Origin of the sequence: Paracoccus cavernae (assembly GCF_042430175.1) — a bacterium.
GTDB lineage: Bacteria > Pseudomonadota > Alphaproteobacteria > Rhodobacterales > Rhodobacteraceae > Paracoccus > Paracoccus cavernae.
The window spans coordinates 611,708-667,711 of sequence record NZ_JBHMDZ010000001.1 but is presented as its reverse complement, the minus strand read 5'-3'; the positions used below and the strand labels follow the sequence as shown (position 1 = coordinate 667,711).

Annotated in this window: 55 protein-coding genes and 1 tRNA gene (2 of these 56 only partly in view); 34 read left to right on the top strand and 22 right to left on the bottom strand. The window is 62.6% G+C overall.

Annotated features, from left to right (window positions below):
* From ACFFUC_RS03255 to nagB, 4 genes are all read left to right on the top strand, one after another.
* Positions 1-170: the final stretch of a nucleotide exchange factor GrpE gene (locus ACFFUC_RS03255; protein WP_377683616.1), read on the top strand. 310 nt of this gene lie to the left of the window's left edge; the window shows 170 of its 480 coding nt (coding positions 311-480); its start codon lies off the left edge, out of view; it ends in the stop codon at positions 168-170.
* Positions 171-319: 149 nt separating this feature from the next.
* Positions 320-1,711, top strand: a complete 1,392-nt coding sequence (locus ACFFUC_RS03250; RefSeq protein WP_377683460.1) for an aminotransferase family protein — start codon at positions 320-322, stop codon at positions 1,709-1,711.
* A gap of 144 nt (positions 1,712-1,855) precedes the next feature.
* The gene (pdxR, locus tag ACFFUC_RS03245) at positions 1,856-3,343 is read left to right on the top strand and encodes a MocR-like pyridoxine biosynthesis transcription factor PdxR (RefSeq protein ID WP_377683459.1); all 1,488 of its coding nucleotides are present in this window, start codon (positions 1,856-1,858) and stop codon (positions 3,341-3,343) included.
* 43 nt (positions 3,344-3,386) lie between these two features.
* Entirely contained in the window at positions 3,387-4,169 is a 783-nt protein-coding gene (gene nagB / locus ACFFUC_RS03240) for a glucosamine-6-phosphate deaminase (RefSeq protein WP_377683457.1), read from the top strand.
* Positions 4,170-4,171: 2 nt separating this feature from the next.
* Here the strand turns inward: nagB and ACFFUC_RS03235 are convergent, their stop codons facing one another.
* The 8 genes from ACFFUC_RS03235 to hemJ form a co-directional block, all read right to left on the bottom strand.
* Positions 4,172-4,645, bottom strand: a complete 474-nt coding sequence (locus ACFFUC_RS03235; protein WP_377683456.1) for an Lrp/AsnC family transcriptional regulator — start codon at positions 4,643-4,645, stop codon at positions 4,172-4,174.
* Between the two features lie 316 nt (positions 4,646-4,961).
* The gene (locus ACFFUC_RS03230; protein WP_377683454.1) at positions 4,962-5,789 is read right to left on the bottom strand and encodes a ParB/RepB/Spo0J family partition protein; all 828 of its coding nucleotides are present in this window, start codon (positions 5,787-5,789) and stop codon (positions 4,962-4,964) included.
* A gap of 64 nt (positions 5,790-5,853) precedes the next feature.
* Positions 5,854-6,630 carry a ParA family protein gene (locus tag ACFFUC_RS03225; RefSeq protein WP_377683452.1) on the bottom strand — a complete coding sequence of 259 codons (777 nt, stop codon included), beginning with the start codon at positions 6,628-6,630 and terminating at the stop codon, positions 5,854-5,856.
* Positions 6,623-7,210 (bottom strand): 16S rRNA (guanine(527)-N(7))-methyltransferase RsmG, encoded by a 588-nt coding sequence (rsmG, locus tag ACFFUC_RS03220; protein ID WP_377683450.1) that lies wholly within the window; start codon positions 7,208-7,210, stop codon positions 6,623-6,625. The genes ACFFUC_RS03225 and rsmG overlap by 8 nt, the downstream gene beginning before the upstream one ends.
* Positions 7,207-9,066 (bottom strand): tRNA uridine-5-carboxymethylaminomethyl(34) synthesis enzyme MnmG, encoded by a 1,860-nt coding sequence (gene mnmG / locus ACFFUC_RS03215; RefSeq protein ID WP_377683448.1) that lies wholly within the window; start codon positions 9,064-9,066, stop codon positions 7,207-7,209. Before mnmG ends, rsmG begins: the two co-directional genes overlap by 4 nt.
* Positions 9,067-9,073: 7 nt before the next feature.
* Positions 9,074-10,330 (bottom strand): tRNA uridine-5-carboxymethylaminomethyl(34) synthesis GTPase MnmE, encoded by a 1,257-nt coding sequence (gene mnmE / locus ACFFUC_RS03210; protein WP_377683446.1) that lies wholly within the window; start codon positions 10,328-10,330, stop codon positions 9,074-9,076.
* Between the two features lie 21 nt (positions 10,331-10,351).
* The gene (rho, locus tag ACFFUC_RS03205) at positions 10,352-11,623 is read right to left on the bottom strand and encodes a transcription termination factor Rho (RefSeq protein ID WP_377683444.1); all 1,272 of its coding nucleotides are present in this window, start codon (positions 11,621-11,623) and stop codon (positions 10,352-10,354) included.
* A gap of 119 nt (positions 11,624-11,742) precedes the next feature.
* Positions 11,743-12,189 carry a protoporphyrinogen oxidase HemJ gene (gene hemJ / locus ACFFUC_RS03200; RefSeq protein ID WP_377683443.1) on the bottom strand — a complete coding sequence of 149 codons (447 nt, stop codon included), beginning with the start codon at positions 12,187-12,189 and terminating at the stop codon, positions 11,743-11,745.
* A 564-nt stretch (positions 12,190-12,753) separates the two neighbouring features.
* Here hemJ and ACFFUC_RS03195 point away from each other — a divergent pair.
* From ACFFUC_RS03195 to ACFFUC_RS03140, 13 genes are all read left to right on the top strand, one after another.
* Positions 12,754-13,992, top strand: coding sequence for an aromatic ring-hydroxylating oxygenase subunit alpha (locus tag ACFFUC_RS03195; protein WP_377683441.1), 1,239 nt, complete (start codon positions 12,754-12,756; stop codon positions 13,990-13,992).
* On the top strand, positions 13,992-15,068 hold the full coding sequence (locus tag ACFFUC_RS03190; protein WP_377683439.1) for an FAD-binding oxidoreductase: 1,077 nt from the start codon (positions 13,992-13,994) through the stop codon (positions 15,066-15,068). The genes ACFFUC_RS03195 and ACFFUC_RS03190 overlap by 1 nt, the downstream gene beginning before the upstream one ends.
* An 81-nt stretch (positions 15,069-15,149) precedes the next feature.
* Positions 15,150-15,647 (top strand): GNAT family N-acetyltransferase, encoded by a 498-nt coding sequence (locus ACFFUC_RS03185; RefSeq protein WP_377683437.1) that lies wholly within the window; start codon positions 15,150-15,152, stop codon positions 15,645-15,647.
* A gap of 235 nt (positions 15,648-15,882) precedes the next feature.
* A complete protein-coding gene (locus tag ACFFUC_RS20035; RefSeq protein WP_465263088.1) occupies positions 15,883-16,482 on the top strand; it encodes a twin-arginine translocation signal domain-containing protein in 600 nt (199 codons plus the stop codon).
* Positions 16,483-16,494: 12 nt separating this feature from the next.
* Positions 16,495-18,966: a formate dehydrogenase-N subunit alpha gene (fdnG, locus tag ACFFUC_RS03180; protein WP_465263087.1), complete on the top strand. Its 2,472-nt coding sequence runs from the start codon at positions 16,495-16,497 to the stop codon at positions 18,964-18,966.
* A complete protein-coding gene (gene fdxH, locus ACFFUC_RS03175; protein WP_377683434.1) occupies positions 18,963-19,952 on the top strand; it encodes a formate dehydrogenase subunit beta in 990 nt (329 codons plus the stop codon). Before fdnG ends, fdxH begins: the two co-directional genes overlap by 4 nt.
* Positions 19,952-20,641, top strand: a complete 690-nt coding sequence (locus ACFFUC_RS03170) for a formate dehydrogenase subunit gamma (protein WP_377683432.1) — start codon at positions 19,952-19,954, stop codon at positions 20,639-20,641. The genes fdxH and ACFFUC_RS03170 overlap by 1 nt, the downstream gene beginning before the upstream one ends.
* Before the next feature lie 39 nt (positions 20,642-20,680).
* A complete protein-coding gene (gene fdhE, locus ACFFUC_RS03165) occupies positions 20,681-21,589 on the top strand; it encodes a formate dehydrogenase accessory protein FdhE (protein ID WP_377683430.1) in 909 nt (302 codons plus the stop codon).
* On the top strand, positions 21,589-22,926 hold the full coding sequence (gene selA / locus ACFFUC_RS03160; protein WP_377683429.1) for an L-seryl-tRNA(Sec) selenium transferase: 1,338 nt from the start codon (positions 21,589-21,591) through the stop codon (positions 22,924-22,926). The genes fdhE and selA overlap by 1 nt, the downstream gene beginning before the upstream one ends.
* Positions 22,923-24,848 carry a selenocysteine-specific translation elongation factor gene (gene selB, locus ACFFUC_RS03155; RefSeq protein WP_377683427.1) on the top strand — a complete coding sequence of 642 codons (1,926 nt, stop codon included), beginning with the start codon at positions 22,923-22,925 and terminating at the stop codon, positions 24,846-24,848. Before selA ends, selB begins: the two co-directional genes overlap by 4 nt.
* A 1-nt stretch (position 24,849) precedes the next feature.
* Positions 24,850-24,945, top strand: a tRNA-Sec gene (locus ACFFUC_RS03150).
* A 20-nt stretch (positions 24,946-24,965) separates the two neighbouring features.
* A complete protein-coding gene (locus tag ACFFUC_RS03145; protein WP_377683425.1) occupies positions 24,966-26,021 on the top strand; it encodes an aldo/keto reductase in 1,056 nt (351 codons plus the stop codon).
* 91 nt (positions 26,022-26,112) lie between these two features.
* The gene (locus ACFFUC_RS03140; protein WP_377683423.1) at positions 26,113-27,093 is read left to right on the top strand and encodes an NAD(P)H-dependent flavin oxidoreductase; all 981 of its coding nucleotides are present in this window, start codon (positions 26,113-26,115) and stop codon (positions 27,091-27,093) included.
* On the opposite strand, the gene ACFFUC_RS03135 is transcribed toward ACFFUC_RS03140, so the two are convergent.
* From ACFFUC_RS03135 to ACFFUC_RS03120, 4 genes are all read right to left on the bottom strand, one after another.
* Positions 27,090-27,548, bottom strand: coding sequence for an acyl-CoA thioesterase (locus ACFFUC_RS03135; protein ID WP_377683421.1), 459 nt, complete (start codon positions 27,546-27,548; stop codon positions 27,090-27,092). The two genes, ACFFUC_RS03140 and ACFFUC_RS03135, sit on opposite strands and share 4 nt — an antisense overlap.
* Positions 27,548-28,639 carry an N-acetylglucosamine-6-phosphate deacetylase gene (locus ACFFUC_RS03130; RefSeq protein WP_377683420.1) on the bottom strand — a complete coding sequence of 364 codons (1,092 nt, stop codon included), beginning with the start codon at positions 28,637-28,639 and terminating at the stop codon, positions 27,548-27,550. The genes ACFFUC_RS03135 and ACFFUC_RS03130 overlap by 1 nt, the downstream gene beginning before the upstream one ends.
* 42 nt (positions 28,640-28,681) lie before the next feature.
* Positions 28,682-30,067 carry an FAD-binding oxidoreductase gene (locus ACFFUC_RS03125; protein WP_377683418.1) on the bottom strand — a complete coding sequence of 462 codons (1,386 nt, stop codon included), beginning with the start codon at positions 30,065-30,067 and terminating at the stop codon, positions 28,682-28,684.
* A gap of 187 nt (positions 30,068-30,254) precedes the next feature.
* Positions 30,255-31,058 carry a response regulator gene (locus tag ACFFUC_RS03120; RefSeq protein ID WP_377683417.1) on the bottom strand — a complete coding sequence of 268 codons (804 nt, stop codon included), beginning with the start codon at positions 31,056-31,058 and terminating at the stop codon, positions 30,255-30,257.
* A gap of 91 nt (positions 31,059-31,149) precedes the next feature.
* Here ACFFUC_RS03120 and ACFFUC_RS03115 point away from each other — a divergent pair, with 91 nt between their 5' ends.
* Genes ACFFUC_RS03115 through ACFFUC_RS03105 form a run of 3 tightly spaced genes read left to right on the top strand, consistent with a single transcriptional unit; the run spans position 31,150 to position 33,699 of the window.
* Entirely contained in the window at positions 31,150-31,296 is a 147-nt protein-coding gene (locus tag ACFFUC_RS03115; RefSeq protein WP_377683415.1) for a NepR family anti-sigma factor, read from the top strand.
* Between the two features lie 3 nt (positions 31,297-31,299).
* Positions 31,300-31,896, top strand: coding sequence for an RNA polymerase sigma factor (locus ACFFUC_RS03110; RefSeq protein ID WP_377683413.1), 597 nt, complete (start codon positions 31,300-31,302; stop codon positions 31,894-31,896).
* Positions 31,897-31,905: 9 nt separating this feature from the next.
* Complete coding sequence (locus ACFFUC_RS03105) at positions 31,906-33,699, top strand: sensor histidine kinase (RefSeq protein WP_377683411.1); 1,794 nt, start codon at positions 31,906-31,908, stop codon at positions 33,697-33,699.
* A gap of 4 nt (positions 33,700-33,703) precedes the next feature.
* Here ACFFUC_RS03105 and ACFFUC_RS03100 read toward each other — a convergent pair whose 3' ends face one another.
* The 5 genes from ACFFUC_RS03100 to ACFFUC_RS03080 all read right to left on the bottom strand — a co-directional run bounded on the left by ACFFUC_RS03100 (position 33,704) and on the right by ACFFUC_RS03080 (position 37,369).
* Positions 33,704-34,591: a YihY/virulence factor BrkB family protein gene (locus ACFFUC_RS03100; RefSeq protein ID WP_377683409.1), complete on the bottom strand. Its 888-nt coding sequence runs from the start codon at positions 34,589-34,591 to the stop codon at positions 33,704-33,706.
* 111 nt (positions 34,592-34,702) lie between these two features.
* Positions 34,703-35,419 carry a DNA polymerase III subunit epsilon gene (gene dnaQ, locus ACFFUC_RS03095; protein WP_377683407.1) on the bottom strand — a complete coding sequence of 239 codons (717 nt, stop codon included), beginning with the start codon at positions 35,417-35,419 and terminating at the stop codon, positions 34,703-34,705.
* Positions 35,412-36,011, bottom strand: coding sequence for a dephospho-CoA kinase (gene coaE / locus ACFFUC_RS03090; protein WP_377683405.1), 600 nt, complete (start codon positions 36,009-36,011; stop codon positions 35,412-35,414). The genes dnaQ and coaE overlap by 8 nt, the downstream gene beginning before the upstream one ends.
* Positions 36,008-36,859 carry a shikimate dehydrogenase gene (locus tag ACFFUC_RS03085; protein WP_377683404.1) on the bottom strand — a complete coding sequence of 284 codons (852 nt, stop codon included), beginning with the start codon at positions 36,857-36,859 and terminating at the stop codon, positions 36,008-36,010. Before ACFFUC_RS03085 ends, coaE begins: the two co-directional genes overlap by 4 nt.
* A 63-nt stretch (positions 36,860-36,922) precedes the next feature.
* Positions 36,923-37,369: an RrF2 family transcriptional regulator gene (locus ACFFUC_RS03080; protein WP_377683402.1), complete on the bottom strand. Its 447-nt coding sequence runs from the start codon at positions 37,367-37,369 to the stop codon at positions 36,923-36,925.
* 204 nt (positions 37,370-37,573) lie between these two features.
* Between ACFFUC_RS03080 and ACFFUC_RS03075 the strand changes: the two genes are divergently transcribed.
* The 8 genes from ACFFUC_RS03075 (at position 37,574) to ACFFUC_RS03040 (ending at position 43,443) form a co-directional block, all read left to right on the top strand.
* Positions 37,574-38,791: an NAD-dependent epimerase/dehydratase family protein gene (locus ACFFUC_RS03075; protein ID WP_377683400.1), complete on the top strand. Its 1,218-nt coding sequence runs from the start codon at positions 37,574-37,576 to the stop codon at positions 38,789-38,791.
* Complete coding sequence (locus ACFFUC_RS03070; RefSeq protein ID WP_377683399.1) at positions 38,788-39,651, top strand: glycosyltransferase; 864 nt, start codon at positions 38,788-38,790, stop codon at positions 39,649-39,651. Before ACFFUC_RS03075 ends, ACFFUC_RS03070 begins: the two co-directional genes overlap by 4 nt.
* A 40-nt stretch (positions 39,652-39,691) precedes the next feature.
* Complete coding sequence (locus ACFFUC_RS03065) at positions 39,692-40,537, top strand: NAD-dependent epimerase/dehydratase family protein (RefSeq protein WP_377683397.1); 846 nt, start codon at positions 39,692-39,694, stop codon at positions 40,535-40,537.
* A gap of 86 nt (positions 40,538-40,623) precedes the next feature.
* Positions 40,624-41,103, top strand: a complete 480-nt coding sequence (locus ACFFUC_RS03060; protein WP_377683395.1) for an anthrone oxygenase family protein — start codon at positions 40,624-40,626, stop codon at positions 41,101-41,103.
* 42 nt (positions 41,104-41,145) lie between these two features.
* Positions 41,146-41,601: a free L-methionine (R)-S-oxide reductase MsrC gene (msrC, locus tag ACFFUC_RS03055; RefSeq protein ID WP_377683393.1), complete on the top strand. Its 456-nt coding sequence runs from the start codon at positions 41,146-41,148 to the stop codon at positions 41,599-41,601.
* The gene (locus ACFFUC_RS03050; RefSeq protein WP_377683391.1) at positions 41,579-42,007 is read left to right on the top strand and encodes a GFA family protein; all 429 of its coding nucleotides are present in this window, start codon (positions 41,579-41,581) and stop codon (positions 42,005-42,007) included. The genes msrC and ACFFUC_RS03050 overlap by 23 nt, the downstream gene beginning before the upstream one ends.
* 156 nt (positions 42,008-42,163) lie before the next feature.
* Positions 42,164-42,790: a LysE family translocator gene (locus ACFFUC_RS03045; protein ID WP_377683389.1), complete on the top strand. Its 627-nt coding sequence runs from the start codon at positions 42,164-42,166 to the stop codon at positions 42,788-42,790.
* Complete coding sequence (locus ACFFUC_RS03040; protein WP_377683387.1) at positions 42,787-43,443, top strand: pseudouridine synthase; 657 nt, start codon at positions 42,787-42,789, stop codon at positions 43,441-43,443. The genes ACFFUC_RS03045 and ACFFUC_RS03040 overlap by 4 nt, the downstream gene beginning before the upstream one ends.
* 22 nt (positions 43,444-43,465) lie before the next feature.
* Here the strand turns inward: ACFFUC_RS03040 and truB are convergent, their stop codons facing one another.
* The 3 genes from truB to rbfA are packed head-to-tail and all read right to left on the bottom strand — an operon-like array spanning position 43,466 to position 45,535.
* Complete coding sequence (gene truB / locus ACFFUC_RS03035; protein ID WP_377683386.1) at positions 43,466-44,359, bottom strand: tRNA pseudouridine(55) synthase TruB; 894 nt, start codon at positions 44,357-44,359, stop codon at positions 43,466-43,468.
* The gene (locus tag ACFFUC_RS03030; protein ID WP_377683384.1) at positions 44,359-45,117 is read right to left on the bottom strand and encodes a phosphodiester glycosidase family protein; all 759 of its coding nucleotides are present in this window, start codon (positions 45,115-45,117) and stop codon (positions 44,359-44,361) included. Before ACFFUC_RS03030 ends, truB begins: the two co-directional genes overlap by 1 nt.
* Positions 45,107-45,535, bottom strand: coding sequence for a 30S ribosome-binding factor RbfA (gene rbfA / locus ACFFUC_RS03025; protein ID WP_377683382.1), 429 nt, complete (start codon positions 45,533-45,535; stop codon positions 45,107-45,109). Before rbfA ends, ACFFUC_RS03030 begins: the two co-directional genes overlap by 11 nt.
* Before the next feature lie 69 nt (positions 45,536-45,604).
* Here rbfA and dapB point away from each other — a divergent pair, with 69 nt between their 5' ends.
* The gene (gene dapB / locus ACFFUC_RS03020) at positions 45,605-46,411 is read left to right on the top strand and encodes a 4-hydroxy-tetrahydrodipicolinate reductase (protein ID WP_377683380.1); all 807 of its coding nucleotides are present in this window, start codon (positions 45,605-45,607) and stop codon (positions 46,409-46,411) included.
* 3 nt (positions 46,412-46,414) lie between these two features.
* On the top strand, positions 46,415-47,017 hold the full coding sequence (locus ACFFUC_RS03015) for a hypothetical protein (RefSeq protein ID WP_377683379.1): 603 nt from the start codon (positions 46,415-46,417) through the stop codon (positions 47,015-47,017).
* Positions 47,018-47,161: 144 nt separating this feature from the next.
* Here the strand turns inward: ACFFUC_RS03015 and ACFFUC_RS03010 are convergent, their stop codons facing one another.
* Together ACFFUC_RS03010 and ACFFUC_RS03005 are read right to left on the bottom strand one after the other, a co-directional pair.
* Positions 47,162-48,409, bottom strand: coding sequence for a urate hydroxylase PuuD (locus ACFFUC_RS03010; protein WP_377683377.1), 1,248 nt, complete (start codon positions 48,407-48,409; stop codon positions 47,162-47,164).
* Positions 48,410-48,580: 171 nt separating this feature from the next.
* Positions 48,581-49,918: an NCS2 family permease gene (locus tag ACFFUC_RS03005; protein WP_377683375.1), complete on the bottom strand. Its 1,338-nt coding sequence runs from the start codon at positions 49,916-49,918 to the stop codon at positions 48,581-48,583.
* 123 nt (positions 49,919-50,041) lie between these two features.
* On the opposite strand from ACFFUC_RS03005, the gene tsaE reads away from it, so the two are divergent.
* The 4 genes in view from tsaE to addA are tightly spaced (at most 5 nt apart) and all read left to right on the top strand, a layout consistent with a single transcriptional unit that may run on beyond the window.
* Entirely contained in the window at positions 50,042-51,520 is a 1,479-nt protein-coding gene (gene tsaE, locus ACFFUC_RS03000) for a tRNA (adenosine(37)-N6)-threonylcarbamoyltransferase complex ATPase subunit type 1 TsaE (RefSeq protein ID WP_377683374.1), read from the top strand.
* The gene (locus ACFFUC_RS02995) at positions 51,496-52,182 is read left to right on the top strand and encodes a nucleotidyltransferase family protein (RefSeq protein WP_377683372.1); all 687 of its coding nucleotides are present in this window, start codon (positions 51,496-51,498) and stop codon (positions 52,180-52,182) included. The genes tsaE and ACFFUC_RS02995 overlap by 25 nt, the downstream gene beginning before the upstream one ends.
* A 5-nt stretch (positions 52,183-52,187) precedes the next feature.
* The gene (gene addB, locus ACFFUC_RS02990; RefSeq protein WP_377683370.1) at positions 52,188-55,127 is read left to right on the top strand and encodes a double-strand break repair protein AddB; all 2,940 of its coding nucleotides are present in this window, start codon (positions 52,188-52,190) and stop codon (positions 55,125-55,127) included.
* A protein-coding gene (addA, locus tag ACFFUC_RS02985; RefSeq protein ID WP_377683368.1) for a double-strand break repair helicase AddA crosses the window boundary here: on the top strand, positions 55,114-56,004 show its start. It continues 2,505 nt past the right edge of the window; only the first 891 of its 3,396 coding nucleotides appear in the window; its start codon is at positions 55,114-55,116; its stop codon lies beyond the right edge, outside the window. Before addB ends, addA begins: the two co-directional genes overlap by 14 nt.

Below are 56,004 nucleotides of genomic sequence, written 5' to 3'. Positions count from 1 at the left end.
CGCCGGTCGGCACCAAATTCGACCCGCAGGTCCACGAGGCCATGTTCGAGGCCCCCGTTCCGGGCACCGTCGCAGGCACGATCATCCAGGTCATGGACAACGGCTTCATGCTGCATGACCGCCTGCTGCGTCCCGCCAAGGTCGGCGTCAGCTCGAATCCGGGCAACTAAGCTCCACCCCCCACATCGAAACGAACAGGCCAGTTACCGAAGAACCCGGTAACTGGCCTTATCAATTGGTGCCGTCTGGACCTGTGCGCCGAAGCCTGCCCCGTGTCAGGATAAGATCAGATTATTCCGATCTTGCTGAGAGCCTCGCCATGAACATCCCCAATCCGCTAAGCGCCCGCGACAACGACCTGAGCCATATCATCGAGGCCGACCGCGCCCATGTCTGGCACCACCTGTTGCAGCACAAGGCGCTGGAAACCACCGATCCGCGCATCATCGTCGAAGGCAAAGGCATCCGCGTCTGGGATGCGGCCGGACGCGAATATATCGATGCCGTCTCGGGCGGTGTCTGGACGGTCAACGTCGGCTACGGCCGCGAGAGCATCGCCAATGCCGTGCGCGACCAGCTGATCAAGATGAACTATTTCGCGCAGTCGGCGGGCTCTATTCCGGGCTCGCTTTTCGCCGAGGCGCTTCTCGACAAGATGCCCGGCCTGAGCCGCGTCTATTACGCGAACTCGGGTTCGGAGGCCAACGAGAAGGTCTTCAAAATGGTCCGCCAGATTTCGGCGCGCCACCACAAGGGCAAGAAATCCAAGATCCTTTACCGCGACCGCGACTACCACGGCACGACGCTGGCGAACCTCGCCGCCTGTGGCCAGCCCGAGCGCGCGGCGCTTTACGGCCCCCTGCCCGAAGGCTTCATTCAGGTGCCGCATTGCCTTGAATACCGCAAGCAATGGGATGTCGAGGATTACGGCCGCCGCGCCGCCGACGCTATCGAAGAGGTCATCCTGCGCGAGGGCGCCGACGAGATCGGCCTGCTCTGCCTCGAGCCGATCACGGCCGGCGGCGGGGTCATCGTGCCTCCGGCAGGCTATTGGGAGCGCGTGCAGGAGATCTGCCGGAAATACGACATCCTGCTCCATATCGACGAAGTCGTCTGCGGTCTCGGCCGCACCGGCGCATGGTTCGGCTATCAGCACTACGGCGTGCAGCCCGATTTCGTGACCATGGCAAAGGGCCTCGCCTCGGGCTATGCGGCGATCTCCTGCGCGGTGACGACCGAAAAGGTCTTCGAGATGTTCAAGGACGATCCCTCGGATCCGCTGAGCTATTTCCGCGACATCTCGACCTTCGGCGGCTGCGCCTCGGGTCCGGCGGCGGCGCTGGAGAACATGCGCATCATCATTGACGAAGACCTGATCGGGAACACCCAGCGCATGGGCGAGCGCCTGACCGGCAACCTTCTGGCACTGATGGAGAAGCACAAGGTCATCGGCGACGTGCGCGGCCTCGGCCTCTTCCAAGGCGCCGAGCTGGTCACCGACCGCAAGACGAAAGAGCCGGTGGACGAGAAGCTCGCGCAGCGCGTCGTGGCGGAATGTTCGGCTCAGGGCGTGATCATCGGGGCGACGAACCGCTCGCTGCCGGGCTTCAACAACACGCTCTGCCTCTCGCCTGCCCTGATCGCTTCGGCCGACGATATCGACGCCATCACCGGCGCGATCGACGTGGCGCTGACCCGCGTCTTTGGCTGAGTTGTCCCTGAACACCTGAAGAACGCATTCTTAAGGTGCATAATGTTTCACGTGAAGTCGGGGCCCGCCAGCTTGTCTGGCGGGCCCTCGCCATGATAGCGACAAGGCCAGAGAGAAAATCCTCACAGGCCAGTCGGGGGTGATATGGCGATTGCACCCGAGCTTTTCTTTGTCGATCCCGATGCCGCGACGACCCTGCAACATCAGCTTCGCCAGCAGATCGTCGACGCCATTCTCGACCGCCGCTTCCTCGCCGGCGAAAGGATGCCCTCGAGCCGCCTTCTCGCCAAACATCTCGGGGTCAGCCGCCTGACGGTGGCGACGGCCTATGCCGACCTTCTGTCCCAGGGCTATCTCACCTCGCGCGACCGTTCCGGCTATTTCGTGGCGGATGCCGTCGCTGCGCAGCCCGCCATGAGCGCCGCCGACCAGCCCGACAGCCGCGCCGACTGGTCGCGGCTGATCGGCCAGCGCTTCCGCAATCCGCGCAGGCGCCACCAGAATCCCGACTGGCGCAACTACCGCTTTCCATTCACCTACGGGCAAGCCGACCCGCAGCTTTTCGACCGCTCGGCCTGGCGGCAATGCTCCTTGCAGGCTTTGGGGCAGCGCGACTTCGACGTGCTCACCGCCGATTTCTACGAGGCCGACGACCCCGAACTGGTGCTCTACATCACCCGCCACATCCTGCCTCGCCGCGGCATCAGCGCGCGCCCCGAAGAGGTCCTGCTGACCATGGGCGCACAGAACGCGCTTTGGCTCGCGGCGCAGGTCCTGCTGAACCAGCGCCGGACCGCGGTGATCGAGAACCCCTGCTACCCCGGCTTGCGCGAGATCGTCGAGCAGACCCGCTGCCATGTCCTGCCGATCGACGTCGACGCGCAGGGGCTGCCGGCCGATGCGCTCCGCTCCGGCGTCGATGTCGTTTTCACCACCGCCAGCCACCAATGTCCGACCAATACGACAATGACGCTGGCGCGGCGCAAGCTGCTGCTTGAACGCGCACGGACCGAGGGCTTTGCGATTGTCGAGGACGATTACGAATTCGAGGTCTCCTTTACCAACTCGCCCTCGCCTGCGCTCAAGTCCCTCGACCAGCATGACAGCGTGATCTATGTCGGCTCGTTTTCGAAATCGCTCTTTCCGGGGCTGCGTCTGGGCTACCTCGTCGGCCCGCCCGAATTCCTCGCCGAGGCCCGCGCACTGCGCGCCCTCGTGCTGCGCCACCCGCCCGGCCACCTGCAGCGCACCACGGCCTACTTCCTGTCGCTCGGCCATTACGACCGCCAGGTCGAGCACCTCCGCCGCGTCTATGCCGAGCGCCGCAACGTCATGGATCAGGCCATACGCAAACACGGGCTGACGATCGCCGGGGCCGAAAGCGGTGCGGGAGGATCGAGCTATTGGATGCGCGCGCCCGACGGGGTGAACACCATCACGCTGGCGCAGGATCTTCTGGCGCAAGACGTGGTGATCGAGCCAGGCCCGGATTTCTTCGTGACGCCGATGGACAGCTCGCACCACTATCGTCTTGCCTATTCCTCTATTGCGAGCGACCGGATAGAGGAAGGTATCGCGCGGATTGCGCGAGCGATTTCATCCGCACAAAATTCCGGCGGATCAACTGATTGACCGGCGCGAATGCCGCCGTCGCCAGCCGTGAAGGGTAATGTCCATGAAGGTCCTGATACTTGAAACCGCAGATACCGCACAGGAACGTGTGGTCTCGCTCATCGCGCAAACCATGCGCGACAAGCCCAATGCGGTGCTGGGTCTGGCCACCGGCGGCACGATGCTGCCCGTCTATGAAAAGCTGGTCGCACTGCACAAAAACGGCGGTCCGAGCTTTCGCGACGTGACGACCTTCAACCTCGACGAATATGTCGGCCTCGCGCCCGAACATCCGCAATCCTACCGCAGCTATATGAACGACGTGCTCTTCGGCAAGGTCGACATCAACCTGCAGCGCACCCACCTGCCCCGCGGCGATGCCCGCAACCCCGAGGATGAAGCGCTGCGCTACGAAGCCGCGATCGCGCAATGTGGCGGGCTGGATCTCCAGCTGCTGGGGCTGGGGCACAACGGCCATATCGGCTTCAACGAGCCGACCTCGAGCCTCAAAAGCCGCACGCGCATCAAGACGCTGACCAGGGAAACCCGCGACGCGAACAGCCGCTATTTCCGCGCCGACGAGACCATTCCGACATTCGCGATCACCATGGGCGTCGGCACGATCCTGGATGCGCGCCACTGCCTGCTGCTCGCCACCGGCGCACAAAAGGCCGATGCAGTCGCCGCGATGATCGAGGGGCCTTTGGCTGCCGTCTGCCCCGCATCGGCGCTCCAGCTCCACCCGAAAGCGACCATCGTCATCGATATGGCTGCCGCGGCGAAGCTGAAACTTCTCGACTATTACCTCCACGTCCACCCCGACGGAACGGCCCGCGAAGTCGTCTGAGATTAGTGGTTTCGCGTGTCGATCGGCAGGACGCCCTTGTCCTTGATCGGCTCCATCGCGAAATGCGAAGTCACGTTCCGAACAGCGACCGTCGCCGTCAGGCGGCGGTAGAATTCATCGAAAGCCGGCATGTCGCGGACGACGACCCGCAGCAGATAATCCGTCGGACCGGCTAGGCGATGCGCCTCGACCACTTCGGGATGCTGCGCGAGATGTTTGTGGAAATCGTCGCGCCATTCCGCACTATGATCGGCGGCCTCGATCGCGACAAAGACGGTCAGCCCGAAACCCAACTTGATCGGATCCACGCGCGCCACCCTGCCCGTGATGATCCCCTTCGTCTCGAGCCGCTGGATACGCTTCCAGCACGGCGTCTGCGACAAACCCACACGCTCTGCCAGCCGCGCCACCGAAAGCGAAGCGTCCTCCATCAGGGAAGCAACAATTTTTCTGTCGATAAGATCGAGATCAGCCATAGGATCAATCCATCCTGCATTGTTCGATGCTTATAATACCTAATCACGACCGGAGTAATAGTTATTAATTTCCGTCTTGCACAAGATAAGGAATTTTTCTGCTGCCATTCCATGGAAAGTGGTTATAGGTCCCATATCTAGGCATAGAGCAGGAAATTTTTCTGCATCCTGTGGAAGGTCGAAGCCTTTGGCGAACAGTATTCCTACAGAACCGGATCCAGACGGAGATCCAACCGAACCTATCCCGCGCCAAAAATGAGGAAAGCGGGAACCAGTTTCCTGATTCCCGCTGCAAATTCCGACAAGATCCGATGTGTCAGGCGCCCGCGCCCAGCATCTGGCAAAGACGATCAAGCTGATCGAGGTCGCTATAGCTGACCGTCAACTGACCGCCCTTCTCGCCCTGATGGTTGATGCTGACATTCATCTTGAGCTGCGCGGAGAGATCGCCTTCCAAAGCGCGCGTATCGGCATCCTTGGCACTCTCGCGGGCTTTACGCGCCTTGGGCTGCGAAGGTTCCGCTTGTTTGCGCACCAGCTCTTCGGTTTCGCGAACAGAGAGATTACGCTCGATCACCTTGCGCGCCAATTCAACCGCATTCGGCGCCGTGATCAGGGCACGCGCATGACCGGCCGTGAGCTTGCCTTCCTTCAACCAGGCTTGGACCTGATCGGGAAGGTTAAGCAGACGCAAAAGGTTGGCGATATGGCTGCGGCTCTTGTTCAGCGCTTCTGCCAGCTTTTCTTGCGTATGACCGAAACGCTCCATCAGCTGCTTGTAGGAAGCCGCCTCTTCAATCGCGTTGAGGTCAGAGCGCTGGATATTCTCGACGATCGCAACTTCGAGCATCTCGGTATCGTTGAGATTGCTGATGACGACCGGAACTTCATGAAGCTGCGCGATCTGCGCGGCGCGCCAACGACGCTCACCGGCCACGATCTGGTAAAGCCCCTTGTCGCGCGGATGCGGACGGACGATCAGCGGCTGCAACATACCGCGCGCTTTGAGCGACTGTGCCAGCTCCTGCAACGCTTCGGGAGCAAAAGTCCGGCGCGGCTGGTCAGGGTTCGGCGTCAGCTGCTCGACCGGCAAAGTCTGCCGCGGCGCCGGACGATCCGACGGAATCAAATCTACATCAGCCATCAAAGCAGAAAGCCCACGACCCAGTCCCCGTTTTTCCGATTTTGCTTCTGCCACGTCATCCCCCTCAAACTGTTGCGAGCTGTCGGCTCAAAAACTCGCGTGCTAGGCTGCGATAGGCCCCGCTTCCCTTGGATTGCGTATCGTAATGAAGCACCGGCATCGCATGCGAGGGCGCTTCGGATAGGCGGACATTCCGGGGAATAACGGTCTTGAACACAAGATCCGACAGCGTGCCGCGGGCATCGGCCTCGACCTGCTGGGACAAATTGTTGCGGTTGTCGGCCATTGTAAGGACCACACCCTCGATACGCAGCTCGGGATTCGCGGTCTGGCGAACCTCGCGAACGGTCATCAAAAGCTGCGAAAGCCCCTCAAGCGCATAAAATTCAGCCTGAAGCGGGACGAGAATGCTATGCGCAGCGACCATCGCATTCAGCGTCAGAAGCCCGAGCGCCGGCGGGCAATCGATCAAAATGAAATCGGCGTCATGCGTGCCGTGCAGTTTTTGCCGCAAAAGCTGCGCACGCGCCGAACGACCGGCCAACTCGATATCTGCGGAAGCAAGGTCCGAGGTCGACGGCACCAACGACAGGTTTTTGACTTCGGTCGCCTGCGCACATTCCTGCAAGGTTTGCTCGCCGACCAACAAATCAAACGAACTCAAATCACGCTTTTCCACCGGAATGCCCAATCCGGTCGAAGCATTGCCCTGAGGATCAAGATCGACAATCACGACCGAATGGCCAAGTTCCGCAAGCGCCGCCGCGAGGTTGATCGCCGTTGTCGTCTTGCCGACCCCGCCCTTCTGGTTTGCAACTGCAATAACCCGTGCTTCAGACATGACGAATTCCCGTAATCTGCAAAATGGCGGCTCCGGGCTCGGTCTCACTCGGATGCGCGATCATGTTAAAATTCCACATTTGACGCGCCTCTTCCACTTCGGTCTTCCAATTTTTCCCCTTCATCAGCCAAGCTGTACCATCGGCACGAAGGTGTCTGGACACATATGACATGAGCAAAGGAAGCGGAGCAAGGGCCCTGGCACTTACATTGGCAACATCAAGCTGATCCAGCTTTTCGATGCGTTCGGAGAGGACTTTGACATTGCCAAGGGCCAGCTCACGGGCAACCGTTCGAAGAAAGGTAGCCTTTCTCTGGTCGCTTTCAACAAGCGTTACCGCAAGATCCGGCCGCATAATGGCGTGTACCAACCCCGGCAAGCCGCCGCCACTTCCCAGATCCGCCCAATTTTCCGTGGCGGTTTGGGAAACTTCTGACAGCTGCCGTGAATCACGAATATGCCGTTCTTCCAGGAATGGGAGCGACTGTGGAGCGATCAGATTGATTGCCGGATTCCATTTTCGGATCAAAGCCGCGTAGTGGTCCAGCAATTTGTCTGTTTCACGTGAAACAAGAGTCATGCCGACTTCCGCGTATTCGAGCGAATAACGGCCAAAATCAACGTAAGCGCAGAAGGCGTCATACCTTCTATAGCCGCCGCCGCTGCAAGCGAAGTCGGCCGCCAACGGTTCAATTTGTCCTTGAGCTCGTTGGATAGACCCGAGATATCGTCGTAAGAGAAGTCGGCCGGAATGGTAACCCCCTCCTCTTTGCGCAGCTCTGCCGCATCGCGATCTTGGCGCTCGGTATATTGGTGATAGAGCGCATCTGTCGAAATTTGTCTGATCGTCTCGGCGCTGAACCCGGCCAACTCATCATCCAAAGCAAGAACGGTCGTTTGCTCGAGATCACCCTGCCCGAGTAGTCCGAACAGATTGCGGCGCACACCGTCCTGACGCACGACGATACCATGTGCGGAAAGCTGGTTCGGCGAAAAACTAACCGTCATCGCCCGATCACGCGCCGCGAAATACTGATCCATCTTTTGAGAAAAAGCAGCTTTCCTCACGTCCGAAACGCAACCCAGTTCGATTGCGAGGGGCGTCAGGCGCTGATCGGCATTATCGGCACGTAAGCTGAGTCGGAATTCGGCACGCGAAGTAAACATGCGATAAGGCTCGCTAACCCCGCGCGTGATCAGGTCGTCAATCATCACGCCAATGTAGCTTTGTGAGCGGCTCATAATCAACGGTTCGCGCCCAAGCACCTTGAGTGCCGCGTTCAAGCCGGCAACCAAGCCTTGCGCAGCTGCCTCTTCATATCCCGTCGTCCCGTTAATCTGGCCGGCAAGATAGAAACCTTCCAAGGTTTTAACCTCGAGCGTCGCCTTCAGCGAGCGCGGATCGACATAATCATATTCGACCGCATAACCCGGCTGAAGGATCTCGACACCTTCCAAGCCCTTGATAGAGCGCACATAATTATGCTGGACCTCTTCAGGCAGCGACGTCGAAATCCCGTTGGGGTAGACCACATCACTATCAAATCCCTCTGGTTCAAGAAAAATTTGATGTGAATTCTTGTCGGCGAACCGAACAACCTTGTCCTCGATCGACGGGCAATAGCGAGGCCCCACCCCTTCGATATGACCACCATACATCGCCGAAAGGTGAAGATTGTCCTGAATGATCTTATGCGTAATCTCGCTCGTATGCGTGATCGCGCAATCCACTTGCGGGGCGATGACGCCGGCGTTCATGTAGGAAAACAGAACCGGATCTTCGTCGCCAGGCTGCTTCTCGAGCGCGTCCCAATCGATCGTGCTTTTTCTCAATCGAGGCGGCGTGCCCGTTTTCAGTCGCCCGAAAGGCAAGTCGAGACCCTTGATCGATTGAGCAAGGCCAATCGAAGCATCATCTCCCCAGCGTCCTGCAGGACGGGAAACGTCGCCGATGTGAATGACACCGTTCAAAAACGTGCCCGTCGTCAGAACAACCTGGCTCGAAGAAAGATAGGTTCCATCGGCAAGGGTAACGCCGCGCACTCTACCATTCTCATGGTCGAGACCTGTAACTTCGCCGAAAATCAGCGAAAGCCCAGATTGTGTCGAGGCAGCCTGGAAAGCTGCGGCCCGATAGAGCGAGCGGTCGGCCTGCGCGCGGGGTCCCTGCACAGCGGGACCTTTTCGACGGTTGAGCAAACGAAACTGGATACCAGCTGCATCAGCCAGTCGCCCCATCACGCCGTCCATCGCGTCGATCTCGCGTACAAGATGGCCCTTGCCCAATCCGCCAATCGCCGGATTGCAGGACATCGTGCCGATATCTTCGGCCTTAAGTGTAACCAACGCGACTTCGACGCCCATTCGGGCTGCAGCCATTGCTGCATCAAGCCCTGCATGGCCTCCGCCGATCACGATCACATCATATTGTTTCACGTGAAACCTACTTCCCGATACAGAACGACGAAAAGATCTCGTCGAGATAATCTTCCGCGTCTATGCGCCCAACCATCGCGGATAATTCGCGAATCGCCAATCGAATATTCTCTGCAGCCAGCTCAGGTAAACCGCTTTTGCTGCGGTCTAGCGAATCAATAGCCCGCGAGATTGCTTCGGCTTGCCGCTTATGGCTCACAATCCCAGAATCCGCCGCTTTTCCTCGCAGAAAAGCATAAATCTTGTTGAGAAGATTTTCGACCCCCTGCCCGCTATGGGCCGAGATCCCTTCGGCATCATTGCTCAAATCGGACTTGGACCGAACAACCAGATCACCATCGGCCACATCAAATTGAGGCACCCCGTTCGGCGAAAGGTGGATGCGCAAATCAGCGTCTCTTGCCCGGCGAACGGCACGCTCAACGCCCATCGTTTCGACCGGATCCTGACTTTCCCGCAACCCCGCCGTATCGAGGAAGGTCACCGACAAACCGCGAAGATCAACACGCAGTTCGAGAATATCCCGTGTCGTGCCGGCAATATCCGACACAAGCGCGACCTCGCGCTTGGCAATATAGTTCAGCAACGTCGATTTTCCCGCATTCGGCGGGCCGATTATGGCGACTTCGTAACCCTGCCGCAGCCGTTCGGTCGCAGGGAACTGATGCAAAATGCGGCGCAACTCCGTCTGGACCGTATCGATCAAGGTGAAAACTTCTGCCGGAATATCCTCTGGGACATCCTCGTCCGCGAAATCGATACTGGCTTCGACCAGTGCGCCCGCGCGGATGAGGCTCTGGCGCAAAGTTTCGGTCAGCCGGCCGACCTCTCCTTCCGCGGCTCGCATCGCGAGCTTTCGTTGCGATTCCGTTTCAGCAGCCAGAAGATCCGCGAGCCCTTCGGCTTCGGACAGGTCTATTCTTCCGTTGAGAAATGCACGACGGGTGAACTCGCCCGCCTCTGCACGGCGTAGCCCGAAGGAAACCAAAGCAGCTTCGAGTCGCTGAACAATAACCGGTGCGCCGTGAAGATGCAGCTCAGCGACATCTTCGCCCGTGAAGCTCTCGCCCTTCTCAAAGCGGATAACCAGGGCACGGTCAATCAGATCGTCGCCGTCACGCAATCCGCGCAAATAGGTTTTGCGCGCTTCCGGTATCGCTCCGGCAAGCGATTCCAGCGCTTCTTTTGACTGCAAGCCACTGATTCTAATGACAGAAACGCCCCCACGACCGGGAGGCGTTGCTTCAGCAAAAATGGTGTCCAATCCAGCCTCCGTGTAACGGCGTCAGGCGTTCATAGAATCGAAGAATTCGCTGTTCGATTTCGTCTGTTTCAGCTTGGAAATCAGGAATTCAACGGCATCGGTCGTTCCCATCGGGTTGAGAATGCGACGCAACAAATACGTTTTCTGCAGATCTTTCGGATCGACCAGAAGATCTTCCTTACGCGTGCCCGATTTGAGGATATCCATCGCCGGGAAGACGCGCTTGTCAGCAACTTTGCGATCGAGAACGATCTCGGAGTTGCCGGTCCCTTTGAATTCTTCAAAGATGACTTCGTCCATCCGCGAGCCGGTATCAATCAGCGCGGTCGCGATAATGGTGAGTGAACCACCCTCTTCGATGTTGCGCGCAGCACCGAAGAAGCGTTTCGGACGCTGAAGCGCATTCGCATCAACACCACCAGTAAGCACTTTACCCGAGCTCGGCACCACAGTGTTGAAGGCACGACCAAGTCTTGTGATCGAGTCGAGAAGGATCACAACATCTCGTTTATGTTCGACAAGACGTTTCGCCTTTTCGATCACCATCTCGGACACCGCAACGTGCCGGCTGGCCGGTTCGTCGAAGGTTGAGGATACGACCTCGCCCTTCACCGAGCGCTGCATATCGGTGACTTCTTCAGGACGTTCGTCGATCAGAAGCACGATCAGGTAGCATTCGGGGTGATTACGTTCGATCGAATGCGCGATATTTTGCAGCAGAACGGTCTTGCCCGTGCGCGGAGGAGCAACGATCAGCGAACGCTGACCCTTCCCGATCGGCGCAACGAGATCGATGATGCGTGCCGAACGATCTTTGATCGTCGGATCCTCGATCTCCATTTTCAGGCGTTCGTTGGGATAAAGCGGCGTCAGGTTGTCGAAAGCGACCTTGTGACGGGCTTTTTCCGGGCTTTCGAAGTTGATTTTCTCGACCTTCGTCAGCGCAAAATAACGCTCGTTCTCGCCTGGGGCGCGGATGACGCCCTCGACCGTGTCGCCCGTACGCAAAGAATGCTGTCGAATGACCTCGGGGCTCATGTAGATGTCGTCCGGACCCGGCAGATAGTTCGCTTCCGGCGAGCGCAGGAAGCCGAAACCGTCCTGGACAACCTCGAGCACGCCGTCGCCACCGATTTCAAAGCCCTCTTCGGCATGTTCCTTGAGCAGCGAGAACATCATCTCGCCTTTGCGCATCACCGTCGCATTCTCGATCTCCCATTCTTCGGCCATCGCCAGAAGATCGGCAGGGCTTTTCGCCTTGAGATCAGAGAGGTTGAGACGTTCTTCGCTCATAAACTTCGCCTTTAAGCGCCGCGACCACGGATCGGGCCCGCATGAAACCATTGAATAGGAGAATCCCCGTCGGACGACGGTTTTCCTCACTTAGGCGTTCTGCCCTGACGAGTCAATTCTCAGAACTTGACGACGACTGAGAGCACGATGACGACCATGAGCAAAGTCGGGACTTCATTCGCGAGCCGATAGCTGCGGCCGGAGACGCCCTTCCCTGCCAAAAGGGCCTTTCTTTGCACCGACAACCAGCCGTGAAATCCGCTCATCGCGATGACGCACGCAGCTTTCGTCCAGGGCCAGATCGACGACCAGTCGACGATTCCCGGTGTGAAAACAAGGGCTAACCCCGCGAGCCATGTTACGATCATCGCAGGATTCATGATCATGCGCAGAAGTTTGTATTCCATGATCTCGAAAGATCTGACCGGCTCTTGCCCGTTTTGACCACGTTCGGCGTGATAGACGTAAAGCCGTGGCAGATAGAACAAACCCGCCATCCACGACATGACGGCCATGATGTGCAGGGCCTTGACCCATGGGTAAGCCAAACTGAGCAAATCGGTCATGAGGGTCTCCTTTCTTTCTCAATAGTAAATTTAAGAAAGAAATAAAGATGATGTTTTATTTGGCCCTGTGGGCATCTGGAAAACCCTGTTTCACGGATTCTTTTCACAGGTGATTTCGCCTCGGGACAAACCGTTCCGGCGCGAGAGCTGAAATGTGATTCTTCCAACAATTGCAAAATGTTGCAAATATATCGAGTTGTGGAAAGTCGTGTGGATAACTCGATTCGCGCACAGGCTGTGGACAGGCTGGTGGATGGTTTTGGACATGTGGATGAAGCGTCCGGGTTCCCTGTTGGTTCCGACCCGAAAAATCCGCTTTTTGTCAGGAAGCGATTCCCCCACAGATTCGTCTTTCGCTTGCGCATTGAGTTATCCCCAGCCTTTTCCAGAGTCGAAAAACGACATCGGCGCTATATGTCTGGAGATTCGATCGGGCTGGGTGAAAAACGGGTGTGCGGGATGTCAGAATTCGACCATCCGATGTCGTTTTCAGGCACTTTTTTCGTCTTGGCGAGTGCAATTCTGACGAAAATATCGTCCCTCATGCCCCCTTGGATCACAGCCATGTTGAACACAGCGGAAATCCTCGACCACATTACGTCACGGCAGAAAAACCACTCCCTCAGCCGCGAGCTTTACAGCGATCAGGGCGTTTTCGAGGCAGATCTCGAGAACCTCTGGTACAAGGAATGGATCTTCGCGATCCCTTCCTGCGATATTCCGAAGACCGGCAACCATTCGACGCTTCAGGTCGGCGCCTATCCGATCGTGATCGTACGCGGTGGCGACGGCGTGATCCGGGCGTTCCACAACGTCTGCCGCCATCGCGGCCAGCGTCTGTGCCCCAAGCAGAACGGGTCTTCGCCGAAACTGGTGTGCCCCTACCACCAGTGGACCTATGATCTCGACGGCCGCCTGGTCTTTGCCCGCGACATGGGCCCCGATTTCGACCCGTCGAAATACAGCCTCAAGCCTGTCCATGTGCAGGATGCGGACGGTATGGTCTTCATCTGCCTCGCCGAAAACCCGCCGGAATTCGAGCGTCTGGGCGGACTTCTCAAGGATTATCTGGCCCCGAGCGGGCTGAAGGACGCGAAAGTCGCCTTTTCTTCGACGATCGTCGAGAACGGGAACTGGAAGCTGGTCATCGAGAACAACCGCGAGTGCTATCACTGCGGCGGTTCGCATCCCTCGCTCTGCCGCAGCTACTCCGACAACCCGCTGATGACCGTGATGGAGGGGCCGAATGCAGCCAGCCCCGAGATTCTCGAGCATTGGCAGCGTTGCGATGATGCCGGCGTTCCGGCGCGTTTCGTCAATCAGGACGACATGCAGTGGCGTCTGGCGCGCGTGCCGCTGATGAACAATGCCGAAAGCTTCACCATGTCGACCAAGGCAGCGGTCAGCCGCCGCATGGGCACCATGCCGTGGAACGACGCGGGCAGCCTGATGTTCTACCACTTCCCGTCGAGCTGGAACCACTTCCTGCCCGATCACGCCATCGTCTTCCGCCTTCTGCCGATCTCGCCCACCGAGACCGAAGTCACCTCGAAATGGCTCGTGCACAAGGATGCCGTCGAGGGGGTGGATTACGATCTCCAGAAGCTCACCGAGGTTTGGTTGGCCACCAACGACGAGGACCGCCGCGTCGTCGAGGAAAACCAGAAGGGCATCCTTTCGCCCGCCTACGAGCCCGGCCCCTATTCGCCCAATCAGGAGGAGGGCGTGATCCATTTCGTGGATTGGTATTGCCGCAAGATGCTTGACCTGCTCGCGCCGCAACCCGCGATGGCGGCCGAATAATGGCGGCAGCGAACAAAGCATTCGGCGAGGCACCCTGGAAGGACAGCGAGCCTCTGGAATGTGCGATGGTGGTGCCCGAGACTTCGGACACCGCCACATTCACCTTCCGCGCACCCTCGGGGGCCTGGTTCGACTACAAGCCGGGCCAGTTCGTTACGCTGGACCTGCCCGTTCCGGGCGGCAATGTCCAACGTACCTATACGATCTCCTCCAGCCCCTCGCGGCCCTTGTCGATCTCGGTGACGGTCAAAGCGCAGCCGGGCAGCGAGGGCAGCCGCTGGATGCTCGACCACCTGCGGCCGGGGATGCAGCTCAAGGCTTACGGGCCTTCGGGGATCTTCACGACCCATTCTCGCTCTGATAAAAAATACCTATTTATTTCAGCAGGTTCTGGGATAACACCTGTGATGTCGATGACGACATGGGCATGGGATTCGGGCGAGATGCCCGATATTGCTTTCGTCCATGCGGCGCGTGCGCCAAGCGATATCATCTTCCGCCAGCGGCTCGAGGGCATGGCCGACCGCGTTCCGGGGCTCAAGCTGCATTTCACGGTCGAGGAAACCGATCCGTTCCGCAGCTGGCACGGCTATCGCGGTCGCCTGAACCAGATCATGCTGGGGCTGATGGCCCCCGACTACCTCGAGCGCGACGTCTATTGCTGCGGTCCCGAGCCCTTCATGCAGGCCGTGCGCGACATGCTGGTGGCACTCGGCTATGATATGGACCGCTACCATCAGGAAAGCTTCGGCGCCCCTGTCCGCACAGAGGCAGAGGCCCCCACGCTTGACGATGTGGTCCCGGACGAAAGCAATTCCGCCGAGATCATCTTCGAATCCTCGGGAATTTCGGCGAAATGCTCGGAAACCGATACGGTTTTGTCGGTGGCGCGGACCAGCGGGCTCAATATCCCCTCGGGGTGCACCTTCGGGCTCTGCGGGACCTGCAAGATCAAAAAGACCCGTGGCGATGTCCATATGGTCCATAACGGCGGCATTTCGGACGAGGATATCGAGGACGGCTTCATTCTCGCCTGTTGCTCGCATCCGATCGGCACCGTAGCGGTCGAAGTCTAGGCGATCGACCGGCACTCGCGTCTTGCTTGACGCGGTGCCGGTTCCTATCGTGCCGCCGTTACCGTCATTCAGGACCCTGATGTGAAGCTCCGCCGAGAGATCCCCGCCGATATCCGTGAAATCCGCACCTTGACCGATGCCGCCTTCGCCGACGCGCCCCATAGCAGCGGAACCGAGGGCGCGATCATCGACGCGCTGCGTGCCGAGCAGCAGCTTGCCTTGTCCCTTGTGGCGGTCGATGCGGGGCGTCTGGTCGGTCATATCGCCTTCTCGCCGGTGACGATCAGCGACGGCGCTGCCGGCTGGTACGGGCTGGGTCCGATGGCGGTACGTCCGGGCGATCAGGGGCGTGGCATCGGCTCCGCTCTGGTCACCGAGGGGCTGCGGCATCTCGTGCGCATCGGGGCGCATGGCTGTGTCGTTCTGGGCGATCCGGCCTTCTACGGAAAGTTCGGCTTCGCGCCTGTTCCGGCTTTGCGCTTTGATGGTGCTCCGGCCGAGTATTTCATGGCGCGCAGTTTCGTCCCCTCCCTGCCCGAGGGCGAGGTTTGTTATCACAAGGCCTTTTACGGTGCGTAATAACCCGATCAGTGATCACAAATTGGCGCGGCTTTCCCTCTCCATTCATGTGATCACGGGTTTTGTGCAGCAATCCGGACCAAATTCATAGGAAATATCGACCCTCCCGTAGGGCTGCCGTCCGCCTGTCAGAGTGGTCCGCAGCCTGTGCCAAACCTCCGTGAAGCTTGACATAAACCTGCATTCGGCCAAAACATATTGGACCTATCTTTTCGACAGGCAGCAGGAGGGAATGATGAATATCGACCTCTCACGGCGCAGCTTTCTAAAGCTCGCAGGTGCGGGTGTCGCGGTGACATCTCTGGGGGCCCTTGGCTTCGGAGATGCGGAAGCGGCAGAGGCGGCCCATGTGCGGCCCTTCAAGCTCGCTTCGACAACGGAAACCCGCAACACCTGTCCCTATTGCTCTGTCGCCTGCGGCATCATCCTGTACTCGGATGGCGATGTAAAAGCAGGCGAAACCGCGCGCATCACCCATATCGAAGGCGATGCAGACCACCCGACCAACCACGGCACGCTGTGCCCCAAGGGTGCGGCGCTCAAGGATTTCGTCAACGCGGAAACCCGTCTGACCATGCCGCGCCTGCGTCGTGCCGGCTCGGATACATTCGAGGAAATCTCGTGGGACGAGGCGCTCGACAAGGTCGCCCGCGCCATGAAGGACGACCGCGACGCGAATTTCGTCGCGAAGAACGCGGCCGGAACCACCGTGAACCGCTGGCTGACGACGGGTTTTCTTGCCGCTTCCGCCGCAACTAACGAAACCGCATGGCTGACCTACAAGGTCGTGCGGAGCATGGGGCTTTTGGGATTCGATAACCAGGCGCGCGTCTGACACGGCCCTACGGTGTCCAGTTTGGGCCCGACATTCGGCCGTGGTGCGATGACCAACTCGTGGACCGATATCAAGAACACCGACCTCGTGATCGTCATGGGCGGGAACGCAGCCGAAGCGCATCCTTGCGGCTTCAAATGGGTGACCGTTGCCAAGGCGAACCGTGGTGCGAAACTGATCGTTGTCGACCCGCGCTTCACGCGGACCGCTTCGGTGTCGGATTATTACGCGCCGATCCGTCCCGGCTCCGACATCGTCTGGCTAATGGGCATGATCCGCTGGATGATCGCCAACGACAAAGTTCAGTGGGAATACGTCAAGAACTACACCAACGCGGCCTTCATCGTGAAGGAAGAGTTCGGTTGGTCCGACGGCCTGTTCAGCGGCTATGATGCCGAGAAACGCGACTTCGACCGCTCCAGCTGGGATTACGAGCTGGACGAGGAAGGTTTCGCGCGGGTCGATATGACCCTCGGGCATCCCCGCTGCGTCTGGAACCTGCTCAAGAAGCATGTCGATGCCTATACCCCCGAACTGGTCGAACAGGTCTGCGGCACGCCCAAAGAGCGCTACCTGCGCATTGCCGAGATGATCGGCGAATGCTCCAGCCCGACCAAAACCATGACCTCGATGTATGCGCTCGGCTGGACCCAGCACTCCAAAGGCGCGCAGAACATCCGCGGCATGGCGATGTTGCAGCTGATCCTCGGCAATATCGGGGTCAGGGGCGGCGGAATGAACGCGCTGCGCGGCCATTCCAACATCCAGGGCCTGACCGATATCGGCCTGATGTCGAACCTTCTGCCGGGCTATATGAACATCCCGCTCGAACGCGAGACCGATTACGCGACCTATATGGCCAGCCGCGCCAACAAGCCCCTGCGGCCGGGCCAGACGAGCTATTGGCAGAATACGCCGAAGTTCATGGTTTCGCTCATGAAGGCTTTGTGGGGTGATCACGCCACCGCTGAAAACGATTGGGCTTATGACTACCTGCCCAAGCTCGACGTCGCCAATTACGACGTCTTGCGCATGTTCGAGATGATGAACAACGGCGAGGTGAACCTGTATTTCTGTCAGGGCTTCAACCCGCTTCTGTCCTTCCCGAACCGCAACAAGACCACGGCGGCGCTGTCCAAGCTGAAGCTTCTGGTGGTGATGGACCCTCTCGAAACCGAGACGGCCCGTTTCTGGCAGAACCACGGCCGCAACAACGATGTCGATACCGCCTCGATCCAGACCGAGGTGCTCGAGCTTCCGACGACCTGTTTCGCCGAGGACGAAGGCGCGCTGGTCAATTCGGGACGCTGGATGCAGTGGCATTGGGCGGGGGCGACGCCTCCGGGCGAGGCCAAGCACGATACCTGGATCATGGCGCAGATCTTCAAGCGGGTGCGAGAGCTCTACCGTCAGGAGGGCGGCGCCTATGCCGATCCGATCCTGAACCTGAGCTGGGACTATGCCGACGAAGACGAGCCGACCCCGCAGGAGCTGGCGCGCGAAATGAACGGCCGCGCGCTGCAGGATCTTTATGATCCCGCCGATCCGACCAAGGTCATCGTGGCCAAAGGCCAGCAATTGCTGAACTTCAGCCAGATGCGCGACGACGGTTCGACCATGTCCGGATGCTGGATCTATTCCGGCAGCTGGAACGAGAACGGCAACAATATGGCGCGTCGGGACAATTTCGACCCCGACGATACCGGCGCCTATCTCAACTGGACCTTCGCCTGGCCGCTGAACCGGCGCATCATCTACAACCGCGCTTCGGCCGATCTTCACGGCAAGCCCTGGGACGAGACGCGCAAGCTGCTGGAGTGGGACGGCACGAAATGGACGGGTTACGACGTCCCCGACGTGGCGCCCACCGCCAAGCCCGAAGAGGTCATGCCCTTCATCATGAACCCCGAGGGTACGTCGCGGCTGTTCACGCGCGGCCTCATGCGGGACGGGCCTTTCCCGACCCATATGGAGCCGTTTGAATCGCCGATCGCGAACGTCTTCAACAAGGACCTGCGCGGCAACCCCGCCTCGCGCGTCTTCGAGGACGATTTCGCGCAATTCGGGACCAGCGACGAATTCCCCTTTGTCGCGACTTCCTATCGCCTGACCGAGCATTTCCACTTCTGGACCAAGCACAACAAGATCAACGCCGCCCTCCAGCCCGAATTCTTCGTCGAGATCAGTGAAGAACTCGCGGCGGAAAAGGGCATCACCAAAGGCGGTTGGGTCCGTGTCTGGTCCAAGCGGGGCGAGGTCTGGGCCAAAGCGTTGGTAACCAAGCGGATCAAGCCTTTGAAATGCGGCGACAAGCTCGTCCATGTCATCGGCATTCCGCTGCACTGGGGCTTTACCGGCGCGGCGCGCAAGGGCTTCGGCCCGAATACGCTGACGCCTTCGGTTGGGGATGCGAACGTGGAAACGCCTGAATTCAAGGCTTTTCTCGTCAATATCGAACCGTCGGAAGGGGAGAATGTGTCATGACCATGGACCCGAACCTCGACAGTCCGCGCACGGCGGTTTCCAACCCTCCGGTGCAGCCGATGCCGGCAAACCTTGGTGCGGGCGATGTCGTCCGCGCCTCGGCCATGCCCGATCTGCCCGCGCCCGAGCGTCAGCTGACGCCCGTGGCCAAGCTGATCGACGTCAGCAAATGTATCGGCTGCAAGGCCTGCCAGTCGGCCTGTGCAGAATGGAACGACACCACGCCGCCGATCGAACATAACGTCGGCGTCTACGAGAACCCCTCGGACCTCGGGCCCGAGATGTATACGCTGATGCGCTTCACCGAATTCGACAATCCGGTGACCGGCGACTTCGAATGGCTGATCCGCAAGGACGGCTGCATGCATTGCGAGGATCCGGGCTGCCTCAAGGCATGCCCTGCACCCGGCGCGATCGTGCAATATTCGAACGGGATCGTGGATTTCATCCACGAGAATTGCATCGGCTGCGGCTATTGCGTTTCGGGCTGTCCCTTCGACATTCCGCGCATCAGCCAGACCGACCACAAGTCCCACAAATGCACGCTTTGCTCCGACCGCGTTTCGGTGGGTCAGGGTCCGGCTTGCGCCAAGGCCTGCCCGACCGAGGCGATCCTGTTCGGCCACAAGGAGGACATGATCACCCACGCTCAGGGCAGGATCGAGGATCTGAAGTCGCGCGGCTACGAAAATGCGGGGCTTTACGATCCGCAGGGCGTTGGCGGGACACATGTGATGTATGTGCTCCACCACGCCGACCAGCCGCAGCTTTACGCCAACCTGCCCGAAAATCCGTCGATCTCCACGGTGGTCGAGGGGTGGAAAGGACCCGCCAAAAAGCTCGGTCTGGCTGCCATCGGACTGGCTGCCGTCGGCTCCTTGCTGCACGGGCTTCTGGGTCGCGCCAACAAGGTCGAGGCCGAGGACGAGGTCCATGCCGAAACGCTGGTCGAGGCCGAGATCAAGCCCGAGACGGAGGAGACGTGATGACCGAGCGTTTGGAATATTCGCAACCCGGTGACCATATCGAGGGCCTCCACCCGCTTTCGGTCAGCCGCTACCGGCTGATCATGCGGATCAACCACTGGGTCACGGCCGCATCAATGCTGATCCTCGTGGTCTCGGGGTTGGCGCTGTTCACGCCCGAACTGTACTGGCTCTCGGCCTTGTTCGGCGGTGGGCAGACCATGCGTTGGCTGCATCCGATCATCGGCTGCGTGCTTCTGGTCAGCTTCTTCGTGATGTTCGTCCAGCTCTGGAAGCTGAACCTGCCGCGACGCGAGGATCTGCAATGGATGGCCCGCATCGGCGACCTGCTCAAGGGGGACGAGGACAAGTTGCCCGAGCTCGGCAAATACAATGCCGGCCAGAAGTTCATTTTCTGGGGCATGGCCGCGATGATCCTCGTGATGTTCGCAACCGGCATCATGATCTGGCAACAGTTCTTTCCCGATCTGGTGGTCATCCCAACCAGAAGATGGGCGCTTTTGCTGCATTCTCTTGGGGCTGTCGGCGTCATTTTGCTGTTCATCCTGCATGTTTATGCTGCAATCTGGACCCGTGGCACGATCAGGGCGATGACGCATGGATCGGTAACGGGGGGATGGGCCTACAAGCACCACCGCAAATGGCTCAAGGAGCTGGCCAGACGCGACAAGCCGAAACCTGAAGAATAGCCCGAGGCCGTTTCGTGGCCGGTCGGCCCGAGAGGAAGCATGACCCAAGCACTGACTCCCGACCCCTCGATGATCGGCGGCTACGACAAGGCGCCGCTGGTCCGCCTTCCCGATCCGGAGGCGCTGTTTTCGGCCCGTGCGGCGCGTCTCGACTATCTCGCCGCAAGCAGTGCCAATCTGGCCCCCTATCTGCGCTTTCTGGCGGCTTTGACGCGGGCTCAGGCCGAACTGGCAGCCGAGCTGCCCGAGGCCCCCAAGCCCGCCGCCGATTGGGAGGCGCTGGCACGCTCCAGCCGGATGCCCCAGATCGACCGCCATCACCTCAAGGCGCGTATGCCCGAGGTTCTGGCGCTGTTTTTGGCCAAAGCCGCCAGGATCGACATGCCGGAGGCTGCCCGCTTCGCGCTGGATGCGGTTCTGGCCGCTTCGGATGACGAGCGTGACTGGCTCTTTACCAATGTTCTCTCCGACAAGATCCCCCAGGACAGCGTCGCGCCGCATCTCTTTGTTGCGGCCGCCGTGCAGGTTCATGCCGCGATTGCGGCCGCGGCCCTGAACCCCGAGGCGCCTGTCCCGATCCGGACCGGCATCTGCCCCGCCTGTGGCGGCCTGCCCTCGGCCTCCATCGTGGTCGAGGACAAAGGGGCCGAGGGCACGCGCTATGCCTCTTGTTCGTGCTGCCAGACGCTCTGGAACGAGGTCCGCATCAAGTGCCTGTGCTGCGGCGAGACCGGAAAGATCAGCTACCGCTCGGTCGAGAACGGCGATGCGGTGATCAAGGCGGAGCTTTGCGGTGATTGCGACAGCTGGACCAAGATCCTCTACCAGAACAAGAACGCCTCTCTCGAGCAGCTTGCCGACGACGTCGCCAGCCTCGGTCTGGATCTCAAGATGCGCGACACCGAATGGAAGCGCGGCGGCTTCAACCCCTTCCTGATCGGCGCCTGATGGAGGGGCTGCGCAATCTGCCTTCGGTCGACCGGCTTCTGGCGCAGGCCGGCGATCTGGTCGAGCGCTACGGCAGGCAATCCGTGACCGCAGCCCTGCGCGCCGCGCTGGCCGATACCCGCAGCCTCCGCGCCGATCCCCTGCCCGATGCGGCGGGGCTTTTGGGACTGGCGGCCGACGCCTTGGCACAAGGCAGCCGGTCGGGGCTGCGTCCGATCCTCAATCTCACGGGAATCGTGCTGCATACCAATCTCGGCCGCGCTTTGCTCCCCGAGGCGGCGATCCATGCCGCGACCGAGGCGATGCGCGCTCCGGCGGCACTCGAATTCGACCTTGAAACCGGCGGGCGCGGCCAGCGCGACGACCATTTGCGCGGTCTGCTTTGCGAGCTGACGGGGGCCGAGGATGCCACGGCGGTCAACAACAACGCTGCCGCCGTGCTGATCGCGCTGAATACGCTTGGCGCGGGCCGCGAGGCAGTGGTGTCTCGCGGCGAGCTGATCGAGATCGGCGGCGCTTTCCGCATGCCCGACATCATGACGCAAGCCGGAGTGCGCTTGCGCGAGGTCGGTACGACCAACCGCACCCATCCCCGCGATTATGCCGATGCGATCGGGCCGGAAACCGCCCTTCTGATGAAGGTCCACCCGTCGAATTACCGCATCGAAGGCTTTACCACCGAGGTTGCGGCCCGCGATCTGGCCGCGATTGCCCATGCGGCGGGGCTTGCGCTGCTCAACGATCTCGGCTCGGGCTCGCTGGTCGATCTGACGCGCTACGGATTGCGGCGCGAGCCGACCGTGGCCGAGGCGATTGCCGATGGCGCCGATCTCGTGACCTTTTCGGGCGACAAGCTTCTGGGCGGGCCGCAGGCGGGGTTTATCGTCGGCCGCAAGGATCTGATCGCCGCGATCAACAAGAACCCCCTCAAACGGGTTCTGCGTCTCGACAAGATCCGCCTCGCTGCCGCCGAGGCCGTTCTTCGGCTTTATCGCGACCCCGACCGTCTGGTCGAACAGCTTCCGACACTCCGGCTTTTGGCGCGATCACAAACTGTGATCACGGAACAGGCCGAGCGTTTGGCATCACAAGTGGCCGCTATTCTGGGCTGCTCCGTGCGCGTGATCACAACTTTCAGCCAAACCGGATCGGGGTCCTTTCCGACCGAAGGTCTGCCGAGCGCGGCTTTGGCCTTGTCCCCCGACGCGGAGGCTTTGGCTGCCCGCCTTCGCGCGTTGCCGGTGCCGGTAATCGGGCGGATCCATGACGGCGCCCTTGTGCTGGATCTGCGCTGTCTCGAAGACGATGCGGCGCTTTTGACGGCGCTTGCGGGATGATTGTCGGAACTGCCGGCCATATCGATCACGGCAAAACCGCGCTGGTCAAGGCGCTGACCGGCACCGATGCCGATCGTCTGGCCGAAGAGAAAGCGCGCGGCATCACCATCGAACTGGGTTTTGCCTATGCCGATCTCGGCGGGGGCAAAGTCACGGGTTTCGTCGATGTGCCGGGGCACGAGCGTTTCGTCCATACCATGCTGGCGGGCGTCGGCGGCATCGATCTCGCGCTGCTGGTGATCGCCGCCGATGACGGGATCATGCCGCAAACACTGGAACATCTCGCCATTCTCGACCTGCTCGATGTCTCGGGCGCCATCGTGGCGCTGACGAAGTCCGATCTGGTCGGGCCGGAAAGGATCGCGGCCCGCGAGCAGGAAATTGCCGCGCTGCTGGCCCCGACGCATTTTGCGGGCGCGCCGGTCATCGCGGTCTCGTCGCTCAGCGGCGCAGGGATCGCAGAGCTGCGCGACGCCCTAGCCGCCGCCGAGGCTCGGGTCGCCGCAAGGGCCCGCGCCGGCCGCTTCCGTATGGCGGTGGACCGCTCTTTCGTTCTTGGCGGCGCGGGGGTTGTCGTGACGGGGACCGTGCTCTCGGGAGAGGTCGCGGTTGGTGATCACATTCTGATAAGCCCTTCCCAACTGCCCGCGCGCGTGCGCGGCATCCATATGCAGAACCGCAAATCCGATACCGGTTTCGCCGGACAGCGCTGCGCCCTCAACCTCGCCGGAGAGGAAATCTCGCGCGATGTGATCACAAGGGGCGATGTCGCAATGGATCCCGCGCTGCACGCGCCGAGCCAGCGTCTCGATATCCGCTTGCGGCTTTTGGCGAGCGAGCCGAAGCCTGTGATCACATGGACTCCGGCGCGGCTCCATATCGGTGCGGCAGAAGTCGGGGCGAGGATCGTGCCGCTTGGCGGTCCTCTGCATCCCGGCGAGGCGAGGCTGGTGCAGCTTGTTCTCGACCAGCCGGTTGCGGCGACGGCGGGCGATCACCTGATCCTGCGCGACGTCTCGGCGCGGCGCACGATGGGCGGAGGGCGCGTGATCGATCCGCATGGCCCCCCGCGCAAACGCGCCCGTCCCGAGCGTCTGGCCCAGCTTGTTGCCGCCGAGCATGCCGATCCGGCGGAGGCGCTTGCGGCACTTGCACAAAGTCCTGCGGCGCTGGTCGATCTGCCGGTCTTTCTGCGCGACCGCGCGCTGACTGCCGCTCAGGGTGCGGCATTGCTGGAACAAACCGGCCTGATCCTGCTGGACCAGATCGCGGTGACCCGCCACAGGCGCGATGCCTTGCAGGCCGAAAGCGCCGCCCTTCTGGCCGCCCATCATGGCGAGAACCCCGATCTTCAGGGCATGGCGCGCGAGGCACTGCGCCTGCGTCTGGTGCCGCGCCTGCCCCAGCCCGCCTTCATGGCGCTGATGCGGGCCGAGGCCGCATCGGGGCGGATCGTGCTCGACGGCTCCTTTCTGCGTTTGCCCGACCACAAGCCGCGCCTGAGCACCGATGACGAGGCGCTCTATACCCGCATTGCCCAAGAGCTGGGCGGCGAGACCCGCTTTCGTCCACCCCGCGTGCGCGATTTCGCCACCACGAGCGGGAACGACGAGGCCGAAGTCCGCCGCATCCTGCGCATGGCCGCGCGTCAGGGGCGGGTCGATCTGGTCGCGCGCGACCATTTCTTCCTGCGTGCGACCACGATCGAGATGGCCGCGATCATCCGCAGGCTGGGTGCGGCGTCTGAAACCGGCTGGTTCACCGCTCCCGCCTTCCGCGACGAGGTCAACAATGGTCGCAAGGTCGCCATCGAGATTCTGGACTTTTTCGATCGCCACGGACTAACTTTGCGCCGCGGCGATCTGCGCCGTGTCAATCCGCACCGGATCGACCTGTTTTCGGCGGAGGAGCCGGTGCCATAGTGGAAGAGAATCGTCCCCGGTGGGGCGGCCGGACTTCAAATCCGGTTGGGGCAGCGAGCCTGTCCCGGGTGGGTTCGACTCCCATTCTCTTCCGCCAATATTCTTGAAAGGACTACGATGAAGACGGTGGCGCTTGGAAACAGCGAAGTCATGGTCAGTGACGTCAGCTTGGGGACGATGACCTATGGCAACCAGACCGGTCTTGCCGATGCCTTGATCCAGATGGACCGCGCCTTGGACGCGGGGATCACGTTTTTCGATTGCGCCGAGATGTATCCGGTCAATCCCGTGCGCCGCGAAACCGCGGGCCGCAGCGAGGAATTCATCGGCGAATGGGTGGCCAAGAGCGGCAAACGCAATCAGGTGCAGCTTGCGAGCAAGATCTCGGGGCCCGGTCCGCGCCTGCGCGACGACGGCTTCAACGGTGCCAATATCGGCCCCGCGATCGAGGATTCGCTGCGTCGCATGAAGACCGACGTGATCGATCTGTACCAGCTGCACTGGCCGCAGCGCGGCAGCTATGCCTTCCGCCAGAACTGGGGCTATGACGCCTCGGGTCAGGACAAAGCCGCGACCATCGCCCATATGGAAGACGTTCTGGGCGCGCTGATGGCGGCGGTCGAGGCGGGCAAGATCCGCGCGATCGGGCTGTCCAACGAAAGCGCATGGGGCACGACGCGCTGGGTCGATGTCGCGGACCGCATGGGTGCGCCGCGCATGGTTGCGATCCAGAACGAATATTCGCTGCTCGACCGCAAATTCGACACCGATCTGGCCGAGGCCGCGGTCAACGAAGGCGTGACGCTTTTGGCTTATTCACCGCTGGCGGCAGGGCTGTTGTCGGGCAAATACCAGAACGGCGAGCGCCCCGCAGGCAGCCGCGCGGCGGTCGATGTCGAATTCGGCGGCGCGGGCGATCTGAGCGGACGTATCACCGCGCATTCGCTGGCGGCGGTTGCGGCATATCAGGCGCTTGCGGCCGAGCTGGGTCTTGATTTGGTGCAGATGGCGATTGCCTTCACCCGTCAGCGGCCCTTCCGCTGCATTCCGATCATCGGCGCGACCAATGTCGGCCAGCTTGACCACCTTCTGGCCGGGTTGAACCTCGTGCTGAGTGATGATCAGCTTGCGCGGATCGAGGCGCTCCACCGTGCGCATCCGATGACCTATTGAAACCGGCTGCCGGCCCGACGCCACGTCGGGCTTGGCGCAGGCGGGCGGCCTTTGCAAGCTGCCCGCGACATGACGAAACGAGGAGACGTCGATGCTGCCCCCGATCCTGAAGAACCTGCGCATTCCGGTCATCGGTTCCCCGATGTTCATCCTGTCTGGACCAGAGCTGGTCATCGCCCAGTGCAAAGCGGGAATCGTCGGCAGTTTTCCCGCCCTGAACGCCCGCGAGAAGGACGGCGAGCCGGTGCTTCTCGACCTCTGGCTGACCCGGATCAGCGAAGAGCTCGACCGCCACAACCAGGCCAATCCCGACCACCCCGCCGCGCCTTTTGCGGTCAACCAGATCGTCCACCGCTCGAATGCGCGGCTGGAGCGGGATCTCGAGATCTGCCATCGCCACAAGGTTCCGATCTGGATCACCAGCCTTGGCGCGCGCCCCGAGGTCAACGAGGTTGCCCATGATTGCGGCGGGATCGTGCTCCACGACATCATCAACAATACCTTCGCGAAAAAGGCGATCGAGAAGGGTGCCGACGGTCTGATCGCGGTTGCCGCCGGTGCGGGCGGCCATGCGGGGCCGCAATCGCCCTTCGCGCTGGTGCAGGAAATCCGCGCATGGTTCGACGGGCCGCTGCTGCTGTCGGGCTCGATCGCGACAGGCCGCGCTGTGCTGGCGGCGCAGGCGATGGGCGCGGATCTAGCCTATATCGGCAGCCCCTTTATCGCGGCAACGGAATCGCGCGCACAGCCCGAGTACAAGCAGATGGTCGTCGATTGCGGGGCCGAGGATATCGTGACCTCCTCGACCTTCACCGGCATTTCGGGGAACTATCTCGCACCCTCGATCCGCAATGCGGGGCTGGATCCCGCGGCGTTGCCGCCTGCGGATCCGTCGAAGATGGATTTCGGCACCGAGACCAGCGGCGAGCCGAAAAAGGCCAAGGCGTGGAGCCAGATCTGGGGCTGCGGCCAAGGGATCGGCGCGGTCCATGCGGTCGAGCCTGCGGGCGCGATCGTCGACCGGCTGGCAAGCGAATATGCTGCCGCCAAGGCCGCTGTCGCCGCGCTTTAAGGCGCGGCGGTGCTGTCTTCGGGTATCACCAGCTTGGCCAGCTCGGCACGGTAATGTGGTGGCGCGGGGCGCGGTTTATGCGTGTCCGGCGCCACGAAAACCATGGTGAAATCGGCCTGCGCGGCGGCGAGATCCTCGCCCGCGCGAAACATCCCCAAGGTCAGCTTGAACGAGCTGTTGCCCATATGGGTGACGCGCATCCCGATCTCGACGATATCGGGATAGCTGACCTCGCGCAGATAAGAACACGAGGCCTCGGCCACCACGGGGATAGGCTCGGGGCCGTTTTGGGCCAGCATCCCGCGCGCCATCAACCAGTTGTTCATCGCATTGTCGAACAGCTCGAAATAGGCGACGTTATACAAATGCCCGAACTGGTCGTTGTCGTTCCAGCGCGTCTGGTGGCTGTTGAAGGCCGCGAAGGCGTTGCGCGGCAGAGGCTTTGCGCGCGGCATCAGAGCGCCTCCAACGCGTAATCCTCCGAGAGGGCCAGAAGATCGCCAAGCGCCACGCCGGGGGCGATCCGCTGGGGCGCAAGGCGCATGGCGCGGCGCGGAATGTCGGTCGCCATCGCCAAAGCATAGCCGAGCGGCAGGCCGGTGTTCTGGTGCAGCCGCAAGACGCAATCGAGCAGGCTGACATGCGCACCGGCGAGATTGCCGTTGGCATTTACCAGACGGCCGCCCTCGACATGGATCTCTTTGCCGTAAAGCGTGAAATGGTCCGGCCCGCCCACCGTCGGCATGGCGTCCGAGACGAGGAAGCTGCGGTCGGCACGCGGCCGCGCGGCAAGGGCCACGCGCAGGGCGTCCCATTCGACATGGATGCCGTCGGCGATCATGCCGACAAAGCAATCCGACAGGATCGCCGCCGCGATAATGCCGGGGGCACGCGATTCCATTTGCGGCATGGCATTGTAAAGATGGGTGAACATGCTGACGCCGTTCTTGATCCCCTCGCGCGCCTCGGCGGCGGTGGCCATGCTGTGACCGGCGGACAGCACGACCCCCATCGCAGCCGCTTCGCGCATCGGGGCGGGGTCGTTGACCTCGGGGGCGAGGGTCAGCAGGACGGGAATATCCGCGTCGCGCAGCCGCCGCAGCACGGCCAAGGTGCGCGCGTCGAGGGGCCGGATATGCGCGGGATCATGGGTGCCTTTGCGCGCGGGCGCGATATGGGGCCCCTCGATATGGATGCCCAGAAGTCCGGCCTCGCCCTTGGTCGAGATGACGGCATCGGCTGCCTGTTCCATGACCTCGGCGGCATCGGTGATCAGCGTCGGCAGGATCGCCGCCGTCCCGACCGACAGATGCGCGGCACGGATCGCGCGCAGCCCTTCGGGCGTCGGAGAGGTGTTCAGCAGCACGCCCCCGCCGCCGTTGACCTGCAGGTCGGTCAGGCCCGGCGCCAGCACCTTGAGGTGACGCTCCGCCTTTTCGCCGGCTTTCAGCGGGCGCAAAGCGGTGACTGTCCTGCCGTCGGTTTCGATCGCGAAATTCGGCAGCAGCGCGCCTTCGAGATAGGTGAGTTCGGCGGAAATCAGCATCTATGTGACCTTGTTCGGCCCACCTGTCCCGAAGGCTCGGGGTCAGGCGGGGTCTACAACCTTTCCAGGGTTCATCAGATTGTGCGGATCGAGAGCCGCTTTGATCTGACGCATCAGCGCCAGTTTGACCGGATCGGCCTCGGCGTCCAGCAAATGTCGCCGTTTGGTGCCGACGCCGTGCTCGGCAGAGAAAGAGCCGCCGCGCGCGACCAGCCCCGCCATGAGGATCTGCTCGATCTGCGCCATCAGCTCGGGCGGGATATCGGCCGCGGCGCGCGGGATCATGACATGGAGATTGCCGTCGCCGACATGGCCGAAAATCAGCGGCACCAGATCGAGCGCCTCCAGCGCGAGGCGGATGCGTTCGGCATAGGCCGGAAGCTCGGAAATCGGCATGGAGACGTCAAAGCTCGGCGCGCCGGGGTTCTGGCGGTCGACGATGCGGGTATCCTCGCGCAGGGTCCAGATCGCCTCGGCCTGCGACAGGCTTTGCGCCAGAACGCCGGTCGCATCGGGGAATTGCTCGATCACCGCTTCAAAAACCGCGCCTGCCGCATCCTCGGCCCCCTCGCCGCCCTCGAATTCGAGGATGAAATGCAAAGGCGCATCCATGTCGTAATCGGGCGCGGACCAGTTTTTGTCCTTGGTGCCGAAGTCGAAGAAGTTCTTCCACATCGCCTCGGAGGCCCGCAGACGGCCGGTCTGGCGCGCAATGCGCATGGTTTCGAGCATCGCCTCGCCCGAGGGTAGCGACAGCATCATCACCGGCCCCTGCGGCTGCAAAGGCGCAAGGCGCAGGACGGCGCGGGTTACGATGCCGAGCGTGCCCTCGGCCCCGATGAACAGGTGCTTGAGGTCGTAGCCCGCCGAAACCTTCAGCACCTGCGACAGGTCGGACATGATGCGGCCGTCAGGCAGAACCGCCTCGAGGCCGAGAATGCGGTGGCGCATGACGCCGTGACGATGGGCCTCGAGCCCGCCGGCATTGGTGGCGATCATGCCGCCGACGGTCGCTGTTCCACGTGAAGGCAGGTCGATCCCCGGCCCGAGCCCGTGTTCGCGCGCGGCGTCCTGCACCGTGCCGATAGTCACGCCCGCACCGACGATGGCAGTTCCCGCGACGGGATCAAGCGCCTCGATCCGGTTCAGGCGCTGGGTCGACACGATCACCTGCGCTGCGGTCGTGGCCCCGCCGCCGACCAGTCCCGTGCGACCGCCATGGGCCACGATCGACACGCCGGCTGCCGCGCAGGCCCTGACCACGGCCGCAACCTCGGCGGTATCGGCAGGCGACACCATGAGGTCGGCACCGGTATTGGCGGCATATTCACCCGGATCGGTCAGCCGCACCTCGTCGCCCTGACGCAGATTGCCTGCCCCGACGATTGCACTGATTTCCTTGGCCAATTCGGCGGTTTTCGCGTCCATTCCTGCCCCCTGAGGTCCTTTTCGGCGCAGATTATGACCGGCACGGCGTGGCGACAACGCAATTCGCCCTGCCTCGATCCAAATGCTGAAAGCGCAAGAAAAGGGACGGTGCGGGAACAAACCCGACCGCCCTGAGGTCATGCCTTTAGGTCGATGCCGCCGGACCGCGCGGGCCCGGAGCCTGCGGTCAGAGAACCTCGAGCCCTTCGGTCGAGGCGAAGAACATCGCCTGGCTCACGGCCGAACGCACCTGTTCCTCGGAATAGGGTTTCGAGATCAAGAAAGCCGGTTCGGGGCGGTCGCCGGTCAGAAGGCGCTCGGGGAAGGCGGTGATGAAGATCACCGGAATATTGCCGAGGCTCGCCATCAGCTCGTTGACGGCCTCGATCCCCGAGGAGCCGTCGGCCAGCTGGATATCGGCAAGGATCAGGTCGGGACGCTTCTGCGCGGCCAGCTCGATCGCCGCGCTATGGGTGCGGGCGATGCCGGTGACCTCGTGACCCATGGTCTGGGCGATGCCCTTGAGATCCATCGCGATGATGGTCTCGTCCTCGATCACCATGACCTTGCCGGCAATGGCGCGGCCCATTTCGGTCAGCGCGATCTGGACCAGCTCTTCGGCTTCGGCCTGGGAGGTGTTCATGATATGCGCGATCTGGTCGTAGCGCATGCTTTCGATCGTGCGCAAAAGCAGGGCTTCGCGCGAATTCGGGGTCAGGCCGCTAAGCCGGTCCTGTGTCTTGGACTCGCGCGATGCTGTATCGGCGCTATCGACCGGCTGGCCCGAGCTTTGCCAGATGGCGTGAAAGGCGCGGAACAGGCCGACGCGGGCATCGTCTCCGCGCATCAGCTCGCGGTCGGCAAGGATCGCCTCAAGCGTGGCGGCCGCGTAATTGTCGCCGGCGGTCTGGTTGCCGGTCAGGGCCCGGGCATAACGACGCAAGTAAGGCAGTTCGCGTCCGATAGCTTGTGCAAGGTCAGCAGCAGGCATGTCGTCCTCATTTTTTTTGGCCCCACACCGGAACCGTTATGTATAGTTAGCCGTTACAGCTTCTGCGCACAAGATTCCTGGGACCAACAATATGAACATCAAGCGTGAAGAACGCAAACGGGTAGAATTGGAAAAGCAGATCGACGAGAATCTCAAGCGCGTCTACGACGAGGCCACGGTCCAGCAGATCCCCGACAGATTTCTCAATCTTCTCGAGCAATTGCGTGCTCAGGAATGATCGATGTTCAATCGGGCCACTGTTGAGGAACGGCAGATGACGGAAGTTCACGGCGACCCGCGCGACGAATTGGTCGATCACCTGCCCGCATTGCGCGCATTCGCACTTTCCTTGACGCGGGACGGTTCCTCCGCCGACGATCTGGTTCAGGACACGATCGTCAAAGCTTGGACCCATATCGACAAGTTTCAGGCGGGGACCAATCTGCGCGCCTGGCTGTTCACCATTTTGCGGAACACGTTTTATTCCGCCCGCCGGAAAGTCCGGCGCGAGGTCAGTGATACCGACGGGATCTATGCTGCGCAGCTTTCGACCCGCCCCGACCACGACGGCCGACTGGCACTTGGCGATTTTAGGAAAGCATTTGAACGACTTCCCGACGAGCAAAGGGAGGCACTCATCCTTGTCGGAGCCTCCGGATTCTCGTATGAGGAGGCTGCAAGCATGACGGGAGTTGCCGTCGGAACGGTCAAGTCACGCGCGAATCGTGGCCGCCGCCGTCTCGCGGAATTGCTGCATATGGAAGAGGGTGAAGAGCTGGATATGACGGATCGCGCGACTCTTGCTGTAATGGCACAAAACGGCCCAGTGTTGCGCTAAGGTCAGCGCGTGCTGCAGCGGATTCTTGACCGACTGAACTTTACCAAAGGTCTGGGCTTCCGGTTGGGCAGCCTGTTGACTGTGGCCATCCTGCCGATTGGCCTGATTTCGGTCATCCAGACCCTCCATCTGTCCCGCGAATACGAACGCTCGGCCGAAATCGCGCTTTTGGGCCGGACCTCGGCCGCCGCCGCGGGCGAGCGGGCGCTGCTTCAAGGGGCGCTCGGCAGTGCCGATGCGCTCGGGCCGGCGGTTCTCGAAACGATGGACAATCCCGCCGCCTGCTCCGAGATCATGGCGCGGTTCATCGACAGCACCGCGATCTTTGCCTATGCCGGTTTCACCAATCTCGACGGCAGATCGGATTGCTCGTCGATCGGCGGCTCCTACGACATGTCGGCGACGCAGGAATTTCAGGAATTCGTCAGCAATCCCGGCACGATGATCACCTCGAGCGAGCATGATCCCATCACCGGCGGGCTGGTTGTCACCGTGGCGCAGCCCCTGTTTCGCGGCAACGAGCTGCTCGGCTATATCGCGGTCGCCATGTCGCGCGACCTGCTCCGCTCCAGCCATGTCGCGAGCTACGGCACCGACGGTGCGCGCATCCTGACCTTCAACAATCTCGGCCAGATCCTGTCGATCGACAGCGATTCCGAAGACGACTATCTCCAGATTCTGCCCGAGGGAAAATCCCTGCCATCGCTTCTGTCGCGCAGTGAAACCACCTTCCGCGCGACCGCCAACAGCGGCGAGAACCGCGTCTTCAGCGTGGTGCCGGTGGTGCCGGGGCTGGTCTATGCGCTCGGCAGCTGGAACCGTGTGCAGTCGGGGATCGCGGGGATCGATCTGACGCGGCTTGCCGCGATGGTCCTGCCGATTGTCTTGTGGCTGGTCTCTCTGGCGGTGGCCTATTTCGCGGTCTACCGGCTTGTCCTGCGCCATATCCGCGAGCTGCGCGGGCAGATGCGGCGCTTTGCGATCGGTGACCGCTCGACCCCGCCGCTGGTCTTGCGTAGCGCGCCTGCCGAAATCGCGGATGTGAGCCAGACCTTCCACAACATGGCGCGGATCCTCATTCGCGACGAGGTGGCTTTGGCCGATGCGGTTCAGGAAAAAACCGTGCTTTTGAAGGAAGTTCATCACCGCGTGAAGAACAACCTCCAGCTCATTGCCTCGATCATCAACATGCAGAGCCGGTTGATCGATCATGATCAGGCGCGCCGCGTGTTGCGCTCGGTTCAGGACCGTGTCGCCTCGCTCGCCACGATCTACCGCAATCTCTATCAGGCCGAGCATCTCGATGCGGTCGAGGCCGACCGGCTGATTTCCGACATCATCAACCAGATGGTGAATGCATCGGTCGAACCGGGTCAGGGGCTGCGGGTGGAAACGCGGCTCGATCCCCTGACGCTCCTTCCCGATCAGGCGGTTCCTCTGTCGCTGCTGACGACCGAAGCCTTCACCAATGCGATCAAATACGCCGGCCAGTGTCAGGGCGAGAATGCGCCTTGGGTGCGGGTCAAGCTGATCGCCGACGAGAAACCCGGTTGGGCCACGATCGAGGTCGCGAACTCCACCGCGCCCGGCTATCACGCCCGTCCCGGCAGCACCGGCCTCGGCAGCCAGCTGATCGAGGCTTTTGCCATGCAGCTCAACGGCGAAGCGGCGGTGGAAAAGGATGATTGCAGCTATTGCCTGCGGCTCCAGTTCCGCGTCGATCAGGTCCCGACCCGCAGCGCCGAGGGCGATATGAAAAGCGTGGTGCTGACCTCGGCGGCACGTCCGGGCTCGCGCCACTAGGGCGTCAGGCGGCTGGGCCCTCGTTCTGCTGCCCGACCGGATCGCGGTTTTCGCGGGCGCGGCGGATCTTGGCGACCCGACGGCGGCGCGACATTTCGACATTGATCAGCGCGCCGAGCATGACCGAGAACCCGCCCAGATAGAACCACATCAGCAGCGCCACCACCGCCCCGATAGAGCCGTAGATGCGGTTGTAGCTGTTGAAGCTGCTCAGATAGGCCGAGAAGCCGTAGGATGCCGCCGCCCAAAGCAAAGCGGCGATCAGCGCCCCCCAGGTGTAGATCGGCGTTCTAGGCCGCGAGACGTTGGGGCCGTAACGGTAAAGAATGCCGATTGCCGTCAGCACGATCAGGAACATTGCAGCAAAAGGTACCGTCGAATTGAGCCAGCTTTGCAGTGGTCCGACCGTCAGAAAGCTGATTGCCAGCGGCCCGATCACGATGGTCGCCAGCCCCAAAAGCACCACGCCGACCAATGCCAAAGTCAGCACATAGGCCAGAATGAAGCCGAAAATGGTCGAATGCGAGCGCACGCCATAGGCGGCGTTCAGCCCGCGTACCAAGGCATCCACCCCCGCCCGAGCCGAGATCGTCGCGATCATGAAGGAGATCGCCGTCGTCCAGCCCAGCTGTGTGCGTCCGCCGGCGATCAGTTCTTCGACCTGTTTGTGCAGGATTTCTGCCGCGCCCGCCGGAATGAATTCGTCGCCGAGATGGGTATATTGCTCGATCACCTCTGGGTCGTACCACAGCCCCCAGAGCGAAAAGATCGCCGTCAGGCCCGGAAAGACCGCGAACATGGCGTAAAAGGCCACGCCTGCCGCGATCAGGCCCATGTGTATCTTGTCCATCCGCTCGAAGATACCAAGGATGAAGGACCAAAGATTGCGCATCAACATTCCTTCAATCGGTACCGGACGCGGGCGTTTCTCGTGCTGTTCCGGATCAGAATCCGTGCGAATTCCGGTCTTGGCAAGCCTGCCTGCCGCGGCAGCGGCGCAGCGTCACGAGCCGGAGCCCGTGCCGCCATAGCGCAGCCAGACCGCCTTGTCGCCCAGTTTGGCGACGAATGCGGCATGGGCTTCGGCCTCGGCCTCGGTCAGGCGCGGGGGCAAGGGCTTGGGGCGCGCGGCGCGCGGCCCGCTGTTGCCCTGCCCGCCCGCGTTGCTGTCGCCGGTCCGGACGGTTTCCAGCACCAGACCCGGCTGGCGGCCGCCCAGCAGCGACAGATAGACCTCGGCCAGCAATTCGCTGTCGAGAAGTGCGCCGTGCAGCGTGCGGTTCGAGTTGTCGATGCGGTAGCGCCGGCACAAGGCGTCCAGCGTGTTCTGCGCCCCCGGAAATTTGCGCCGCGCCATTTCCAGCGTATCGGTGGCACGCGCCATCGGCAGGGTGCTGCGGCCGAGCTTTCGCAACTCGGCATTGAGGAATTTCATGTCGAAGGGCGCGTTATGGATGACCAATTGGCCGTCGTCGCCGATGAATTCCTCGAAATCCTGCGCGATTTCCGCGAATTTCGGCTTGTCCTTCAGGAAGTCGTCGCCCAGCCCGTGAACGTCGAAGGCCTCTTGGGGCATCGAGCGTTCGGGGTTGATGTAGACGTGGAACGTCCGCCCCGTCGGAAGGTGGTTATGCAGCTCGATCGCGCCGATCTCGACGATCCGGTCGCCGGTTTCGGGGTCGAAGCCCGTGGTTTCGGTATCGAGGACGATCTCACGCATGGGGCTTTTCTGCCATGATTTCCGCGAGAATGTCCATGATGGTCGCCTCTGCCCCCTCGAGGGTCAGCGCGGGGATGATCCAGCTTGCACGGCGCCGCTTTTCCGCATCGGGCATCTGCCGCGAAAGAATGAATTCCAGCGTGTCGGCTGTCATGCCCGGCCGTGCGAGGACGCGGGCTCGCTGGACCTCTTCGGGGGCCGAGACGACCGCGACCCCGTCCATCTCCTGCTCCAGCCCGTTCTCGAAAAGCAGCGGAATGTCGAGGACGACTACAGGCGCATCGCGATTGGCCGCGACGAAGGCGTTGCGGTCTGCCGCGACCAACGGGTGAACGATTGCCTCGAGCCGTTGCAGTGCGGCGGGATTCTGCGCCAGAAGTCCCTTGAGCGCCTGACGGTCGATCCCGCCATCCGTCCCGCGCGCAGCAGGGAATTCGGCGGTGACGGGACCGACCGCGGCCCCGTTTGGCGCGTAAATCTGGTGAACTGCGGCATCAGCGTCCCAAACGGGATGGCCAAGCTTGCGGAAGATCCCCGAGGCGGTGGATTTCCCCATGCCGATGCTGCCGGTCAGGCCGAGACGGAAGCTCATGCGAGAACCGCCGCCCGCAGCTCCTCGTCGACTTCAGGCTTGTGGCCGAACCAGCGCTCGAAACCGGGCGCGGCCTGATGGAGCAGCATGCCAAGGCCGTCGACCGTGCGGCAGCCACGCTCGCGCGCCTCGATCAGGAAGGGGGTGTCGAGCGGCGTATAGACCAGATCTGTCGCCAGCGCCGTTGCGGGCAAAGCATCCAGCGGTACACGCAAAGCCGCCTTGCCGTCCATCCCCAGCGAGGTCGCATTGACCGCCGTTCCCACGCCTTCGAGCATGTTCCCGACCTGACCCCAGTCGTAAACCACGACGCGGGCGCCAAATTCGTTGCGGATCTGTTCGGCGCGCAGGCGGGTGCGGTTGGCGATGCGCAACTCCGGCACGCCCGCATCGAGAAGCGAGGCAACCACGGCCCGTGCCGCCCCGCCCGCGCCGATGACCGCGGCGGTGGCGCGTTCGGGGTGCCAGTCGGGGGCATTCTGGCGCAGGTTCGCAATGAAGCCGTAGCCGTCGGTATTATCGGCATGGATTTTGCCGTCGGGCCGGAAGATCAGCGTATTCGCCGCGCCGATCAGCGCTGCGCGGTCGGTGACGACATCGGCGAGGGCCAGCACGGCCTCTTTGTGCGGGATGGTGACATTGACGCCGACAAAGCCCGCTTTTGGCAGGACGCGCAGGGCCTCGGCCAGATGTTCGGGGCGGATGGCCAGCGGCACATAATGGCCCTTGATCCCGTAGCGCTTCAGCCAATGGCCGTGCAGCAGCGGCGAACGCGAATGGGCGACGGGCCAGCCGATAACGCCGGCCAGCGGGATTTGCGGGATTTCGGGGGTCAGGGTGTCAGACATGGCAGCCGGGCAGCTTCAAACTCTTGGGTTGCGACAGGGGGCGCCGCCCCAAAGGGCGACGGATCAGCCGTTCATGACCTCCGGCAGGCCGCCTTCGGCGACAAGATCGGTGAGGGTCAGGGACTCGATCAGCAACAGATAGGACCAGAAAACCTGCCCGAACATCTTGCGCAACCGGCATGCCGCCTCGTCGGGGCAATCCTCGCAGCGCTGGTAGGAGCGGCGCGAGAGGCAGGGAAGCGGCGCGATCGGCCCGTCGACCTGGCGGAGCAGCTCGCCAATCGAGATATCGTCGGGCTTTTTGATCAGCACATATCCGCCCGCACGGCCCCGCTTGGAGCCGACATAGCCCGCGTTGCGCAGTTCGAGCATGATATGCTCCAGAAAACGCTTGGGCGCACCCGAGCGCTGAGCGATTTCTTCAATCGTCAGGGCATGCCCGCCGGCAGCAGTTTCATCCGCCAGTTCGATCAGGGCTTTGATGGCATATTTCGTTTTCTGAGAGATCATATCCGAATGCTTAGACAGCCCCCGATAAGGTTGCAATGAATTCGAGCCAAACCCGCCCGATTTGCCCGAGATAGTGGTGCTTTTGTCGAACCGACACCCCGTCAGAGAAAAATTGCCTATGAAATTCGGGAACTCTCGCATCCGCGACATGCGTTTGACACAGTAACGGGGCAAATCTTGCATCGCGACAGTCGGGAGATGGCAATGCGTGTAGCGGTATTGGGCGGAGATGGATTTGTCGGTTGGCCAACGGCCCTGCATTTATCGGATCAGGGGCACGAGGTTCATATCGTCGACAACCTCTCGCGCCGTTGGATCGACACGGAACTGGGCGTGCAATCGCTGACGCCGATGGATTCCATTCAGGAGCGCTGCCGGATCTGGCATCAGGAAACGGGGAAACGCATCCATTTCCACCTCCTGAACCTTGCGACCGAATACGAGCGGCTCAAGGGGTGGCTGGCCGAGACCAAGCCTGATGCGGTGATCCATTTCGCCGAACAGCGCGCCGCGCCCTATTCGATGAAGACCGATCGCCACAAGGTCTATACGGTCAACAACAACACCAATGCGACGCATAACCTGTTGGCGGCTTTGGTGGAAACCGGCATCGACGCGCATCTGGTGCATTTGGGCACGATGGGGGTCTACGGCTATTCCTCGGTCGGCGCGCCCATCCCCGAAGGCTATCTCGATGTCGAGATCGACACGCCCACCGGCAAGCGCGGGCAGCAGATCCTTTATCCGACGCGGCCCGGCTCGATCTATCACATGACCAAATCGCTCGATCAGATCCTGTTCCAGTTCTATGCGCAAAACGACGGGTTGCGCATTACCGACCTGCATCAGGGCATCGTCTGGGGCACGCATACCGACCAGACCCGCCGGCACGAACAGCTGGTCAACCGTTTCGACTATGACGGCGATTACGGCACGGTGCTGAACCGCTTCCTCATTCAGGCGGCGATCGGCTATCCGTTGACGGTCCACGGCACGGGCGGGCAGACCCGCGCCTTCATCCATATTCAGGATTCCGTGCGCTGTATCGAGCTGGCGCTCAAGGATGCGCCGCAGGCCGGAGATCGCGTCAAGATCTTCAACCAGATGACCGAAACCCACCGCGTCCGCGATCTGGCCGAGCTGGTGGCGAAACAGACCGGCGCGACGGTGGCCTATCTGCCCAACCCGCGCAAAGAGGCCGAGGAAAACGACCTTCTGGTGAAGAACGACCAGTTCCTCGCGCTGGGGCTCAAGCCGATCACCTTGGCCGAGGGGCTTTTGAGCGAAGTGGTCGAGGTTGCCCGCAAATATGCCCATCGCATCGACCGCTCGCGCGTGCCGGCCGTCAGCGCATGGACCAAGGATCTCGCGGCACGGGTCGACCACGACCCCGAGGGCAAAAGGCTGCGCTCGGTCTCATGAGCGATCCGGTCCGCGAAGGCATAGCGGCAGAGGGCAAGGCGCGGTCCGACCGCGCCTTTGTCACGCTTGCGACCAATCCCGATTACGTCACCGGCGCCGCGGCGCTGCTGCGCTCGATCCGGCGAACGGGGACAACCGCCGATCTGGTGGTGATGTATACCGAGCTGCCTGCGGAATCGCTCCAAAGCCTGCGCGATCTGGGTGCGCGGCTGGTCAGGGTCGATCTGCTGCCCACAAGCGCCGCGTTCAACGCGACCCATGCCCGCGACGCGCTCCATGCCCGCGCGGCCTTTACCAAGGGCGACAAGCCGCCCTTCCACACACCTTTGGACAATTTCGCCAAGCTGCGGCTGTGGCAGCTCGATTATGCGCGGGTGGTCTTCATCGATGCCGATGCGATCGTCCTGCAAAACATCGATCGGCTTTTCGAATACCCCGAGTTCTCGGCCGCACCGAATGTATACGAGAGCCTTGCCGACTTCCACCGCCTGAACTCCGGCGTCTTCACCGCGCGGCCTTCACGGGACACCTTCGCCGATATGCTCGCCCGTCTCGACCAGCCCGGCGTCTTCTGGCGGCGCACGGACCAGAGCTTTCTCGAAAGCTATTTTCCCGATTGGCACGGGCTGCCGGTTTTCGACAACATGCTGCAATATGTCTGGCTGAACCTGCCCGAGCTCTGGCGCTGGCAGAATATCCGCGTGCTGCATTTCCAATATGAAAAGCCGTGGCAGGATCATGCAAAAGCCGAAAGGCTGCGGGTGCTGATCGACCTGTGGCGCGCTCATGCCGGCGACGGGCCGGTGCCCGATTTGGCCGAACTGCCGTCGCCTCCGGCTTGGGGCCGTTCCGTCCCGTAAGGATGCGTGTCATGAAGGGGCGGCAGGGGGAAACGGCAGCATGAAAATTGTGATCACAGGGGCCAAGGGGCTGGTCGGCGGTGCGATCGCACAAGCGGCCGAGGCTGCGGGACATGCGGTCACGCGCTTGTCGCGGCCCGATTACCATCTGGGCGACCGACCCGATCTGCGCGGGCATGACGCGCTGATCCATGCCGCCTTCAGCCATGTGCCCGGCCGCTATCGCGGTGGCGAGGGCGATGACCCGCAGGGCTTTCTGCGCGACAACCTCGAGGGCTCGGTCGCCCTGTTCGAGGCCGCGCGCGAAAGCGGCGTGGGGCAGGTCCTGTTCCTGTCCTCGCGTGCCGTACATGACGGCCACCCCGAGGGGAGCCCTCTGCCCGACGATCTCCCCCCTGCGCCGGTCAATCTTTACGGCGAGGTCAAAGCCCGTGCAGAGGCCGCTCTGGCCGCGATGGCCACGCCCGCCTTCCGCACCGCGAGCCTGCGTCCGACCGGCGTTTTCGCTGCCTCCGAGCCGCAGAAATGGGCGGGGCTGATCCGCGATTTTCTGGCGGGAAAGCGTGTCCCTTCCCGCGTCGCGACCGAGGTTCACGCCGCGGATCTGGCGCAGGCCGCGCTGGTTGCGCTGGCCGATCCCGATTTCGGCGGGAGCTATAACGTCAGCGATCTGGTGCTCGACCATTACGAGCTCCTCGCGGGGATCGCGGCCCTGACCGGCACGGCCTCGCGCCCGCCGCTGCGTGCCGATCCTACCACTCTGCGCATCCCGATCTGCGCGCGGCTGCGGGCTTTGGGCTGGGAGCCGCAGGGGCTGGAACATCTCCACGCGGATCTGCCGAAAATTCTGGCACAAAGCATCGCCTCCGCGCCGGGTCCGGCGTGATCTTGCCGGTTTCCCAAGCTTTGCGTTGTTGATCGGTCCCGCCTGCGCCAAAATTGCGCAAAAATATAAACAGCTCGGGGCAGATCATGCGGTTTTTCTTCCTACTCGGCGCGCTTTGGTTCGCGCTCATGGGTGGTTACTTTTTCGCATTCGGCACATCGGTCGTACCGGGATTGGCGCTTTTGCCCAAAGATGCGGGCATGGCCGCGATGCTGTCGATCAACGAGGCGGTCTCGAATGCCGAATATGCGGTGGGCTTTTGGGGCGCGGTGGTTTTTGCCGCTTTGGGGCTGATCATCGCGCTGGTCGGGCGGCCCTCGGGGCGCTTCGTGCTGGCTTTGGGCTGCGTGATCTATCTGCTCGGCGCGTTTTTGACGACGCTTTGGGGCGTGGCTCCGGCCAATCGCGGGCTGGCGGATCTGTCGCCGACCTCTCCGGCGGGGCTCGCGGCATGGACCAGCTACCAGCCGCATTGGCGGCTTTTGAACGATATCCGCACGATTTCCGCGCTGCTGGCAGGCTTCCTTGTGCTTTTGCCGCTGATCTGGGGCGGGCAACGCCGCTGAGGGGCTGATGACAAATCCGGCCCGCGCCCCTAAATAGCCGTCATGAGCATCGATTACGCCGATCTGGCCACCCGTATCCGCAGCCTGACACATGGCGAGACCGACGAGGTTTCGCTGATGGCGACGCTTGCCTGCGAAATCCACCACGCCGACGCACGCTTCAACTGGACCGGATTTTATCGCGTGACCGCGCCGGAACTGCTGAAGATCGGCCCCTATCAGGGCGGGCACGGCTGCCTTGTGATCCCGTTTTCGCGCGGGGTCTGCGGTGCGGCGGCCCGCACCGGCGAGATCCAGCTCGTGCCCGATGTCGATGCCTTTCCCGGCCATATCGCCTGCGCCTCCAGCACGCGTTCCGAACTGGTCATTCCGGTTTTCGGAGCGAACCGCCGCCTGATCGGCGTGCTGGATCTGGACAGCGATCTGCCGGATGCTTTTACTGCCGAGGATGCATCCCGCCTGACGGAGATCCTCGATGACACGTTCGGAGCCATTTGATTTCACCGGACGCTGCCTTTGCGGCAGTGTTGGTTTTTCGGGCCGTTTCCACCCCACCGACGCGCTGACCGCCTGCCATTGCGGCCAGTGCAGGATATGGTCGGGGCATTACTGGGCCTCGATCTCGGCGGTCGGTCTGGTCGTCGAGAGAGAGGGCGACCTGAAATGGTACCGCTCCTCGGAAGCCGCGATGCGCGGCTTTTGCGGCACCTGCGGCAGTTCGTTGTTCTGGCGCGAAGATCACGAGCCCGAGGGACGCATCGCCGTTTCTGCCGCCGTGGTCGAGGTCGCGGCGGGTGCGCTGGATCGAACCGCGCCGTTGAAGCTCGCGCGGCATATTTTCGTGGCCGACAAGGGCGACTACTACGACATTACCGACGGTCTGCCGCAGTTCCCGCAGGGCTAGGCCCGCCGCATTCGCGCCCGCCCGCCCCGCTTTGGTCTGGCCCAAAGGTCCGCGCCGCGCTACATCCGCCTTCTGCCGAGGCCTGCCCGTTGCGGCCTCCGGCGAAGAAAACCCCGCGCTTTTCCGTCATTCGGGGCGCCAAGACGAGCTTGATCCATGATCTGGGAAACCATCGCGAATATACCGCTCCAACAGATTCTGACCTTCATGGCCGGTGCCTTGGTGCTGAACCTCGCACCCGGTCAGGACGTGTTTTTCGCCAGCGCCTGCGGCATCCAAAGCGGGCCGAAAGCCGGTGTTCTGGCCGGTCTGGGCGTCGGCATGGGCGTGATCGTGCATCTGGTTCTGGCCACGGTCGGGCTTGGCGCTTTGGTCGCCGCCCATCCCGAGGCGATGACGGCGATCAAATATGCCGGCGCGGCCTATTTGCTGTGGCTGGCGTGGAAAAGCTGGAATGCGGGGCCGGTCGATCCTTCGGCGCAGGCGGCCTCCAAGCCGTGGAACATCATCCGGCGCGGGATGGTGTCGAACCTGCTCAACCCCAAGCCGGTGCTGTTTTTGCTGGCCTTTCTGCCTCAATTCACCCGCCCCGACTATGGTCCGGTCTGGCAGCAGATTTTCGGCCTCGGGCTGATGTTCGTCATCAGCGGCACGATCGTGACCATGGGTTACGGCGTGATCGCGGGAGTCTTCGGGCAGGTGATCGGCAAAAGGCTGGGCATTGTCAACAAGATCGCCGCCGTGATGTTCGCGGGCCTTGCCGTGCGGCTGGTGGCGAAATGACCGCGCCCTATGTCTACAACCCGCCGATGGAGCCGCCGCGCATCCTCCATGCCGACCACGAGGTTCTGCTCGTCGACAAGCAATCGGGGCTTTTGACGGTTCCGGGCAAGGATGCCGACCGGCAGGACTGCCTGATCAACCGTCTGCGCGGGATCTATCCCGAGGTCCTGCTGGTCCACCGGCTGGATCAGGACACCTCCGGCGTCATGGTTTTCGCGCTGACGCCCCATGCGCAGCGCCATTTGGGGCTGCAATTCGAAAAGCGCCAGACCAAGAAGACCTATATCGCGCGCGTCCACGGCCGCCTGACGCCGGCGACGGGTCAGGTCGATCTGCCGCTGATCGTCGATTGGCCGAACCGGCCGCGCCAGATGGTCGATCACGAAAACGGCCGTCCCGCCCAGACCGACTGGCGTGTGATCAAGGCAAGCGATGCGGAAAGCCGTGTGCGCCTGTTGCCGATCACCGGCCGCAGCCACCAGCTGCGCGTCCATATGCTTTCGCTCGGCCATCCGATCCTTGGCGACCCGCTTTATGCCGAAGGGCCGGCGCGCGACGATCATCCGCGCCTGATGCTGCACGCGGAAACCCTGCGCTTCCGCCATCCCGACGGCGGCATTGCACAAAGCTTCAACGCGCCGGTCCCGTTCTAGGACCGGCTGCGGGTCGGCCGGATCAAAGGTTGAAAACGCGCGAGGGCTGGACTTCGCCGCCCATGTAATTGCCGATGCAGAGCGGACGGCCGTTGCGGCTGACCCAGACCTCGGTGCCGAAATCGGCATGACCCAGAACCTGACCGGGGTTGCCGTTGAGGATGCGGACCTCGCCCATTTCGGTGGCCTGCATCTGAGGCAACTCGGTCAGGGCGGCGCTGAGCGGCAGCAGCATCGCCTCGATCTCGGCCTGATTGGCGCGGTCAATCTTGTCGAAGGCGATACCGTTGGCCGCCTCGAAGGGGCCCGACCAGATGCGGCGAAGCTTGAGGACATGGCCAAGGCAACCCAGTTCGCGGCCCAGATCCCGCGCGATCGAGCGGACATAGCCGCCCTTGCCGCAGACCATGCGCAGATCGGCCTCGCCGTCGCGGGCTTCCAGCAGGTCAAGGCTCTCGACCCATAGCGGACGGGCGGCCAGCTCGACCACCTCGCCCTCGCGGGCCAGATCATAGGCGCGCTCTCCATCGACCTTGACGGCCGAGACGCGCGGCGGAACCTGCATGATATCGCCGACAAAACCGGCAAGCGCCGCGCGGATCGCATCGTCTTGGGGGCGGGCGTCGCTGGTGCGGATCACCTCGCCCGAGGCGTCGTCGGTCGAGGTCTCGGACCCCCAGGTCACGGTGAAATCATAGCATTTCAGCGCTTCGGTCAGATAGGGCACGGTCTTGGTCGCCTCGCCCAAAGCCACCGCGAGAACGCCGGTCGCATCGGGGTCCAGCGTACCGGCATGTCCGGCTTTCTTGGCATCAAGCGCCCAACGCACCTTGCCCACAACATCGGTCGAGCCGACGCCTGCGGGCTTGTCGATGATCAACCAGCCCGAAATATCGCGACCCTTTTTGCGTGCCATTAGTCTTTTTGTCCTGTCAGGCCGATGATCGGCCCCATGCGGCGCCCGAAATCGGCGCGGTTGAGCGCGGGGGCATAAAGCCTGCTGATCGAGCCGTCAAAGTATAACGCATCGCGTGCGCCCAGCCCGTCGCGGAAAAGCCGCCCGAATTCGTGGAATGTGACCGCGCGGTCGGAAATCGCGAACCATGCCGTCTGCCCGTCCGGCGAGACGCCGACGCCGTTCCTGATATAGCGGCTGTCGCTGTCGGGCAGGAAACGCGGATGCAAAGCGCCGTCGATGACCAGCATCGGCCCCGATTGCGTGGCAAGGCGGCATTGCGGCTGGGCCTTGCCGAAGGCGCGGCTTTCGATCACCTGAAAGGGACGCGTGCCGCCCGTGCAGAAGACCCCGTTCGGCAGCATCCCGAAATTGCCGCGGCTGGCGGCGGTCACCAGCGGGCTTTGGGTTGTACCGTCGGCCTGAAACAGCCCGACAGGCGTATAATCGGGGTGATACATCCCCGCATTCATCGCGAAAGCCAGATCCTCGCCCGCAGGCAAGGTGCCGCGCACGGCGCGGAAATCGCCCAAAACCGTCCCGTCGGGGCCGTTCAGCCACAATTTCAGCGCGGGCTCCTGCGCGGCCTCAAGCGTGCAGACGACATAACCCTGCCCGTCGAACTGGCGCTTTTCGCAGACCTCGGCCACGGCGGGCAGGGTCATGGCGATCAAAGCGCCAAGGGCAAGGCCGAGCCTGCGCTTGATTTCAAGCCTCATGGTCATCCGCGTCGTCATCATCGGGCGTATCGAGATCGCGGCGCACGCGCTCGTCCGCGAACAGGCGGCGGGTGTCGTCCATGCGGTCGAAAGTCTCGTCGAGGATGAAGCGCAGCTCGGGCGCATATTTCAGCGTCATCGCCTTGGCGATGTGGTGGCGCAGCTCGCGCTGGTTGCGGCGCAGCGCTTTCAGCGCATCCTCCGCCTCCAGACCGCCAAGCGGCATCACATAGACCGTCGCGACCTTGAGGTCGTTCGAGGTCACAACCTCGCCCACCGTGATCGAGTGGCGGTTGAGATCGGGGTCATGAACCTCGGCGCGCATGAGGACGTCCGAGAGCGTGCGGCGGATCAATTCGCCCACGCGCAGCTGGCGCTGCGTGGGTCCGGATCCTGAATGAGAGCGGTTCTGTGCCATGAACCCACATCTAGGGGGTCGCGAGCCGCGCCGCAACGGGTTACAGAAGGGGCAAACAAAGAGGACGCCATGGAAAAGCCGGGAATTGTCGTCACGGGTGCATCGGGCCGGATGGGTCGGATGCTGATCAGCCAGATTCTGGCTTCGGACAAGATGAAGCTGGTGGGCACGATCGAGCGTTCGGGCAGCGAATGGGTCGGTCGCGATATCGGCGATCTGCTGGGCCGTGCGCCCTTGGGTATTGCCGTGACCGATGATGCCGTTGCCGCGATCGCCAAGGCGCAGGCGGTGATCGATTTCACCACCCCCGAGGCGACCGTGGCTTTCGCCGAGCTGACCGCGCAGGCCCGCGCTGTCCATGTCATCGGCACGACCGGTCTTGCGCCCGAACATCTCGCCAAGATCAAGGCGGCCGCGCGCCATGCCCCGATCATCCGCGCCGGCAATATGAGCCTTGGCGTGAACCTTCTGACGGCTTTGGCCCGCAAGGTTGCCGCCGCTTTGGACGAGGATTGGGACATCGAGGTCGTCGAGGCCCATCACCGCCACAAGGTCGACGCGCCCTCTGGCACAGCCCTGATGCTGGGCGAGGCTGCCGCCGAAGGCCGCGGCAAGCCCCTCGAAGAACTGCGCACCCCCGCCCGCGAAGGCATCACCGGCGCGCGGGAACGCGGGAGCATCGGCTTTTCCGCCATTCGCGGTGGCGATGTCGTGGGCGAGCATGACCTGATTTTCGCGGCAGACGGCGAGCGCGTCGTGCTGCGCCACCTTGCAACCGACCGCGGCATTTTCGCGCGCGGCGCGCTGAAAGCCGCGCTTTGGGGGCAGGACAAGGGGCCGGGCGAATACAATATGCTGGACGTGCTGGGCCTGTAGCGGGTGAACTCCAACTGGGTCGAAACAAATGAAGTCAATGACGTGGCAGGATCTATCCGGCATGTCATCCATAGTTTTCGACTTGCCCGTGAAGATCCATTGGCGTGGAAGTGGGTCCTATTGGCGTTGCATTCGGCGCTACAGGGCTCATGCGTATGTCACCTCACGACCTCCGCTGATCCTTTGGGGGCTCTCACCAAAAAAAATGAAGAGGATTGGCGGGACTATCTTGATCGTTCGCTTTCTGATCACAGCTTGGTGCCTCCCGGAGTCTTTTTGATGCCCTTGCCTGAGCTTTTGAAGAAGGTGCGGACACCCTACTCGGCCGGAGATAGAAGCAGCGCTGAGGGCATCAAGATCAGCGATGCCGAGCTGAAGCGCCTGAGTATCCTCCACACGAAAGTTCGTAATCAGTTTGTTCATTTTGCACCGACTTTATGGTCGATTGAACTTTCGGGAACGAAGGAGCTATCGGCTTTGATCGTCAGGATCATCGAGGACATGCTGAAGATAGGTTGGGCGTTTAGGCATTTCGACGACTCACAACGTGAGGAGTTTCGGCAAAGTCTTCATGAGCTTTCTCAACTCGAATGGCCCGGCCCTTAGAACTGTGCGCTCGCCCTCGCAGCAACGGCATTAGCGGCATCAGTGGAGTTGCGGGCCCGAACTCCAGAGCTCGAACTACTAGAAGCCTCCAATAGAAAAGCCCGCCCGGTTTCCCGGGCGGGCTTTTTCGACACTCTCGCCGCCTTAGTTGAGGGCGAAGGTTTTCGGCGTGGCTCTGTACCAGTCGATGATCGCCTGACGCTCTTCCGGCTCCATGAAGGAGACGTTCGCGGGCGGCATCGCATTGGTCACGCCGGCCTGGATATAGATCTCACGCGCGGCGCGGGTGATGTCGTCGGGGGTCTCCAGAAAGACGCCCTTGGGCGCCATGTGGATTCCGTCGAACGAGGTCTCGCGGGCGTGGCACATCGAACAGCGGCCCATGACCGCTGCTGATGCTTCTTCCCAACCGGGCGTGTCGATCATCGCCTGTTGGGTGGCGGTCAGAGGGCGTGCCTCTGACTGCTCGATGGTTTCATGCATGGCCGGTGCGGTCGACAGCCACATCACAGCGATGAACAGCATCGTGGTCACGGCCCAGGTCCACCACAGCATGCCTTTGCCGGCGTGCATGGAGTTGAAGAAGTGACGGATGGTGACGCCCATCAGGAAGATCAGGGCCGCGATCAACCAGTTGTAATGCGATGCGAAAGCCAGCGGATAGTGGTTCGACAGCATCAGGAAGATGACCGGCAGCGTCAGGTAGTTGTTGTGGGTCGAACGCAGCTTGGCGATCTTGCCGTATTTCGGATCGGCGAGACGGCCTGCCTTGAGGTCGGCCACGACGATGCGCTGGTTCGGCATGATGATGAAGAACACGTTCGCGGTCATGATCGTGGCGGTGAACGCGCCCAGATGCAGCATGACGGCACGGCCGGTGAAGACTTCGTTATAGGCCCAGCCCATGACGACCAGCAGCACGAAGAGCAGCAGCATCAGCAGCGTCGGCTTTTCGCCGAGCGGCGATTTGCACAGGGTGTTGTAGACGATCCAGCCGATCGACAGCGAACCGGCCGAGATCAGGATCGCTTGCCAGGGCAGCAGCTCCATCTTGGCGGGATCGATCAGGAACAGCTCGGAACCGGCCCAATAGGTGACCATCAGGAGCGCGGCCCCCGAGATCCAGGTCATGTAGCTTTCCCATTTGAACCAGATCAGGTGCTCGGGCATACGCTCGGGCGCCACAAGGTACTTCTGGATGTGGTAGAAGCCGCCCCCGTGGACCTGCCATTCTTCGCCATGCGCACCCACCGGCATGCCGGGGACTTTCCGCAGACCAAGGTCAAGCGCAACGAAATAGAATGACGAGCCGATCCAGGCGATGGCTGTGACGACATGGGTCCAGCGGATGGCAAAAGCCAGCCACTCCCAAATGATGGCAAACTCGCTCATGGTGTGATCTCTCCGAATTTAGGGGGACCCTAGTGCATGGCTTCGTAAGTTAATATATACGCAACTGCCGGTTCTATCTTAAACTACCATTGAAAATCCGCGCAAGTTGCCCTGCGCGGATTTGTGTCATTTGTTAGTTCCGTTTGTGCTGCAAGAAGCGGGCTTCACGGTTTAACCCGCCGGGAATGCAGCAAAACGCAGCACGAAGAGCGCGGCGATCAGCCAGGTTGCGGGATGCACTTCACGGGCGCGGCCGGTCAGAAGCTTGATCAGCGCATAGCTGATGAAGCCGAATGCCAAGCCGTTTGCGATAGAATAAGTGAAGGGCATCATGATCGCGGTGAGCACGGCGGGGGCGGATTCGGTAATGTTTTCCCAATCCACATCCGAGAATTCGCGCATCATCAGACCGGCCACGAACAGCAGCGCCGGAGCGGTTGCATAGGCCGGAACCGAGCCCGCCAGCGGCGAGAAGAACATCGCCGCGATGAAGAGCACGGCGACGGTGACGGCGGTCAGGCCGGTGCGGCCGCCCGCTGCCACGCCCGAGGCGCTTTCGACATAGGCCGTGGTCGAGGAAGTCCCGATCAGCGAGCCCGCGACGATCGCGGTCGAGTCGGCCATCAGCGCGCGGCTCAGGCCGGGGTTGTCCTGAATCGGGCCGTCCTTGAGCAGGCCCGCGCGTTTCGCCACACCGACCAGCGTGCCGGTGGCGTCGAAGATCTCGACCAGAACCAGCACCAGAACGACGTGGAACAGGCTTTCCAGCGCCGCCATCGCGCCACCGGTTTCCGAGCCTTTGCTGAGCGCGCCGAATACGTCGAGCTGCAGGAAGGTCGGCGCGATCGACGGCGGTGCCGAGAAGATGCCGCCGAACTGGTTAATGCCGATCACCATCGAGATGACGGTGACCAGAAGGATCCCGATCAGGATCGCCGCGCGCACCTTGAGCGCATGCAGCGCCGCAATCGCGAACAGGCCGATCAGCGCCAGAATGGCGGGGGCCGAGGTCATGTCGCCAAGGCCGACCAGCGTCGCGGGGTTCGCAACCACGATACCGGCGTTTTTCAGCGCGATCAGCCCGAGGAACATGCCGATACCGGCAGCCACCGCGCTGCGCATCGAATGGGGAATCCCCTCGATCAGCCAGCGCCGCACGCCCGTAGCGGACAGGATCAGGAAGATCACGCCCGAAATCAGCACCATGCCGAGTGCTTGTTGCCAGGTGTAGCCGAGGCCCAGCACCACACCATAGGCGAAGAAGGCGTTCAGCCCCATGCCCGGCGCCATGCCGATCGGCCAGTTGGCCCACAGGCCCATGACCAGCGAACCCAGCGCCGCCGCGAGACAGGTCGCGACGAAAACCGCGCCGTGATCCATGCCGGCATCGGCGAGGATCATCGGGTTCACGAAGATGATATAGGCCATCGTCAGGAAGGTGGTGATACCCGCCACCACCTCGGTTCTGGCGTCTGTCCCGTTTTCCTTAAGCTTGAAGAAGTTTTCCATCCCTGCTCCTGCTTACGCATTTTGCTTATGCTGACATTTTGCCACGCACCCGTTATTCATACAACTTGTGACGGAGCGGGTTTTCTCGTTTCACATGAAACAGTTTCATTAAAATGACATATTATGCTTCTTTCGACTGTGCATAACGCTGATGAACGTCTGACCGCCGGCCTCGCGCGGGCCTTTGCGGCTGTGCTTCAGCCCGGAGACGTGCTCGCCTTGCGCGGGCAGGTCGGTGCCGGAAAAACCCATTTCGCGCGCGCCTTCATCCGTGCCCGTCAGGGCGATGCGGCCGAAGACGTGCCCAGCCCGACCTTCACGCTGGTCCAGACCTATCCCGATCCGATGGGGACCGAGATCTGGCACGCCGATCTCTATCGTCTGGGCGATGTCGGCGAGCTGGTCGAACTTGGCCTCGACGAGGCGATGGAAGAGGCGATCACGCTGATCGAATGGCCCGAGAAGGGCGGCGATCTGCCCGGCGCGCTGACCGTGATGATCGAGCCCGAGCCCGAGGACCCCGATTTGCGCCGCATCACCTTCAACGGCGATCCGGTGCGCTGGGGTCTGGTCGGGCGCATCGTCACCATCGCGAAGCTGCTGCGCCGCGCGGGCTGGGACGAGGCGCGGATCGTGCCTCTGGCGGGCGACGCCTCGAGCCGGCGCTACTTCCGCCTCGAAGACCACGCCCATGCCGAACCCGCGCCGCAAGGCACGGCTGCAAGCGCGACGGGCCAGGCGGTCCTGATGGATGCCTCGCCGGGGTCATGCGGTCCCTATGTCGCGATGACGCAATGGCTTCAGGGCCGCGGTTTCCACGCGCCCGCAATCCTTGCGACCGACGAGCCGCAGGGGCTCTTGCTGCTCGAAGATCTCGGCGACGATCTGGTCGCCCGCGTTCTCGAAGAGCGGCCGGCGCTCGCTCCCGAAATCTATGCCCGCATGACGGAGCTTCTGGTCGAGATCCACCGCCACGAGCCGCCGGACCACCTGCTGCGCCTCGATGCCGACGAGCTGTCGCAACAGGTCGGGCTTTTCGCCGAATGGTATCCGGCAGCGGTCGGCGCGGCGGGCAAGGGCAGTGAGGTCGCGGCGCTGATGCGCGAGCTTCACGCAGAGCTGGCGGGCGGGGTGGACCCCGTGCTGGGGCTGCGCGATTTCCATGCGGAGAACCTCGTCTGGCTGGGTGATGCGCCGCTCGGGCTGCTGGACTTTCAGGATGCGGTCATCGTCCATCCGGCTTATGATCTGGTCTCGGGCCTGCAGGATGCGCGCCGCGACATCGACCCCGCGATCGAGGCGCGCGAGATCGCGCGCTATATCGCCGCCACCGGCCGCGACGAAGACGCCTTCCGCGCGGCCTATGCGCTTTTGGGCGCGCAGCGCAGCCTGCGGATCATGGGGATTTTCACGCGGCTCTGCATCCGCGACGCCAAGCCGCGCTATCTGGCTTTCATGCCGCGCGTCTGGGAGATGATCATGCGCAACCTCGCCCATCCGGCGCTTGCGCCCCTCGCCGCGGCGCTTGACGGCATCCCCGCGCCCACATCCGCGAATATCGAGAGGATCCGTAGCCAATGTCCGACGCACCGCGAGTATTGATGCTGTTTGCGGCCGGTAAAGGCACGCGTATGGCCCCGCTGACCGACAAAACCCCCAAGCCGCTGCTCAAGGTCGGGCGGCGCACGCTTTTGGACCGCGCCCTTGATCTGGCGCGCGAGGGCGGTGTCGCCGAGGTCGTGGTCAACACCCATTACCTTGGCGAGCAGATCGTCACCCATCTGGCGGGCCGCGAGGGGATCACGATTTCCGATGAAAGCGACGCGCTTCTGGAAACCGGCGGCGGCCTGAAAAAGGCGCTGCCGCTTTTGGGCGCGGGGCCGGTCGTTACGCTCAACCCCGATGTCGTCTGGACGGGGGCGAACCCGATCGCTGCGTTGCGCGAGGCTTGGGACCCCGCGCGGATGGATGCTCTTCTGGCGCTGATCCCGCTGCGGGCGGCACGCGGACGGATCGGAGGCGGCGATTTCGCGATGGACGGCGAAGGCCGCCTGACCCGCAAGGGAAACTTCGTCTATGGCGGGGCGCAGATCATCAAGACCGAGCGTCTGGCCGAGATCGGCGACGCGGCTTTTTCGCTCAACCGGCTGTGGGATCTGATGCTGGCCGATGGCCGCGCTTTCGGCCTCGCCCATAAGGGCGGCTGGGGCGATGTCGGTCGTCCCGACGCGATTCCGCTGGCCGAGGAGCTTCTGTATGGCTGAGCGCAATGGCTGACTGGCAATCGGGGCTTTTCGCCCTGCCCTGCGGCGTGGATTTCGCCGCAGCCCTTGCCGACGGGTTGATCGAGCGCATGGCGGGAACCCCTCCCGAAGCGATGGCGCGCGTCACGGTCTATGTGAACTCGGGCCGGACGGCGATTGCCCTGCGCGAGGCTTTGCTGACGCGCGGCCCGCGCTTTTTGCCGAAGATCGAGCAGGTGACGGCAATCGGCGGTGGCGCGATCACCGCGCGTCTGGCGCGCCGGCTGGAGCTGGGCCGCCTGATCGATGCGGTGCTCAAGGCCCAGCCCGATCTGGCGCGCGGGCAATCCGTGCCCGAACTTGCGGCCTCGCTGTCCGACCTCATGGCGGAAATGCAGCTCGAAGGGTTGGATGCCGCCGATCTCGACCGCATCGACGCCTCCGACCATGCCCAGCACTGGGCGCGCTCGCTTGCGTTTCTCAAGATCGCGACCGGCTATTATATGGCGAGACCCGCGCAAGATACCGAGGCGCGGCTGCGCGATGCTGCCCAAGCGATGGCTACGGCTTGGGGTGATGGGCGCAACCTTCCACAAGATCCGGTGGTTGTCGCGGGCTCGACCGGCTCTTTCGGGGCGACGCGCGATTTCATGATGGCGGTGGCGCGGCTGCCGATGGGGGCGGTGGTTCTGCCGGGTTACGACCCTTGGCAGGATGCTTCGGTCTGGAAAATGCTCGACACGCGGGCCGAGGATCACCCGCAGGCCCGTTTCGCCCCCTTCATCGCCGAGTTCGGGACGCCGCGGGATTGGACCGCGACCCATTCCGCCCCCGATCCGGCGCGCAACCGGCTGATGTCTCTGGCGCTGCGCCCCGCCCCCGTGACCGATCAATGGATCGCCGAAGGGCCGGATCTGGGCGATCTCGTCGGCCCCACCGCCGGCATCACCCTGATAGAGGCAGAGCAGCCGGGCGAGGAGGCCGAGGCGATTGCGCTGATCATGCGCGAAGCCGCCGAAGAGGGCCGCGAGCTGACGCTGCTCTCGCCCGATCGCGGGCTGCTCAGGCGCGTGACCTCGGCGCTCGACCGTTGGAGCATCATCCCCGACGACAGCGCCGGCCGCCCGTTGTCGCTGACCTCTCCGGGGCTGTTTTTGCGGCATGTCGCGGGGCTTTTCGGCCAGCCGCTGACCGTCGATGCCTTGCTGGTGCTGCTCAAACATCCGCTCGCCCATTCGGGTTCGGGCAAAGAGATGCGGCGCGAACACCAGCGCCTGACGCGCGATCTCGAACTCGATCTGCGCCGTCACGGTCCCGCCTTTCCCGATGGCGACTTCATGCGCCAATGGGGCAGCAAACGCGACGAGACCCGCCGTGACTGGGCCGAATGGCTGGCCGCCACGATGGAGCGTCTGGCGCCTTTGGGCGAAGACCGCGCGCCGCGTCCCTTGGCGCAACGGCTGGCCGATCTGGTGGCGCTGGCGGGTGATCTCGCCGCCGGTCCCGCCGGCACTGCCGAGGATTCCGAGCTGTGGAAGGAACGTCCGGGCCGCGAATCCAAGGCGCTTCTGGCCCATCTTTCGACCCATGCCCATCTGGGCCACGACATGCGGCCGGGCGAGTTTTCGGACTTCTTGACGCGCGAGATGAACAACCAGAACGTCCGCGAAGATGCGATCCCCCATCCGCTGATCCATTACCGCGGCCCGCGCGAGGCGAGGACCGAGAAATCCCCGCTGCTGATCCTTGCCGGCCTGAACGAGGGCGGCTGGCCGCAGGCGCTCAAACCCGATCCGTGGCTGTCGCGCCCGATGCGTCTGGCGGCGGGGCTGACCCTGCCCGAGCGGCGCGTGGGCCTTGCCGCGCATGACTTCCAGCAGGCGATCGCCTCGCCGCAAGTCATCCTGACCCGCGCGCGCCGCGATGCCGAGGCCGAGACGATCCCCTCGCGCTGGCTGAACCGGCTGGTGAACCTTTTGGGTGGCCTGCCCGCGCAACGCGGCAAGGAGGCCTTGGCCGGCATGCGCGACCGCGGCCAGCATTGGCTTGATCTGGCGGCGCTTCAGGGCCGTGCACGCGACAAGCGTCCGGCGGCTTTGCGCCCCTCGCCGATCCCGCCGCCGCCCGCGCTCAAGGTGATGTCGGTGACCGAGGTGCGCACGCTGATCCGCGACCCCTATGCCGTCTATGCGCGCCGCGTTCTGGGCCTGAACCGCCTGCCGCCCCTGCGCGCCGAACCCGATCCGGCCGAGCGCGGCAATGTCCTGCACGCCATCGTTCAGGGCTTTTTGCAGGCGCGCGGCGATGCGACCGATCCCGCGACGCTCAAGGCCGTTTTGATGCGCAAGACCGACGAGGTGCTCGAAGCCGAGGTGCCTTGGCCCTCGGCGCGGCTTTTCTGGCGGGCACGGATCGCGGGGATCGCCGACCAGCTGGTCAAGGACGAATCCGCGCGGCTGCGGGCCGGAAGTCTGCCCACCGTGATCGAAAATCGCGGCAAGGCGGTGGTTGCGGGCTTTGACTTCGCGCTGACCGCGCGGCCCGACCGGATCGACACTTTGCCCGACGGGCGGGTGCATATCTACGACTACAAATCCGGCAAGCCGCCGACCGACAAGCAGATCGCGCATTTCGACAAGCAGCTCCCGCTCGAAGCCGCTTTGGCCGAACGCGGTGCCTTCGACAAGCTGGGTCAGGCCGAGGTTGCCGGCATCAGCTATATTCAGCTGGGCGGCGAGGGCGCGACCGAGCCGCGCGATTTCCCCTTGGGCTTTGCGGATCAGACATGGGACGGTTTCGTCGCGCTGATCACGAAATACCTGCAGGGAGAGCGCGGCTTTACCGCCCGCCTCGCGATGGAGCAAAGCTCTCACGGCAGCGATTACGACCACTTGTCGCGGCTGGGCGAATGGTCGCCCACCGAACCCGCGACCCCCGAGAAGATTGGCGATCATGACGATGGATGAGGCGACGCTTGCACAGGTCCGTGCGGCCGATCCGCGCCGCTCGACCTGGCTGACGGCCAATGCGGGCTCGGGCAAGACACGGGTGCTGACCGATCGCGTGGCGCGGCTTTTGCTGGCCGGAACCGCGCCCGAGCGCATCTTGTGTCTGACCTATACCAAGGCCGCCGCGACCGAGATGCAGAACCGGCTTTTGCGCCGTCTGGGCGAATGGGCGATGCTGCCAGAGGCCGGTTTGCGCAAGGAACTGGCTGCTTTGGGCGAAGTCGGAGAACCCGATCTTCCCGCCGCCCGCCGCCTGTTCGCCCGCGCGATCGAGACGCCGGGGGGCCTCAAGGTCCAGACGATCCACAGCTTTTGCGCGGGCGTTTTGCGGCGCTTTCCGCTCGAGGCCGGCGTTCCGCACGGCTTTTCTGAGCTCGACGACCGCACGGGCACGCTGATCCGCGCCGAAATCATCGAGGATATGGCGCGCGAGGATGCGCCAGAGCTGCAGGACCTTCTGACGCTGCAATCGGGCGAGCAGATCGACGGTTTTCTGGCCGGTCTCGAGGGCTTCGACGCCCCGCCCGATGCCGCGGCTGTCTGGGAGATGGCCGGGCTGGAGGCGGGTTTCGGCTGGGCCGATCTGAAACGCGACGTTTTCGTCGGCGGGAATGCCGATGTGATCACAAAAATCATCCCCCTTCTCGCGGCCAGCGGCGCCAATGACAGCAAGGCCGCCGCCAAGCTGTCGGATGGCGATTGGGCCGCGCCCGCAATGGCCGAGCTCACCATTCTCGAAGGGGTTTTGCTGACCGGATCGGGCGCGAAAGAGCCGTTTACAGCCAAGATCGGCAGCTTCCCGACCAAAGGGCTGCGCAGCGGGGCCTGTGCGCCC

Excerpts from the sequence above, each read along its gene's own strand:
- dapB (WP_377683380.1), top strand. The coding sequence starts at position 45,605 with ATGGAAAAGCCGGGAATTGTCGTCACGGGTGCATCGGGCCGGATGGGT.
- ACFFUC_RS03100 (WP_377683409.1), bottom strand. The coding sequence starts at position 34,591 with ATGCGCAATCTTTGGTCCTTCATCCTTGGTATCTTCGAGCGGATGGAC.
- fdxH (WP_377683434.1), top strand. The coding sequence starts at position 18,963 with ATGACCATGGACCCGAACCTCGACAGTCCGCGCACGGCGGTTTCCAAC.
- ACFFUC_RS03085 (WP_377683404.1), bottom strand. The coding sequence starts at position 36,859 with ATGTCTGACACCCTGACCCCCGAAATCCCGCAAATCCCGCTGGCCGGC.
- ACFFUC_RS03065 (WP_377683397.1), top strand. The coding sequence starts at position 39,692 with ATGAAAATTGTGATCACAGGGGCCAAGGGGCTGGTCGGCGGTGCGATC.
- rho (WP_377683444.1), bottom strand. The coding sequence starts at position 11,623 with ATGAGCGAAGAACGTCTCAACCTCTCTGATCTCAAGGCGAAAAGCCCT.
- pdxR (WP_377683459.1), top strand. The coding sequence starts at position 1,856 with ATGGCGATTGCACCCGAGCTTTTCTTTGTCGATCCCGATGCCGCGACG.
- ACFFUC_RS03110 (WP_377683413.1), top strand. The coding sequence starts at position 31,300 with ATGTTCAATCGGGCCACTGTTGAGGAACGGCAGATGACGGAAGTTCAC.
- rbfA (WP_377683382.1), bottom strand. The coding sequence starts at position 45,535 with ATGGCACAGAACCGCTCTCATTCAGGATCCGGACCCACGCAGCGCCAG.
- ACFFUC_RS03225 (WP_377683452.1), bottom strand. The coding sequence starts at position 6,630 with ATGTCTGAAGCACGGGTTATTGCAGTTGCAAACCAGAAGGGCGGGGTC.
- coaE (WP_377683405.1), bottom strand. The coding sequence starts at position 36,011 with ATGAGCTTCCGTCTCGGCCTGACCGGCAGCATCGGCATGGGGAAATCC.
- ACFFUC_RS03125 (WP_377683418.1), bottom strand. The coding sequence starts at position 30,067 with ATGGACGCGAAAACCGCCGAATTGGCCAAGGAAATCAGTGCAATCGTC.
- ACFFUC_RS03120 (WP_377683417.1), bottom strand. The coding sequence starts at position 31,058 with ATGCCTGCTGCTGACCTTGCACAAGCTATCGGACGCGAACTGCCTTAC.
- tsaE (WP_377683374.1), top strand. The coding sequence starts at position 50,042 with ATGCTTCTTTCGACTGTGCATAACGCTGATGAACGTCTGACCGCCGGC.
- ACFFUC_RS03195 (WP_377683441.1), top strand. The coding sequence starts at position 12,754 with ATGTTGAACACAGCGGAAATCCTCGACCACATTACGTCACGGCAGAAA.
- selA (WP_377683429.1), top strand. The coding sequence starts at position 21,589 with ATGGAGGGGCTGCGCAATCTGCCTTCGGTCGACCGGCTTCTGGCGCAG.
- fdhE (WP_377683430.1), top strand. The coding sequence starts at position 20,681 with ATGACCCAAGCACTGACTCCCGACCCCTCGATGATCGGCGGCTACGAC.
- ACFFUC_RS03060 (WP_377683395.1), top strand. The coding sequence starts at position 40,624 with ATGCGGTTTTTCTTCCTACTCGGCGCGCTTTGGTTCGCGCTCATGGGT.
- addB (WP_377683370.1), top strand. The coding sequence starts at position 52,188 with ATGGCTGACTGGCAATCGGGGCTTTTCGCCCTGCCCTGCGGCGTGGAT.
- ACFFUC_RS03115 (WP_377683415.1), top strand. The coding sequence starts at position 31,150 with ATGAACATCAAGCGTGAAGAACGCAAACGGGTAGAATTGGAAAAGCAG.
- ACFFUC_RS03250 (WP_377683460.1), top strand. The coding sequence starts at position 320 with ATGAACATCCCCAATCCGCTAAGCGCCCGCGACAACGACCTGAGCCAT.
- ACFFUC_RS02995 (WP_377683372.1), top strand. The coding sequence starts at position 51,496 with ATGTCCGACGCACCGCGAGTATTGATGCTGTTTGCGGCCGGTAAAGGC.
- ACFFUC_RS03170 (WP_377683432.1), top strand. The coding sequence starts at position 19,952 with ATGACCGAGCGTTTGGAATATTCGCAACCCGGTGACCATATCGAGGGC.
- msrC (WP_377683393.1), top strand. The coding sequence starts at position 41,146 with ATGAGCATCGATTACGCCGATCTGGCCACCCGTATCCGCAGCCTGACA.
- truB (WP_377683386.1), bottom strand. The coding sequence starts at position 44,359 with ATGGCACGCAAAAAGGGTCGCGATATTTCGGGCTGGTTGATCATCGAC.
- ACFFUC_RS03230 (WP_377683454.1), bottom strand. The coding sequence starts at position 5,789 with ATGGCTGATGTAGATTTGATTCCGTCGGATCGTCCGGCGCCGCGGCAG.
- selB (WP_377683427.1), top strand. The coding sequence starts at position 22,923 with ATGATTGTCGGAACTGCCGGCCATATCGATCACGGCAAAACCGCGCTG.
- hemJ (WP_377683443.1), bottom strand. The coding sequence starts at position 12,189 with ATGACCGATTTGCTCAGTTTGGCTTACCCATGGGTCAAGGCCCTGCAC.
- ACFFUC_RS03140 (WP_377683423.1), top strand. The coding sequence starts at position 26,113 with ATGCTGCCCCCGATCCTGAAGAACCTGCGCATTCCGGTCATCGGTTCC.
- ACFFUC_RS03145 (WP_377683425.1), top strand. The coding sequence starts at position 24,966 with ATGAAGACGGTGGCGCTTGGAAACAGCGAAGTCATGGTCAGTGACGTC.
- ACFFUC_RS03190 (WP_377683439.1), top strand. The coding sequence starts at position 13,992 with ATGGCGGCAGCGAACAAAGCATTCGGCGAGGCACCCTGGAAGGACAGC.
- ACFFUC_RS20035 (WP_465263088.1), top strand. The coding sequence starts at position 15,883 with ATGAATATCGACCTCTCACGGCGCAGCTTTCTAAAGCTCGCAGGTGCG.
- rsmG (WP_377683450.1), bottom strand. The coding sequence starts at position 7,210 with ATGACTCTTGTTTCACGTGAAACAGACAAATTGCTGGACCACTACGCG.
- ACFFUC_RS03070 (WP_377683399.1), top strand. The coding sequence starts at position 38,788 with ATGAGCGATCCGGTCCGCGAAGGCATAGCGGCAGAGGGCAAGGCGCGG.
- ACFFUC_RS03075 (WP_377683400.1), top strand. The coding sequence starts at position 37,574 with ATGCGTGTAGCGGTATTGGGCGGAGATGGATTTGTCGGTTGGCCAACG.
- ACFFUC_RS03010 (WP_377683377.1), bottom strand. The coding sequence starts at position 48,409 with ATGAGCGAGTTTGCCATCATTTGGGAGTGGCTGGCTTTTGCCATCCGC.
- ACFFUC_RS03050 (WP_377683391.1), top strand. The coding sequence starts at position 41,579 with ATGACACGTTCGGAGCCATTTGATTTCACCGGACGCTGCCTTTGCGGC.
- ACFFUC_RS03005 (WP_377683375.1), bottom strand. The coding sequence starts at position 49,918 with ATGGAAAACTTCTTCAAGCTTAAGGAAAACGGGACAGACGCCAGAACC.
- ACFFUC_RS03135 (WP_377683421.1), bottom strand. The coding sequence starts at position 27,548 with ATGCCGCGCGCAAAGCCTCTGCCGCGCAACGCCTTCGCGGCCTTCAAC.
- ACFFUC_RS03130 (WP_377683420.1), bottom strand. The coding sequence starts at position 28,639 with ATGCTGATTTCCGCCGAACTCACCTATCTCGAAGGCGCGCTGCTGCCG.
- ACFFUC_RS03040 (WP_377683387.1), top strand. The coding sequence starts at position 42,787 with ATGACCGCGCCCTATGTCTACAACCCGCCGATGGAGCCGCCGCGCATC.
- ACFFUC_RS03080 (WP_377683402.1), bottom strand. The coding sequence starts at position 37,369 with ATGATCTCTCAGAAAACGAAATATGCCATCAAAGCCCTGATCGAACTG.
- nagB (WP_377683457.1), top strand. The coding sequence starts at position 3,387 with ATGAAGGTCCTGATACTTGAAACCGCAGATACCGCACAGGAACGTGTG.
- ACFFUC_RS03045 (WP_377683389.1), top strand. The coding sequence starts at position 42,164 with ATGATCTGGGAAACCATCGCGAATATACCGCTCCAACAGATTCTGACC.
- ACFFUC_RS03030 (WP_377683384.1), bottom strand. The coding sequence starts at position 45,117 with ATGAGGCTTGAAATCAAGCGCAGGCTCGGCCTTGCCCTTGGCGCTTTG.
- dnaQ (WP_377683407.1), bottom strand. The coding sequence starts at position 35,419 with ATGCGTGAGATCGTCCTCGATACCGAAACCACGGGCTTCGACCCCGAA.
- ACFFUC_RS03235 (WP_377683456.1), bottom strand. The coding sequence starts at position 4,645 with ATGGCTGATCTCGATCTTATCGACAGAAAAATTGTTGCTTCCCTGATG.